The following is a 53,478-nucleotide window of genomic DNA, read 5'->3' as shown; positions in this document are numbered from 1 at the left end:
GTTCCTGGACGCTGGGACCGAATCGCGGATTATTATTGTTACCCCGTACCGGTCATGAACTGTATGCATCCGGTGAAGCCCTGATGCACAGTATTTATATTGAACCCGATGTGTGGCGTCATGAAAGAAAAGAATGCTGTGTTTTGCTGGTTTCTTCCCTGCTGCGTGAACTGGTGCTGGAAATGGTGAAAGAACGCCGACAGGAAACTTATATTCTCTCCGAAATGATTGTGCCGTTGTTGCTAAGAGGATTACACGAGGCACAGGAACTGCAGCAGGGTTGTTTGCCTCTTCCCGGAGATCGACGACTCCAGAAAATCTGTAAGGCGCTGATGCAGGCACCGTCAAATAATGAATCACTGGAAATATGGGGTGATCGCATCGGTACCAGCGACAGAACGCTGAGTCGGCTGTTTATCAAACAGACCGGTTATACCTTTGGCCAATGGCGACAACAGTTACGGCTGGTGGAATCCATGACCCGGCTGGCGCAGGGGATGTCGGTTGCCACCATAGCGACGGAACTCGGCTATCGAAGTTCCAGTTCTTTCATCACCATGTTCAGAAAAGCGATGGGGGAAACACCGCAAAATTACTTCAAAAAGGGATGATCAGGGGAAAAACGGGCGAGGATCTCCTCGCCCGGTAACAATCAGAACTGGTAAACCATGCCGACTGCCACAACATCACTGGTGCTGATGCCAGCAGATTGAGAGAACTCGCTGCTATCCATCAGGTTGATCTGGTAGTCGACATACGCATTCATGTTTTTATTGAAGTTGTAGGTCGCACCGATATCAACAAATTTCACCAGATCCTGGCTGCCATAGGTATTGCCGTCAGCGGAGGCACCCAGATGTTTGCCGCGAGTCTGGTTATAACCAATGAACGGTACTAAACCGAAATCAAAGGTATAGCCCGCATAGGCTTCAAACAGATCGGACTGGTTCGCGTAACCATAAGCGCTGTCGTCAGAAGAAGCAGAACCAAAGCGAGAGGCGTTATAGGCGCGTGCATACATAACAGCCAGATAAACATTGTTGGCATCGTATTTAATCGCGCCAGTATAGGCTTCCGCTTTTGAACCATGACCCATGATGCCGCTGGTCAGGCTGTTCTGCTCGTTGGTACGGTCGCCGCTCATGAATGCACCAGCAATGCTGAAGCCTGCGCCGATGTCATACGAGGCTGACATACCAAAGGTATCGCCGTTCTGGCGCAGCACATCACGCACGCCTGGCTCACCGCCGCCATCGTTTTTACCCTGATACTGCAGGGCAAAATGCAGGCCATCTACGAGGCCAAAGAAATTATCATTACGGTAAGTCGCCAGACCATTACCACGGTGGAACAGGAACTGGTCTGAGTTATAGGTCAGGCCATCGAACTCAGGCTGCATATCGGTATAACTGAATGCGTCATACATGATGCCGGAATTACGACCGTAATCGAACGAACCATAATTACCGTATTTCAGACCTGCGTAACCAATACGGGTATACATTTGATTGGTCTGATTTTCAGTCTGATTCAGGTTCCATTGCGCCTGCCATTGACCATAGCCGGTGAGCTGGTCGCTAATCTGCGTTTCGCCACGGAACCCGAAACGCATATAGGATTGGTCACCATTTACGCTTTTATCATTACTGATATAGTTCTCACCAACCACCATGCCGTTGATGTCTAATTTGTTACCATCTTTGTTATATACTTCAGCAGAATGTGCTGCGCTTGCAACAATAAACCCTGCGATAGCTAAAGAAAGCTTTCTAATAGGCGTTTTCATTTTATTCCTCGTATAAACCACTGCTTGTTTTTGTATGAGCGCGGGAAAAGTTCCCCGGCGATAAATTTTCTAACATTGAAAGCATTTTTAGTAAATCTGCTAATGCAAATAAGGCACAATCGGGTAAATGATAAAATTAATACTGAGAAATGCCTAAAAGAGCACAATTTCATAAATAGTTCGCCTGCTAACTTATGGTATTTGATAACGCAGGATTACAAAACGCTATTCAAAACTTTACAAAAGTTAAATATAGAAAAAACTTATGAACTGGATCTTAACCGGTGTTGAAGCCGGAACGGGAAAAGAGGTTGCCAGCCAGTTGCTCCGTAAAGGGCATCATGTTACGGCTATTGTCAAAAATTATTTAAATGTTACAGACTTAACCTCTTTATATCCTGATAACTTCATAGCTGAGGAAATGTTCAGTTACGAAAATGCAAATATAATCAGTTGCTTAAAGGTTGTCTTTGGACGTGGGTCTGAAGTGGATGGGGTGATATTATGCGATGGTCATAATTTAGTTCAGTCCACCGAAGAGATGACTTCTCTGGATGTTAATTATGCACTTATTTCAGGAATCAATGAGCCTATCCTGTTAGTTCGTGCATTAATCCCATTTTTCAGAAAACGAAAAAAAGGGCAGATCATTCTGATTTCAGCACCAATTGATAAAAAAGTGCCGGGTGGTGTTGCAATTAGTTATGCGATTAAAAAAGGATTAAGAGCATTTATTGAGTCAATGACGGATGAAATTTCCTCGTATGGTATCAGGACGCAGGTTATTAACGTCAGATCTGGCGATGAATTATCCGGTTTTGAACTCATGCGTCCGGTGAACACAATACCTTTAAGTGATAATTGCAAACCGGATAGCCTGATGAGTAAAACCGTGGCAGAAGATGACTCACACCGATTGCTTACTCAGAAAATTAGCGATGGGATTAAAACGAAATATATGACTGAAAGATGTTCATTGCGATGATGTCCTGTCCGTAATTGAGTAAAATAAAACCTCCCCCGCCTGTGATTCCTTTACCTTCCGCTCAGTCAGATATCTCACTTTTCTTTCCTGTGCATATATCGTAATCAATCAGCCATTGTAAGGATAAAAAAAACCAGCCGGTAACAACCGGCTGGTTTGATGATGTTAGCGGGTGAAAGGCAGTCTAGTGGGCGATGTATTCATCCTCATCATCATCCTCATCATGTGCCTTACCACCAAAGCGGTTGCGTACCACGACAAAGAACACCGGTACGAAGTAGATTGCCAGCAGCGTCGCCGCCACCATGCCACCGATCACCCCGGTGCCCACCGCGTTCTGTGCGCCGGAACCGGCACCGGAACTGAGCGCCAGTGGAAGGACGCCGAGGATAAACGCCAGTGACGTCATCAGGATCGGACGCAGACGCATGCGGGCTGCCTCCAGGGTGGCTTCCACCACGCCTTTACCTTCTATCTCGATCTGGTCTTTGGCGAATTCCACAATCAGGATGGCGTTCTTCGCTGACAAACCAATGGTCGTCAGCAGGCCAACCACAAAGTAAACGTCGTTATTCAGACCACGCAGCATGGTGGCAACCAGCGCACCAAATACGCCGAGCGGCACCACCAGCATCACCGAGAACGGGATCGACCAGCTTTCATATAGCGCGGCCAGGCATAGGAACACCACGATCAGCGAGATAGCATACAGCGCCGGGGCCTGCTGGCCGCTCATCCGTTCCTGGTACGACATCCCGGTCCAGTCATAGCCGATGCCGGGTGGCAGCTGCTTCGCCAGCTGTTCCATCAGCGCCATCGCCTCACCGGAGCTTTTACCCGGTGATGGCTGGCCGAGAATTTCGACCGACGACAGGCCGTTGTAGCGTTCCAGACGCGGTGAACCGAACACCCATTCCGCGCTGGCAAAGCTGGCGAAAGGCACCATTTTGCCGTTGCTGGCGCGCACGTACCAGTTGTTCAGGTCCTTCGGCATCATGCGGTAAGGCGCATCACTCATCACGTAAACGCGCTTCACCCTGCCCTGGTCAATGAAGTCGTTGACATAGCTGCCGCCCCAGGCGCTGCTCAGGGTGGTGTTGATGTCGGTAAGATCTACGCCCAGCGCGGTGGCTTTTTCCTGATCGATATTGACCTTATACTGCGGGCTGTCTTCCATGCCGTTCGGACGCACCGCCGTCAGCACGTCAGGATGCTGACGCGCCAGTTCCAGCAGTTTGTTACGCGCGGCTGTCAGTTGCTCATGGCCGAGGCCGCCTTGATCGATCAGCTCAAAGTCGAAGCCGGTGGCGTTACCCAGCGCAATGATTGGCGGCAGGTTAAAAGCCACCACGTTACCGTCCATGATTTTACTGAACGATTTCATCGCCCGGCTGACGATACCATCCACCGAGTTCTCGCTACCGTCACGTTCTGACCAGTCTTTTAGGCCGACAAAGATGATGCCCACGTTCTGACCGCGTCCGGCAAAGCCGAAGCCGTTGATCGACAGCACGTTCTCAACGTTCTTTTTCTCGTTGGTCAGATAGTAATCGCTCACCTGGTCCAGCACGGCCTGGGTGCGTTCCTGAGTTGCGCCAGCCGGCAGGATCGCCTGCGTGGCCAGCACGCCCTGGTCTTCCGACGGCAGGAACGAGGTGGGCAGACGCATAAACAGCACCGCCATACCCGCCACCAGCACGCCATAAATCAGCAGAAAGCGACCGCTGCGATTCAGCATGCGCGCAACGGAATTGGTGTAGTGATGGGCGCTCTGATCGAACTTGCGGTTAAACCAGCCGAACAAGCCACGATGCTGACCGTGGGTACCCGGTTTTACCGGTTTCAGGATGGTAACGCACAGGGCCGGCGTCAGGATCAGCGCCACCAGCACGGACAACGCCATCGCCGACACGATGGTAATGGAGAACTGACGATAGATAACGCCGGTACTGCCACCGAAGAAAGCCATGGGCACAAATACTGCCGACAGCACCAGCGCGATGCCGACCAGCGCACCCTGGATCTGCCCCATCGATTTTCGCGTAGCGGCTTTCGGTTTTAGCCCTTCCTCGGCCATCACACGTTCGACGTTCTCCACCACCACGATGGCATCATCCACCAGCAGGCCTATCGCCAGCACCATGCCGAACATGGTCAGGGTGTTGATCGAGTAACCAAAGGCGCTGAGGATGCCAAAGGTGCCGAGCAACACCACCGGTACCGCAATGGTCGGGATCAGCGTGGCGCGGAAGCTCTGCAGGAACATGTACATCACCAGGAACACCAGCACGATCGCTTCAAACAGCGTTTTCACTACTTCGTGGATCGAGATGCTGATAAACGGCGTGGTGTCGTAGGGATAAACCACTTTCAGGCCCGGCGGGAAAAAGGGCTTCAGATCATTGATTTTGGCGCGGATGGCATTAGCGGTATCCAGCGCGTTAGCGCCCGTCGCCAGCTGAATGCCGAGTGCGGAAGCCGGTTTGCCGTTAATTTTCACCACAAAGTTGTAGTTCTCACCGCCACGCTGGATGCGGGCCACGTCATGCAGGCGCACCTGGGAGCCATCGCTATTCACCTTCAGCAGAATGTTGCCGAACTGTTCCGGTGAGGTGAGGCGCGTCTGGGCAATGATCGAGGCATTAAGCTGCTGACCCTTCACCGGTGGCGCACCGCCGAGCTGGCCGGCGGCGATCTGCGCATTCTGGGATCTGATCATGTTCATTACATCGACCGGGGTCAGCTGGTAGTTATCCAGCTTGTTGGGGTCTAGCCAGATACGCATCGCGTACTGGGAACCGAACAGGGTGGTGTCGCCGACGCCGTTGATACGGCTGAGAGGGTCCTGCAGATGGGAGGCCACATAGTCCGCGATATCTTCCATGCTCATGTGGCCGGATTCATCGACGAAGCCCGGCACCAGGAAGAACACGCTGGAGGATTTACGCACCGAGATGCCCTGCTGCTGAACTTCCTGCGGCAGACGCGGGGTGGCGAGCTGCAGCTTATTCTGCACCTGCACCTGGGCGATATCCGGGTCCGTGCCGTTCTCAAACGACAGCGTGAGTTGCAGCGTGCCGGAGGAGTCGCTGTTGGAGGACATGTACATCAGGCCGTCCAGGCCACTCATGTTCTGTTCGATCACCTGCGCCACGGTATTCTGTAGCGTGGTGGCGTCTGCGCCGGGGTAGGTGGCGCGGATCTGCACCGAGGTGGGGGCGACGTCAGGGTACTGCGCCACCGGCAGTTTGAGGATCGAAATCCCCCCGGCCAGCATGACGATAATCGCCAGCACCCAGGCAAAAATGGGCCGGTCAATAAAGAATCTGGACATCAGTCAGCGGTTCCTGTGGACGAAGAGGGGGAAGCGTTTGCAGCAACAGGTTTAACGGTCATGCCTGGCTGAGCCCGCTGGATACCGGACACAATCACGCGCTCCCCGGCCTGCAGACCGCCATTCACACGCCATTTATCGCCTTCCGCCTGCGAGACGCTGATGGTGCGGACTTCCACTTTGTTATCATTACCGACCACCAGCGTGGTGGCTTCACCGCGCGGGGTACGGGTAACGGCCTGCTGCGGGATCAGCAATGCCTGGGGATCGGTGCCCTCATCCAGACGTGCGCGGACGAACATGCCGGGCAGCAGGGTATGATCCGGGTTGGGCACAATGGCGCGCAGGGTGATAGAGCCGGTGGTCTGATCGACGGTGACGTCAGAAAAAGCCAGCGTCCCGGTGCGGGGGTAGACGGCACCGTCACCCATAATCACGCTGACGACCGCTTTGCCCGCGTTCTGACGCAGCTTGCCGGAGGCCAGTTCCTGTTGCAGGCGCAGGAAATCGCCGCTCGACTGCGTCACATCGACATACATCGGATCAAGCTGCTGAACCGTTGCCAGTGCATCGGTTTGCGCATTCTGCACCAGCGCACCTTCTGTCACCGACGAGCGCCCAATACGTCCGCTGATCGGCGAGGTGATGGTGCTCCATGCCAGATTGATGCGGGCGGTTTCCTGTGCGGCACTGGCGGCTTCCACTGCCGCGCGCGTCTGGGCGGCGGTCGCTTCTGCCTGATCAAAATCCTGACGGCTGATGTAATGGGTGCCGGTCAGTGAGCGGTAGCGATTGAGTGTTACCTGAGCAATACGCGCATTGGCTTCGGCCTGTGATACGGCGGCTTTGGCATTGTTAAAGCTGGCACGAAACGGTGCGGGGTCGATTTGATACAGCGTCTGACCTGCCACCACATCGCTGCCTTCGGTGAAGGCACGTTTTAAAATGATGCCAGAAACCTGCGGACGAACTTCGGCCACGCGGAACGCCGAAGTACGCCCCGGTAATTCAGTTGAAACGGCTAAAGACTGGGTATTGAGTGTGAGGACCTGCACTTCTGGCGCTTCCTGCGCCTGAGCAGTTTTCCCTGAGGAGTCATCACATCCTGTTAAACTTAAAATGGTGAAAGCGCATAGCAAAGCCAGAGGCTTAAGTGCCACGTTATTGGGCATTGTTATAGTCTCCCGGAAACCGGCAATGACGTTGAATTAAACCTGGAAATTTAAGTTATGTGTTTTCATGCGACGATAAGTCGCAGGGGGCACATTATATTTCCGGGCGAAAGAGCGGGTGAAAGACTGCTGAGAGTCGTAACCATACTTAACGGAAATTTCGATGACGGCTTCATTGCTATCAATAAGATCATGTGCGGCAAGTTCCAGCTTCTTGTCACGAATATAATTGCCAAGGCTGATATTCATGATGCGATGGAACATGCGCTGAAGATGCCACTTTGAATAACCAGAACGTTGTGCAACATCGCTAATCTTGAGTGGGCTGCGAATGTTTTCATCTATCCATGTTAACAGCTCATAGATAATGGTTTCATGTCGGTCCATTCTTACACCTGTACAATCGAATAATGATGAGAGATGAAGAAAGACGAAATAAAAACAAGCATTTATGCAGCGAAACACACAAAATTATGCGCAGAAACGATAATGATTTCTGAAAGTGGGCTTGCCAATGTCTATTTCGTCTTCGCGGGATTATTTATAAATCTCAGCCACGCCATACAGTTTGTTTACTCCACCTGCTGAGATTACTTTCATTGCGGTTGCACCTTTGGCCTGGGCTTTATCAGACAGCATGTCAGTCAGTCCATCCAGCGAATAAGCACCTTCGGCAGAAACCACGCCAAACTTCTGTTTGCCAGAGATATCGGATGAAATTTCAGCAGCGAACGCGCTGGTAGCAGTCAATAAGCTCGCAAGAGCAATGACAGAGACAGTTAAAATCTTCATGTAAACCTCAATTCAAATCCGTTAATGGAGGGAATAGCCTAACGACAAGGTAATAGTATCATTGTGAGATACATTTAATTAGAGGGGATTAGCGATAAGCGTTATGAGTCTTACTCATCAATTTTGACCCGAATCGTTAACACTTCGCAAAGGAACCGTTTAATATTTGACCTGTATCACAAAATTTTCAGGTAATCGGATAAGACATGTGAGTATTTCACATATATCTCAATCCAGGAGAGCAGTAAAGGGTGGTACAACCGGGAAACGTATTGAGAGGAGGTGACAGAACACCTCCCCGGCATGATTGCGACTACGCTTTCAGCGAGGCAATATCGATGACGAAGCGGTATTTCACATCGCTTTTCAGCATGCGCTTCCATGCATCATTGATGTCCTGCATGTTGATCATTTCAACATCGGAAGTGATGCCATGCTCACCACAGAAATCCATCATTTCCTGGGTTTCAGCAATGCCACCGATCACTGAACCGGCGACAGATTTACGGCCCAGTACCAGTGGCGCGCTGTTCAGTACCGGATCCAGATCGCCCAGATAACCGACCAGCACCAGCGTACCGTTGAGCGCCAGAGTCGGGATATAGGGTTTCAGGTCATGGACGTAGGGAACGGTGTCGATAATCAGATCGAACTGGTTATAGACTGCCTTCATCTGTGCTTCGTCGGTGGAAATGACGATATGTTCTGCACCGAGGCGACGGGCATCTTCCGATTTATTCGGTGAACGGCTGAATAATGTAACATCCGCGCCCAGCGCTTTAGCCAGCTTCAGCGCCATATGGCCGAGACCGCCGAGACCCACTACCGCAACTTTGCTGCCCGGACCCACATTCCAGTGACGCAGTGGGGACCAGGTGGTGATACCGGCACACAGCAGCGGCGCGGCGCTTTTTAAGTCAAGACCATCCGGTACTTTGACCACGAATTTCTCGGTGACAACGATTTTGTCAGAGTAGCCGCCATAGGTCGGCATCTGGTCATGGCGGTCAACGTCGTTATAGGTAAGGGTGTTGCCTTCTTCACAATACTGCTCCAGACCCTGCTCACACGCGCTGCAATGCTGACAGGAATCCACCATGCAACCGACACCAACATGATCGCCAATGTTGAATTTGGTGACGGCTTTGCCAACGTGCATGACGCGGCCAATAATTTCGTGTCCGGGCACCATCGGATATTTTGCACCGCCCCAGTCGTTATAGGCGTTGTGGATATCGGAGTGGCAAACACCGCTGTAGAGAATCTCAATCACCACGTCATTGTCACGCGGATCGCGACGTACGAAGTTATGTGGCACTAAGTCTTCTTTGGCGGCAAAGGCTGCATAGCCTTTCACGTTTAAGGTCATTCTGTGTCTCCTGGGATAAAACCATGCTGTAAAGAACCATAAGGTAAATAGCAGATTAAGCCAGATAAAATCACCTTTATGGGGATGAATAGCCCTATGAATATAGCTCATCACTAATGACGCAAAATGCTAATCCGCAATAAATTATTTTCTGCACTGTCTTTTATGATTCTCCTCTGGAATTCTGTATTCGGATGCTATTTATGGATGCTGACAGAATTAGCAAATTATTAGATATCAGAAAAAATGAGTTCAGAATACTCGCCTGGGCCATGTTGTATGTCTTCTCGCTTTTTCTGGCGTATTATCTGTTACGCCCGGTTCGCGATGAGTTAGGTGTGGCGGGTGGGGTAAATAATCTTCCCTGGTTATTCAGTGGCACATTGATTGCCATGTTAATGCTTACGCCGATATTTTCATTTTTAGTTAAAAGATTTTCCCGCATCACGGTGATTAAGCTGAGTTATCATTTTTTTGCTGCACATCTGCTGGTGTTCTTTATTTTGTTGTTGCCTGCATTCAGTGAATACCGTATCTGGACGGGCAGGGTTTTCTTTATCTGGGTATCGGTGTTTAACCTGTTTGTGGTATCGATTTTCTGGTCACTGATTGTTGATGTCTTCAGCCCGGAACAGGGGCTGAGATTATTTGGTATCCTGTCAGCCGGGGCAACGCTGGGGGCGATGGTCGGGTCGCTGGTGACGCTGATGTTAGTGGAGATCATCGATCAGCGCGGGTTGATTCTGCTGGCATTCCTGATGCTGGAGCTAAGCCTGCTGTCGGCTCATCGCGCCGTCAGAGATGCAGAAAATAGCAAAGAAGAAAATGGCGAAATCCATGCATCGGAACGCCCGGTGGGGGGATCGGTCTTTGCCGGTATCACCCACACCCTGCGTTCACCTTACCTGTCAGGTATTGCCGTTTTTATGATTCTGTACAGCCTGACATCGACTTTTCTTTATCTGGAACAGGCGAGGATAGCCGCCAGTGCTTTCTCAGACAGAGCCGCACGCACGCAATTTTTCGCCACCATCGATTTGTGGGTCAATATATTTACCCTCATTTCCCAGCTGGTATTAACATCCAGAACCCTGAAAGGGTTAGGCGTATCATTCACACTGGCAATTTTACCGTTGGTGACGCTGGCAGGCTTTTCATTATTACTGGCGTTTCCCTCGCTGATTATTTTCGTGGTTTTCCAGGTGGTGCGCAGAATCAGCAACTTTTCATTCGCCCGTCCCGGCAGAGAAATTTTATTTACCCGGGTGAATAAAGAGGAACGCTACAAGTCGAAAAACTTCATCGATACGGTGGTTTATCGATTGGGTGACCAGCTGGGAAGCTGGAGTTATGCCGGGTTATTAAATTTTTCAGGCAGTGCCGGTATGCTGGCTTATATCGCCATCCCCCTTTCACTTATCTGGCTGGCCCTCTCCCTGTGGCTGGGCAGCAAATCTCCTTTCATTCCACTCAAATCAGGAGGTGACTAATGTCTTTTTCCAGACGGCAGCTTATTAAATTGGCCGCAATAACCGGAGCCATGGGATTAACCGGCGGCACAATGCAACTCGCCAGGGCTGAAGGTACCGGCACGGGACGGGCACTGAAAATCGGTGTCATCGGCGCCGGCTGGCTGGGCGGTACGGTGGCGAAGCTGTGGGTTAAAGCCGGGCATCAGGTGATGTTTTCCACCCGCCACCTTGATGAACTGCGGCGCGAGATCGCCCCACTGGGTGCCAATGCCCGTGCCGGAACGCCAGTGGAAGCGGCAACCTTTGGTGACATCCTGCTGTTTGCCGTGCCCTGGGATGCGCTACCGCAACTGGGGCAGCAGCTCGCGCCATTGATGAAAGGAAAGATTGTGATTGATGCCTGTAATCCTCCGGGCGGGCAAATGAGCGAAAATGGGGTGGCTGAGGCCAGCCAGAGATTATTGCCTGGCACGCGCTATGTCCGCGCCTTCAGCGCCGTTGATGCCACGGCAATTGAGGCCTCTGCCAGCGCCAGTCAGAGCAAGAAACTGGGGGTGCCGATGGCCAGTGACGACGCAGCGGCATTAACCCTTGTCGCGAAGTTAGTGGAGGATGCAGGTTCTGTCCCGGTGATCACCGGAAATCTGGCGTCGGCGCGAAGCTTCCAGCGCGGTGGCCCGGGTTTCCGTGCCAACACCAACGCAGCAGCGTTACGTAACATTCTCGGTTTACCGGCAGCGGGTTGATCACCGGTCGATCGCGCATCAGGTGTCTGATGCGCGATCAATCCCGTCACTATTGCGGTTTTAACTCACCGTATTTTACCGATGCGGTGACACCGCCATCGATTAACACATCGCTGCCGCTCATATAAGCGCCGTTAGGACCAAACATAAATTCGGCCAGCGCACCGATTTCATCCGGTGTGCCGCCACGTCCTGCTGGAGATTTGCCTAACATATTGCGGTAGTAATCACCGCGTTCCACGCTATTCAGCTCGTCGTAGGCCAGTGGGGTGAAAATAATGCCTGCGCTGATGCAATTAATGCGCGCACCGCGTTTTCCCCATTTCACCGCTTCAGACATCACCCGCAAGGCATTGCCGCGTTTCGAAATCTGATAGGCATACAGGCTGTCATCAATCGCTTTAATCCAGGGAAGTTCTAACAATTTTTCAGGAGGCAGAGTGGCCAGTTGATCGGCGGTGGCCTGTGAAATCGCGTCACAATCGAGGCGATGGCTGGACTGCGATCCCAGTACCACGCAGGAGCCACCCGCCGCAATCACTTTGCCAAACTCTTCAAATACTACGGCGCTGCCGTACAAATCGACATGCAGCAGATCCTGCGCTTTCGCCTGCGAGGGGGATAGTCCCGCCGTCAGGATCACGCCTTTGATATCGCCTAAGGCTGTGGAGGCCGCGACTAATTGCTGGATTGATTCTCGCGACCTGACATCGACATGAGTGGACTCCACGTCAAACCCGGCTCTTTTCAGGATGTCTTCAACTGCTTTAGCATTATCCAGATGGATATCGGCCAGCAGAATTTTTTTACCCACGCTGACACGGCGCGCGATAGCCTGGGCGATGGAACCACTGCCGATAACGACAATAACGTCTGCCATAACTGACCTCATAATTTAACGTGCAATACTGGAGGGGGCTGCTGCATGCATGGCTGAAACCACCCTTTCTGGCTCTTCATTCAGGGGCATGTTATCCCTGTCATGAATCGCATCGATGCCATTGCTGTCCTGATCGACACTGCGGAAAAACGAGACAAAATCCTCCGTTGCCGATCCCGTCTCGGCCACCAGTTCGAAGGTCTTATTCCATGCATCTGGCAAGCTGATGCTGTTAACCAGCACCTGGGCAATCTGGTAACGGGAAATAACACCGTCTTTCGGGCTGCCATCACGTCGGTTATCCCCCTGGAGGGCGACCAGTTTCAGCTGATTTGCGGCGTTGTAATCGAACCAGCCGGGGCGCACGATGGTGTAGCGACAGCTACTGGCCCGCACCAGCCGTTCTGCCCGGCGTTTCCAGTCGTGCATGGTGCTTCTTACTGTCACGCCAATCGCCGTCATCAGCGCGATATGCACCGAACGCCCGTTCAGGGCCTGAATAACATTGCGGACCCCACCGTAATCGACCTGCTCAAAGCCCTGTTTCTCATACCCATGGGTGCCATGAGTAAAAATGATAGCGTCCACGTCTTTTACTGCCTGGATCAGCGTGTTGATATCGGTCAGGTCACCTGTCACTTGTTCAACATCAGCAGAGAACCCGCGGGTATCTGCGTTTTTGCGTGTCAGCGCACGGACCCTGTGTCCGTTATTCAGTGCTTCAGTGACGACATGACGGCCAACGGAACCCGTTGCACCAATGATAAGTACCAGACTCATTATGTTTCCTCTTATATTATTAAGAGCGCGGTGATTAACCTGAATTAAGTATTTGCTCTTAAATATTTTATGGGGTTAATTAAATTTGAGAGTGAGAATTAATAAATGAATATTCTTACTTGTGAATAAATATAATATAACGGCTTATGAACGGAATGACTTTACATATAATCAGCAAAACTCTATGAATTTTTCTCATGAATGCCAGTGTTGGCATTCATGAGTCCTGCCTTACAGTATGAATGACATAATCAGGCTTTTTTTGTCCGCCTCATCACCGTTAATACCAGCAGCAAAGAGAAGGCGATCAGCACCGCACCGGCGGTGAATGCGTTACCGGTCTGATGTATTAGTAAGGGGACCGCAGCCAGATTCTCGCCACCTGCTTCCGCAGCAGCCACCAACACGCTAAGACCCAGTGCTCCGCCGATTTGATGGGCAACATTTACGATGCCGGAAGCCGCACCTGCATCCTTTGGTGCGACACCATTAATACCCGACGTTGTCAGAGGTCCCATGGCTCCGCCGATACCGATGCCGATGAAGACTGTGGGTAGCAACAGACCGCTAATAAAGGTCGAAGATGCATCCAGACGGCTAAGCATCAACATGCCGATCAGGGCAAACAGCAAACTCAGAATTAATATGCGGCGGCTTCCTATGCGTTGAACCAGTTTAGGAACATTCAGTGCCACAACGAAATTGGTCATCATTGCAGGCAAGAAAGCCAGCCCTGCCTGAATGGGAGAATAATGTAAGACGCCCTGCATAAATTGCGTGCTGTAGAAAAAAAAGCCCATGGCGGCACCAATATAAAGCAGGCGTGCGGCATACGCGCCCGAACGTTCGGCACTTTTAAACAGATGCAGCGGCATAATCGGCTCATCAACTTTGCGCTCAATCAGGATGAACCAAAGAAGCAATAAGCCGCCGACCAGAAAAGAAAGCTGGGTAACTAAAGAACTCCAGCCCAGCGTACCGGAGGAGACGGTGCCATAAACAATCCCTGTCATACCCAGAGACGATAAGATGGCACCGGGGATATCCGGCTTGCCACTTTGTTTATCGGTTTCATCGATATAGCGGGATGCGGCGATAATCAGGACGATGCCAATCGGGACATTAACCATAAACCCCGCTCTCCAGGATACCAGTTCGGCTAAGACTCCCCCGATAACCAGACCCACGCTGGCGGATAACCCACCGGCTGCTGCGTACAGTGAAATGGCCCGCGTTCGGGCCGGACCTGCCGGAAAGGTGATTTGCAGAATGGCTAAGGTTGAGGGTGCGAGGATTGCCGCGCCAACCCCCTGAATTGCGCGGGCGATAACCAGAAATGCAGCCTCAGGAGCCAGGCTGATCGCCAGCGAAGCCAGAGTAAAAATGGTTAACCCGATATTCAGCATTCTTTTGCGGCCAAAGAGATCGCCCGCTTTCGCGCTAAGCAACAGCAAACCACCAAACGTCAGCGCATAAGCGCTGGAAACCCAGGACAGACCTGCAAGGCTGAAAGAAAGCTCCTGATGGATTTTTGGTAGTCCGGTTATTACCACTGAGTTATCAATAACTATCATCATATAACTGATGAGGATCAGGCTTAAAATTATAGTGGGGTGCTTTTCATGATGGCGAACAGGCGTTTGCTGGGCGGGCATTATTAATTCTCGTTTCCGAATCGCTTAGGGATTGAGAAAATTATACGGATTTACCCCGCAGAAATTAGTCCGATAATTATGCATTCCCTTATAACCTATATTCATAAATGGTGTTGTGGCTTTTTATTAATCACTACCAATGAACGCTTATGAATCACTTTCATAAACCCTATGAATCCATTAACCCAATGAAGATGTCATCATAGCGATATCTAAACTTCCGTGATTTAAAAACATGTTTAAAGATGATTTGGCCGATCTCAGTGTGTTTGCTTTGATTGCCGCTGAACAAAACTTTTCCAAAGCGGCGATCAAACTGGGTCTGTCGCAATCAGCATTAAGTTATACCCTCAACAGATTAGAAGGGCGTTTAGGGGTTAAACTGCTCAACCGTACCACCCGAAGCGTTTCACCGACACAGGCAGGGGAGAAGCTGCTTAGCACCTTAAGACCGGCATTAAATGCAATCGCAGATGAATTGATTTCGCTGGATCAGTTACGCGAACGACCTTCAGGGTTAATTAGAATCACTGCACCCAAATATGCGGCTGAAAAGTATGTGCTGCCGGTGGTTAACGCTATGCTGCAAAACCACCCTGAAGTCTCGTTTGAAATTGATATCAATGCCTCCCTTAAAAACATCATTGATGAGCGGTTCGACGCGGGCATTGCCTTACGCGAGCAGGTTGAAAAGGATATGGTGGCGATTCCGTTAGGGGATGAGCTGCGCATGGCTATTGTGGGTACACCTGATTACTTTATCGACAAACAAATCCCCCGTGAGCCAGGTGACTTAAAAGATCATCGGTGCCTGGCCTATCGCCGCGATTCAACCGGGCGTATTTATGGTTGGGAGTTTGAGAAACAGGATAGTAAATATAAACACCGGATTGACGGGAATCTCACCGTTAACGATATCGACATCATGCTGAAGGCGGTGGGGTCAGGAAAGTGGATTTGTTGTATTCCTGAGCATTACGTACTCGACGCGATCACCGCAGGTAAATACCTTCGGGTGCTTGAGGACTGGTGTCCATCCTTCCCGGGTTATACGCTCTACTATTCGGGACGGAAAGAATTAACTCTCGGATTCAGGGTGTTTATTGACATGATGAAAGAGGCTTGCCAGAGCTAAATTAAAAGAAAGCCCGGTGCTGATTGCCGCACCGGGGCTTTGATACTTACTTATCCCTTTGCTGCTTTACCTGTTCAGCGGTGACTTCACCTTGTTTACCACCAAAGTGACCAATGACGAAGTTGGCAACGGACGCCACTTCCGCGTCGGAATATTTATTGCCGAAATCTGGCATAAATACCTGCTGATCGCCGACTTCCATGTGTGTGCCTTTCAGAATCACCTGTACCAGGCTTCTGCCCTTTGGATCGTTGACGGTGGTGCTGCCCGCCAGAGAAGCATGTTGGCTCACTCTGCCTGGGCCATTCCACTGGTGACATCCACTACAGTCACCGGCAAACAGTTGTCTGCCCGCGCTGTCGTTTTGATCCCCCGGCAGTAACGCTGTTGACTTCATCGCGCCCGCAGGTTGCAGATTGACCCGGATGCCGTCTCCATTATCGGCGGGCAGGGTGTGTTGCAGATACTTCACCAAGGCCTGGTTATCTTCCGGCGTCAGATATTGCAGGCTGTTTTCGATCACTTCGGCCATCGGGCCTGCAGCGCTGCTGCGGCCCGGGGCGTGGCCTTGCGCCAGATATTGGGAAATCTGTTCCGGGCTCCATTGACCCAGACCGGTGTCAGGATTGGACGAGATATTGGGCGCAAACCACCCCTGAATCTCAGCACCCGCTAACGCATGACCCTGATCCATGGCAAAACCGAGGTTTCGCGGTGTATGGCATTCGCCACAATGGCCCAGAGCCGTCGCCAGATAGGCTCCGCGATTCAGCTCAGCATCAGACGAGTCGAGTGGGACAAAACGCCTTTCCCGGAAGAACGCCGCATTCCAGAACTTCATCGCCCAGCGCTGATCAAACGGAAACCCGAGGTCGTTTTGCCGGTTAGCCTGGGCCACAGGTGGCTGGCTCATCAGCCAGGCCTTGATAGCCAGCACGTCGTCGCGACTCATCGCGGTATACGAGGTATACGGCATAGCCGGATAAAGGTTTCCGTGTGGGCTGATACCCTGACGCACCGCGCTCACGAACTCGTCGTCGCTCCAGTTACCGATGCCATGCTCTTTATCAGCACTGATATTGGTGGCATAAATGGTGCCAAATGGCATTTTGAACGCCAGCCCACCGGCTAAAGGTTCTCCGCCTTTCGTCGTATGGCAGGCGACGCAGTCAGCGGCTTTCGCCAGATACTCACCCCGTTGAACCTGAGTTTGCAGGTTGGCTGGTGCACCTGATATCGGTGCGGTCGGTTCCTCCCCGACGGGGCGAAGTGCAACAAATGCCGCAAACGCCACCAGCAAAATGACAATGGCACCGGCGCTGATGCCTGCTCGTTTTAACCAGGTAGTCATGATTGTTCAGCCTCGCCCAGTTTCTTCGCTGCTGCGTGAATAGCCTGACGAATGCGTACGTAAGTGGCACAACGACACACATTGCCACTCATGGCCGCGTCGATATCGGCATCGGTGGGCATTTTCTTCTCCGTAAGCAGCGCGGTGGCACTCATGATTTGCCCAGACTGGCAGTAACCACACTGCACCACATCCAGATCGAACCAGACATCCTGCACGACTTTGCCTACTGACGATTCATGCACGGATTCAATCGTGGTGATGTTTTTACCTGCCGCTTCTGCCATCGTCGTCTGGCATGAGCGTACCGGCTTGCCATCCATATGAACGGTACAGGCGCCGCACATGGCGACGCCGCAACCAAACTTAGTGCCGGTCATGCCTGCTTCTTCACGGATGTACCAGAGCAGGGGCATGTTGGGATCATCATTGAAAGTCAGGGTCTTGTTATTCAGGGTTAAAGTGATCATGTTTGCCTCTTTTAAACTTCAATGGTGCTGCCAGGTTTATGCAGGGGAAGGCTCAGGTCGTCTCTTGAGCGCCCCAGTTTTGCCAGTGCATTGGCTACGGCTGGCGCAATCGGGGGCACGCCTAATTCACCGACCCCGGTGGGCGCTTCATCGGACGGAATGATGATGACCTCAATTTCGGGCATTTCGTTGATGCGCAATGGGCGGTAATTGTTAAAGTTGGACTGCTCAACATGACCCGCTTTCAGGGTGATATTGCCGTACAGGGCCACACTCAGCCCGTAACCGATGCCGCCCTCGATCTGCGCTTTGATCACGTCAGGGTTGACGGCAATACCGCAGTCCACCGCACACCAGACTTTATGCACCCGGGGCTGGCCGTTTTCGCCAATCGATACTTCAGCGATTTGCGCCACGCGGGTATTGAACGCTTTCGCCACGGCGACACCCCGGGCGCGGTTATTGCCGACCAGCGGCCCCGTCCAGTTGGCCGCTTTCGCCACCGCCCGCAGGGTGCCCGCTTCACGCGGGGCGTCGGTCATCAGGGCCAGTCTGCCTTCAACAGGATCCTGACCTAACGCGTCGAGCACTTTATCAATGAACGCCTCAACGGCATGGCAGGTATGGGTACTGCCGACCGAGCGCAGTGAGGTCACCGGGACATGTCCGGGTACGATGTGGGCATCGCACTGAAAATTCGCGAAGGTGTAAGGAGGTTCACTCGAACCTTCGACCAGCATAGGATCCAGGCCATTCTTAATCGCGGCATCAAACGCACTGTCTTTGAAAAATGAATTGCCAGCGACGGTGTTGGTCCAGGCACTGATCTGGTTGTTGCGGATGGCGGCGCGCATTTTATGGAGCACCATCGGACGATACCAGCCGCTTCTGATGTCATCTTCACGCGTCCAGACCACCTTGATTCCTTTGCCAGGGCCAATAGCCAATGCCGCTGCCGCCATGTCTGCGGCGAGATCGGGACCAAGTTTAGGATTACCAAAATCGATACGACGACCAAAGCTGCCGCCGGCCATAATCGTTTCGATTTTGACTTTTTCCGGGGGTAAGCCAAAGGCGGCGGTCAGCTGGGCCTGGTCCAGCGTCTGGATTTGGCAACCATACTCCGCATAGACGCTGTCGCCGTCCCAAAAAATGTAGCCGTTGAGCGGTTCCATGGGCGCATGCGCAAGATAAGGGAAGGTATATTCGGCTTCGATAATTTTGTCGGCGCTGGCGAATGCCTGTCGGGTATCGCCGGTTTTACGCGCCAGCACACCGGGCGTGGTGGCCGTGGAGCGAAATTCCGCGAAGATTTCTGCGGTGCTGCGACGTTCCGCGTTGGCATCATCCCAGCTGGCTTTCAGCAGATCGCGTCCCTTTATCGCCGCCCAGGTACTGGTGGCGTACACAGCGACACCACTCGGCGTGGCTTTAACATCCACCACACCAGGATATTGACGCGTCAGGGAATCATCAAAAGAGACTAATTTGCTACCAAACAGGGGCGGGCGTTTGATGGTGACCGTCAGCATCCCCGGCTTCTTAATATCCTGGGAATACATCGCTTTGCCGGTGACTTTATCTCTTGAGTCGATGCGATGTGGGCCTTTGACCTTACCGATATAGGTAAACTGCTCGGGCTTTTTCAGCACCAGCGAGGCGGGGTCGGGAGGCGTGAGCTGTGCGGCGATGGCAACCAGTTCGCCAAACCCGGCTTTGAGGTCAGTACCGGGCAGCATAACTACGCCATTCTGCACGATGATCTCGCTGGCGGGTTGGTTCCACAATTTAGCTGCGGCTGAGACCATCAAACTGCGCGCCGCTGCACCCATGCGACGCATTTGTTCATAGGCGTTAGCGATCGAGCTGGAACCGCCAGTCCCCTGGATCCCCAGGGACAGGTTTTTATAAACCGAGGTATCGACCGGTGCGGCCACCACGCGGATTTTCGACCAGTCAGCATCCAGTTCTTCCGCTATCAGCGTTGCCATGCCAGTGTAAACGCCCTGGCCGACCTCGGTATGTTTACTCAAAACGGTGACGATGCCATCAAGGCCAATTTGCACAAACGCGTTGGCTTCAAATTCACGCTGAGGATTGATGACCGCTGCCATAGCCTTCTTTAGAGGCAGACTGGCACCGATAATTAACGCACCAGCACCGGCGATAAAACGGCGTCTGGAGACATCAATATTAAGTTCTTTCATTGCACACAGGACTCCCAAATGTACTGCATCAGCGAATTAAAAAGACAATTTGCAAAATTTCAGGATGCAGCGTTTATTAATATTGAAGTTTTAATAATGAGACAGGCACAACATCTGTACGGGTTTTGGGATTATACTTATCAGCTGATCCCTCATTGTTGAGATTTGTTCATAGTGCTTATGAGTTCAGCTAACAAGTTAAAATAAATTGCTTACTGTTCATGATGTTGTGGGTTCGTCATGGATTATTGTGTGAGTTGCTTTTGCCGGGGGGATTTATTAGCATCGGAGAAAATAAAATGATCGGCTATTTTTAGTTAAATAAGGATGCATTTTAATCTGTCCAGGCTATTGCATTATTTGTACGCTAAATTTAATCAGCGGATGAAGTCTGTTTTTGCGTGATAATCAAATCCTGTTTTCTAATGTGAGAGAAAAATGCAGCGTCTTGATGTTGAGGTTTTAGCTCAGGCCAGAAAGTGGTTACCGACGCATACCTTATGGTTATGCACGGTCATCAGTACCTATGGATCCTCGCCGCGTGCGCCTGGGACCATGATGGTGATCAATGACGCGGGGCAGCATGTGGGTTCGCTTTCGGGTGGCTGTGTTGAAGAAGATTTTTTGCAGCGCATCGCTGCCGGGCAATTCCATGCACCCAGCCAAAAGGTTATTTATGGTGATGGCGGGCTGGCTCCCGACAAAGCGCTGCCCTGTGGTGGCATCCTTTCTATTCTGGTGGAACGTTTGACGTTTAATCAGGCGACCTGCACCTACCTTGATCGCATGGAGGCCGCCTTACTCGGAGCGGTAACGCTGCGGAAATTTGTTTGCCTCCCGGATGCCTGTTCAGGCCTGGAGGAAACGCGCTATATCAGCAGCACCACGGTGGTTGAGGAGGGCGACAGGCTGGAACTGTGTATTGCCGCCACACCGCAGGTGGTGATTGCAGGATTGTCCGAGGTCGCGCTGGCCTGTGCTGGTTTTTCTCTGGCGTTGGGTTTTCAGACGGTGGTGTGTGAAGCGCGCGCGGAGATGCTGGCAAACTACCAGCATCGTTTACCTGCGGAGATTTTGCTGACGGAAGTGTTCCCGGCAAAGTGGCTGGAGGAAAATGCGCAACATCCATGTCGTGCGGTGGTGGCCCTGACACATGATCCGCGTATTGATGACCTGACGTTGATGGAGGCGGTGCAGTCTCACGCTTTTTATATCGGTGCGATGGGATCTGTGAAAAACAGCCAAAACCGGCTGGCAAGGATGAAAACCATCGGTGGATTAAGTGACAAGGATATTGACCGCATCCATGCGCCGATTGGGCTGCCGATCAACAGCAAAACGCCGGCGGAAATCGCGTTAGCGGTGATGGCCGATATCGTCGCCTGCAAAAACAGCGTGACCTTGTCACGTCAGTGATCAGCGCGGAAAGAGCGTTGCATCGGAAAAACAGGCGATCAGGTGGTCGTAAACGATGCGGGTCCGGGGAGGAAGCGGGCCTGATTGTGTCCGATAGATCACCAGTTCCATTGGCGTCGGCGCTGCCTCAGATAAAACCTCAACTAACTTCCCACTCAGTAAATGCGCTGCTGCCAGGTAGCGTGGCATCTGGGCAAATACCTTGCCCGCGAGCACCATCTCCAGCTCAGTTTCCGGGTCATCGCTGATAAAAACCGGTGCAGAAGGGACAAAAATGTCACCCTGCTGGAATACCCAGGGCCAGGGCTTGCCGCTTTTACGATCCATCAGCACCGACAACGGGCAGCGCGCAAGGTCAGACACGGACAGAAGGCCAGGATAGCGGCTGGCAAGTGCGGGCGTACACACGGTGACTAAAGGCACCGGGCAGACAACCTTCGCGATAAAGTTCTGATGTCTGACCGTTCCCACCCTGATGCCCACGTCAATTTGCGCGGCAATCGCATCTGTCAGCTCATCTTCCAGGTGCAGCGACAGGGTCAGGTGTGGATGAGTGGTCATCAGTTCATCCAGGAACCGAGTCAGGTATAACCTGCCAATGGCCAGAGGGGCGGTGATCACCACCCGGCCTGCCACCTCATTGACCGCTCCGACGCTGCGTTTAGTGAAAACCCGCTCAAATTCACTCAGGGCTTTGGTGGCTTCCTGGCAGATCTCTGCGCCAAATGTCGTCAGATGCAACTGGCGGGTGCTGCGGTGAAACAGCGGTTCGCCAAGGATATATTCCAATTCCTGGATGGCGCGCGTCACTTTTTGCGGTGAGATCCCCAGCCGGCTGGCCGCCTCACGGAAAGAGTGAGCATTAGCGGCGGCGACAAAAATCCTGATCATTTCAGCGCGGTTCTGCATTGGGTTTATTCCATTATTGTGAATTCTTAAATCCTAACTCTTCCATATATTGAGATAAAGCGTTGTTGCATGATCGGAGGCGTCGAATGAACTCCACAACAGGAAAACATCATGAAAGCAGGTATCGAAGGTAAGGTCGTTGTGATTACAGGTGCCAGCAGTGGCCTGGGTGAAGCAACTGCGCGTCATCTGGCAGCTCTGGGTGCAAAAGTGGTGCTGGGCGCGCGTCGCCTGGACAAAATGACCGCGATCGTCGAAGACATCCGGGCGGATGGAGGGGTGGCCAGCGCGCTGGTGACCGATGTGACCCGTCGTGCCGATCTTGATGCCCTGGTCGCGCATGCAGTGGCTGTTTTTGGTCGCGTTGACGTGATGATCAACAATGCCGGACTGATGGCGATTTCCCCCATCAGCGAGCTGCGTGTTGAGGAGTGGGACAGCATGATTGATATCAACATCAAGGGCGTGTTGTACGGCGTCGCTGCCGCTCTGCCTTTATTCCAGGCGCAGAAGTCCGGTCATTTCATCAACATCTCCTCAGTTGCCGGTATCAAAGTCTTCAGCCCGGGCGGTTCGGTGTATAGCGGGACCAAATATGCAGTCAGGGCGATTTCCGATGGCCTGCGTCATGAAGTGGGTGGGGATATCCGCACCACTACCATTGAACCGGGTGCTGTGGATTCAGAACTGAAATACGGGACATCCCACCAGTCCAGCTCAGAAGCGGTGTTGAATTTTTATCAGCAGGCGATTCCGGCTGCCTCCGTTGCGCGCGCTATTGCCTATGCGATTGAACAACCGGCAGATGTGGATATTAACGAGATCGTTCTGCGCCCGACGTCACAGGATTTCTGACAGGGCAAGTTGGGTAAATTGAATGGGGCTGATGACAGCCCTGTTTTTTACTCAAACCGATCAGGATGACAAATGTTGCATGTTCTTTCCATTAGATGCGACGGCAGAGCTGTACAGGACTCAATGACCGTTTCATTATACGATGGATTAATCATGATGATGTTATATGAAGGACGAAAGGCGACATTTGTTTATGAACGAATTAAACGATAAGAATGAAAGTGCATCACGCTCACCCGCCATCACAAAAGCAGTGAAAATCCTTGATTTGATTGCCACTTCCTGGTCTGGATCATTAACACAAACTGAAATCTCCGTTTCTCTCAACATCGCAAAGTCCTCGACGGCGCATCTGCTGAGCAGTCTTGAAGATGCACATCTTGTGCAAAGAACCCCAGAAGGTTACATGCTTGGAAGAAAGCTGGTGGGTCTGGCAAGTGCCTATCTGAGTAAACTCGACACCGTTCAGGAGTTTTACCGTTTCTGTAAAAGCTCGCCGGTGCTGTGCACTGAGACGGTACGCATTGCGTTACTGGATAAAGCAGATGTTATCTACCTTGCAAGATACGAAGGCCATCCGGCAAACCATCTGACCCCAAGTATTGGCGATCGTATGCCCGCTTCACTTTGTGCCGTGGGAAAAGCAATGCTGGCAAAACTTGATGCAGAAGACATCGATGACTTATATCAGGATAAGCCGGAGCTGCCTGTTCTCACAGAATATTCGATTAGTACATTTGACGCACTTAAGCGCGAGCTGACGAAAATCAGGCAGCAAGGTTTTGCTCTGGAAATGGAAGAAAGTACCCTGGGTGTTGCCTGTATTGGTGTTGCGGTTTCTTCCAGAGGAATCAATGGTCCTAAATTGGGTGTAACGGTAAGTTCAGTGACGGTGACATTTAATGACGAGAGAAAGGCCAGGTTACTGGAAGAGGTGACTAAATTAGCCACATTGTTGGGGAACCCCTTACATACAGAACTTCATTTGCCACAAGGGAATCAGTAAACGGCATCCTGTTCAAAAATGAACAGGATGTTTTTGCTTAGAAAACGAGGTTCGCTGGTAGCTCGCCTTTATTGATTCGATGTAACTGATCCAGCAAGAGACGTTTAATTCTTGGGGTAAAAGCTGAGGTATTTCCCCCTAAGTGGGGCGTAATTAAGACGTTAGGTATTTGCCAAAGTGGGTGTCCGACAGGCAGAGGCTCGGGTTCGATCACATCAAGAGCGGCATACAGTCTGCCAGACGATACCTCCGCCAGTAAGTCGTTGGTATTGACCACGCCGCCCCGGCCAACATTCACTAACAATGCACCATCAGGCATTGTCGAGAGGAACTCTTTATTCACCAGCCCACTCGTATCTGCATTTAATGGTAGCGTTAATATCACAACATCAGCCTGAAGCAATAATGATCTCAGCTGTGTGAGTGAATAAATTATCCCCTGTTCATCGTGCCTCTCAGTACGCCCGACACGAAAGATGTTCACTTCGAACGGTTCCAGCCTGCGTACTATCCCTCCGCCAATATTACCGGTGCCAATAACAACAACATTTCGGTCAGCCAGTGAACGGTGGCGTTGTTCCCGCCAGGTTTCCTGCATCATATCCCGCGCTGCCTGATCAATATTCCGTAAAGAGGCCAATACCAAACCTATTGCCAGTTCAGCAGTTGAAGAGGCATGGACGCCTGCGGCGTTAGAGAGACGAATACCAGCAGGCAACCAGGGCAGAACATTATCGTAACCGGTACTTTGCGTTTGTACCCAGGTCAGGTTAGGAAATTCATTCAGTTTACGCAGTGTCGAACTTTCATGAGCGTAGGGAAGGACAATGCCGGTAACTTTCTGTTTTATATCAAAAGAGAGTTCTTCGCCATCGGGCCAGTAAATCAGTTCTGTCTTATCTGCCTGGGGAGCAAGGGCATCCCATAACGTTTCATCCGGAAGGGTGATGACCTGCTTTGATGTCACATTCATAAGAATTTCCTCTATGAGAATGGAGAGAAGAGTATTGCCTGGTTCAATACTTGGTACTATAAACCACATATTGAACTCAGGTCGATGCGGTTTGTAAAGCACAGATGTGAGAGTGGGTGTCATCAGGTGACATCTGTCAGGCAGATAAAGAGGTGACATGAGATGACCGGGATTTTTTCACCAGTAGAACCGAACCACGATGCGGGAAAATTGAAACCAGGAGTGGTGGGGTTATTTACCGCTGAGATTGCTGCTCATGAGATGCAGCCACAATCGAGGGTTAACTTGATAGCAGGGGTGGGGATCGAAGGAGACAGATATGCCAAAAAGGAGGGACGCTGGTCAGACAGACCTAAACCCGAACACCAGCTCACACTCATTGCGGCAGAAGTGCTTGAAGATATAAGCCTGGAGTTAGGTATCGAGTTTACCGCCCGTGAATGCCGTCGAAATATCGTGACGTCAGGGATAGAACTTAACAACCTGGTTGGGAAAATAGTGAAAATAGGTGAGTCGGCAGTTATCCTGGCAACAAAGCCTAATCATCCATGCCGCTATCTGGAAAGACTAATTGATAAACCTGTTATGGAATCATTGCTGGGGCGATCAGGGCTGAACTGTGAGATTTTACGGGGAGGAATAGTCAATATTGGCGATCAGATTGTTGAGGTTACAGAAGAATGGCGGTCAGACTGTTAATTAAAGTTAGAGTTAGTGATGTAAGCGTAGTGGCCAAAGATATTTTATCACTTGAATTTTCTCCGGTTGACAGGGAAAAACTTCCGGTTTATCTGCCTGGGTCGAATGTTATACTTCGGTTGAAAAAGGGGTTAAGCCGACAATATTCGCTATGTGGCAATCCTGATAGCAATATCTATAAGATAGCGGTGAAGAGGGAAACACAGGGGAGAGGGGGGTCTGAATATGTACACAATCAGGTACGTAAAGATGATATCTTGTATCTTTCCTATCCTCAGCCTGATTTTAATATTGACATCAACTTTGATAGTTATGTCTTTATCGCCGGGGGAATAGGGATCACTCCATTACTGAGTTTTCTGTATTTTTTATCAGATAAAAATAAGAAAGTCAGCTTGCATTATTGTGTCAGGGATATTGAAAGTGCGGCTTTTCTTGATGAACTGAGGCATTTTCCCATCGACTTGAAAGTTTACTGTTCTGCGCAGGGGAGAAGGGCGAATTTTGAAGATATTCTGAGTAACTATAAACAGAACACGGCGTTATATTATTGTGGTTCGGCAAGACTTAGTGAGGCGGTTTGCCGTGCTACTCATCATTGGCCGGCTGGAGCGATATTTTCCGAGTACTTCTCGCCACCCGTCATGGCAGGAGAAGATCTGGGAGACACATTTACCGCAGAAATACCAAGGAGTGGACATATTTTAACGGTTCCTGAAAATAAGACCTTATTACAGGTTCTGCTGGATGATGGTGTTGATCTGGATTTTAGTTGTGAAGCAGGCACATGTCGCAGTTGCATCATTGATATTGTCTCAGGTGAGATAATTCATAAGGATAAATGTCTGACCGAAGATGAACGGAAAACATTAATGACTCCCTGTGTTTCCAGAGGAAAGGGTGTCATCGTTATTAACTCATTGTGACGTTATATATCGGGGGAGAGGTAAATGATTGGTCCAAAACATATTGTACAACCAAAGGGCCTACCGTCGGGTAGTGGCTGGAGTCATATTGTGTCAGGGGCAGGGACTATAGTTCATATTTCAGGACAGATAGCCGTTGATGAAAATAACGATATTATTGGCAGAGGTGACCTTGAATTGCAGATCCGGCAGGTATACAAGAATCTGTCACTCTGCCTGAAGGAATTAAACGTTGGCTGGGAGAAGGTTGTCAAAATAACTTATTATGCCACAGATATTCACCATGCTTTACCTTTGATGCGTGAAATCAGGGAGGAAATCATGCCGGAAGGAAATCGCCCAGCCAATACTTTTATTGAAGTCAGCGCTTTGGCGAATCCTGATTTGTTGTTTGAAGCGGATGCTGTTGTTATATATTAGGGGTTGTGGTTAATGTGAGCTGATAAATAGTGCAGTGGTGATTTATCATCATTGTACTTTAAAAAATACTCCAGAAGGATAAGAAAATGTCCGTCACCTATGAAAATAATTCGGTAAAACGTATTAGAATGAGTACGCGCTGGCGGGTGATAACGCTGATATTCGTGTTATACACAATTAACTGTATTGACAGAATATCATTGTCACTTGCGATGCCGGGTATTACGAAAGATTTTGCAATTTCCCCTGAGGTACAGGGTATTATCTTAAGTTCTTTTTTTTGGGCATATTGCGCATTCCAGCTTCCGGGCGGCTATTTGGTTGACCGGATCGGTGCGAAACGGGTTTTGGGAGTAACGTCAATTTTTTGGGGTTTCTTTGCCGCCATTGGCGGCCTGGCAATGGGCGGTTTTACACTTATTCTCAGCCGTCTTGGATTGGGTGCTTTTGAGGCTCCTTTTATGCCCGCAGCGAATAAAATTGTCGCTCAGTGGTTGCCGGGTTCAGAGAGAAGTCGCGGTATTACGTTGATTGATAGCGGTGCTGCTTTAGGCTCAGCAGTCGGTGCGATTATCGTTTCGTCTTTAATTGTCTGGTTCGGTTCCTGGCGGGCTGCGTTTTTGATTACAGGTATTATCAGTATGGTGATCGCTTATCTGGTATATCGTCGGGTCAAAGAGCATCCGCATGAGCATCCGGCGATTACTGAAAAAGAACTGGAATTCATCAGCAGCAGTTCCCATGAGGATACTCATCATGCTGGCGTGCCTTCTAACGGTGATAGCATCGGAAAAAGTAATAAACTGTCGATTCTGTTTATGTTCCTGGGGCGTATGGGATTTGCGATGGTGTTCTTCGGTCTGGTGACATGGGGGCCGAGCTATCTGGTACATGAAAGAGGGATGAGCCTGCAATATTCCGGCCTTGCTACCTTCTTCATCTTTCTGGCTGGGACATTGGGTGAGATTAGTGGAGGAATAATTTCAGACAGGTTCAGAGGGAAAGCAACGTTCTCAAGGACACTAAGGCTTTTATTCCTGGCATCAGGTACCGTGTCACTACTGTCATTGTTGTCTCTGGGGCATATCCAAAGTTCTTTCGTTGCCGTAGCGGTGATTTGCATTGGTTTTTATTTTGAGATGTTTGGTGGTCTGTACTGGTTAATTCCGGGAATGATTGCTCCCCATAAAAATATTGGTTTTGTTGGTGGTGTATTGAACTTCGCTGGCCAGGTAGGAGGCGCAACCGTAGGGATAGTATCAGGGATAATCGTGCAACATTACGGTTATAGCACCATGATGTATTATTATGCAGGATGTGCTGCACTGTATCTCGTCTGTTCTCAATTTATAAAATTAAAGAATCAATAAATAACTCTCCTCAGGTAGTCGTTTTTTTTCGGCTTACAGTTTGTGTGCTCATTTTCTATACTCATTATTTACCAGCCGGTATGGCTTAAGATGAAAATCACAAGGGAACCGGAAAAGGTTCCCTTGTGTTCGTCAGCGACCCACCCGCGACTGCAAATGTGCCGGATAACGCTCGCCGACAATTCTTACGGTTTCCAAAGCCTGGGTAATTTTTTCCATTGCATCCGCTGAAAGCGAAACGTCAACAGAGCCCAGGTTCTCTTCCAGTCGATGCAGTTTCGTGGTGCCGGGAATCGGCACGATCCAGGGTTTTTGCGCCAGCAGCCATGCCAGCGCAATTTGCGCCGGGGTGACGGCGTTCTCCGCAGCTAACGCGGTCAACAGCGTCACCAGTTGCTCATTCGCGGCAATCGCATCTGCGGCGAAACGCGGCACTTTGCTGCGGAAATCATTCTCGCCAAAGGTCGCGCCTGCCTTTATGGTTCCGGTGAGGAATCCCTTACCCAGCGGGCTAAAGGGCACAAAGCCAATCCCCAACTCTTCGAGAACAGGCATGATTTCCTGTTCCGGTTCGCGCCACCACATTGAATACTCACTCTGCAATGCCGTTACCGGTTGCACCGCATGCGCGCGGCGAATGGTGGCTGCTCCCGCTTCGGAAAGACCAAAGTGTTTGACCTTACCTTCCTGAATCAGATCTTTTATCGTACCGGCGACGTCCTCAATGGGCACCGCCGGATCGACGCGATGCTGATACAGCAGGTCGATGACGTCGGTTTGCAGGCGGCGTAATGAACCCTCGACGGCTTCTCTGATATGTTCCGGTCGGCTGTTTAAGATCTGCTGTTTATTGTCGTCACCAAAAGTGAAGCCAAATTTAGTGGCAATGACCACCTGATCACGGAAGGGTTTTAACGCTTCACCCACCACTTCCTCGTTGAGATAAGGGCCGTACACCTCAGCCGTATCAAAAAAGGTCACGCCGTGTTCAACGGCCGCACGGATAAGCTCAATCGCCTGCCGGGTATCGGTTGCCGGGCCATAACCGTGGCTGAGCCCCATACAACCCAGACCCAGAGCGGATACTTCGAGACCAGAATTTCCGAGCATACGTTTTTGCATTAGGTTACTCCTCGTAGGGAACGTCCATGTTTACGATGGGTTAAACGCTCAGTTTGCGTTTTGTCAGCCATTCCACCATCGCAGGGTCGCGATGAGAGAAGAAGGCACTGGTTGCGCTATCCAGCGCGGTGATTTGCAGCATTTCTTCTTCAGTGAGGGCAAAGTCGAGGACGCTGATGTTTTCTGCCATGCGTGACTTGCGCACGGTTTTTGCCAGCGAAACCACGCCACGCTGAAAAATCCAGCGCAGAACCACCTGACCTACGCTTTTGCCGTACTTCTCACCGATGGCGGTCAGCAGTGGATGCTGGAACAGACCATTGCGGCCTTCGGCAAAAGGTGCCCAGGCTTCGGGTTGGATACCGCGGCTTTTCATCCAGGGAACGGCGTGCAACTGCTGATTGAACGGGTTAACTTCAATCTGATTGACGGCGGGAACGACGTGATTGAATGCCATCAGGTCAGCAAGCCGATCCGGCTGAAAGTTACTGACACCGATCGCGCGGATTTTACCAGCCTGCTGTAATTCTTCCATGGCGCGCCACGCACCGTGCACGTCACCGTAGGGCTGGTGGATTAAATAAAGATCGACATAGTCGAGCTGCAATCGGTTAAGTGAGCGCTCAAACTGGGCTTTTGCCCCTGCGTAACTGGCATCTCCCAACCACAACTTGGTGGTAACGAACAGATCTTCACGTGCCATACCGCTCTGTCTGAGGGCATTGCCCACCTGGGTCTCATTCTGGTACGAGGCGGCGGTATCGATCAGACGGTAGCCGGTTTCAATCGCATCAATAACCGCGCGTTCGCATTCGGCCGCATCGGTCATCTGGAATACGCCAAAGCCCAGCAGGGGCATTTCGATTCCGTTATTCAGTTTTACTGCTTGCATGATGTTTTCCTTCGCGTTGATTCAGGGAAAGCATAACGCGGATTGATTTATTCAATTATGCGTAAAATACGCTAGGGTTAATTAATACGGCTCATAAATAGCAAAGACAAAATTTTTTTCGTCCTGCGGGAATAAATCTTCTGCCCATTCGTCTTATGGGCTCAATGTAAGCAGGGTGAGCAAAAAAATGATTCCAACTCCACTTTCTACCGGCCAGAAAATACGGCGACTGTTGCTGATTGGCCTGGTTCCACTGGTTTTAATCGTGTTGTTTCTGTGGGCTGGCGGCTGGCTGACGCCACAACGTCTGACGGCCGACAAACTGGTCGCGGTGTTGCAAAAAGCGGGTGGCGACCATCCGGGCTACCGGCGCAATCATGCGAAAGGGATCTGCGTGATCGGTAACTTTGTCTCCAACGGTAATGCCAGTGCCTTATCGCGGGCGGCGATCTTTGCGCCGGGAGAAACGCAGGTCACCGGACGTTTCGCTATCGCTGGCGGAAATCCCGCCGCGCCGGATTATGCCGTACCGGTGCGCAGCATGGCGTTGGCATTTCAGCTGGCGGACGGTGAACAATGGCGCACGGGTATGAATGCCATGCCGCTGTTCCCGGTGGCGACGCCGGAAGGGTTTTATGCGCTGCAAACCGCCACCTTGCCCGATCCTGCCACCGGCAAGCCCGATCCGCAAAAAATCGGAGCATTCGTCAGTCAGCATCCTGAATTTAAGGCTTTTGCTGCCTGGGCAAAAAGCTATACCCCTTCTTCCAGCTGGGCCAGCGATCGCTTCAATAGCCTGAATGCGTTCCGATTTGTTGATAAAGCGGGTAACGCACATCTGGTGCGCTGGAGCATGGTGCCGCATACCGAATATCAGCCGATCAGCGCGGCGGATAAAGAAGACAAAAATTTCCTGCAGGAGGACATAGCAAAACGCCTGGGGCAGGGACCGCTGAAATGGGATCTGGTGATCACCGTGGCACAACCGGGTGATGATGGCAGCAATGCGACAAAAATCTGGCCTGCGGATCGTCAAACCATCAACGCCGGTACGTTAGTGTTAACGCGCGCCGTTCCTCAGCAGCAGGGGCCGTGTAATGACATCAATTACGATCCGCTGATTCTTCCTGATGGCATTGCCGCATCAGACGATCCTTTACTCAATGCGCGCTCAGCAGCCTATGCCAAATCCTACAATCTGCGCACGCGTGAACAGTCTCAACAGGCGGGAACACACTTATGAAACAGGTTAGCTATTTTCACCCTGCGCTGCGCATCATTCACTGGTTAATGGCGGCGGCAATTGTGGCGATGTTGTTTATTGGTGTGGCGATGGTGGCAACGGTATCATCACTGCATAGCCTGCTGGTGGCGATTCATAAACCGCTGGGAGTAATGATTCTGGTGCTGGTGTTTGTGCGCCTGTGGCTACGCTTTTATACTGCTACGCCTGTGTTACCGTCCTCGATCCCTGCCTGGCAGCGGGGCATTGCGCATCTGTCGCACTGGGTGTTGTATGCGCTGATGCTGATTCAGCCATTGATTGGCTGGGCGATGCTGTCAGCGGCGGGCTACCCGGTTTCGTTAGGCGGTGGCGTGATTCTGCCAGCCATTCTGCCCGTGGATAATGACTGGTATGCCATACTTCGTCCTCTCCATACGGCGGTGGCGCTGGTGTTGTTTCTTACTGTGATGATGCACTTAGCCGCTGCGTTATTCCATGCATTAGTGCTGCGCGATGGGGTGTTTGAAAGTATGTCAGGCAGCCGCAGACGCTAAAGGATATCCATGTCACAGCTAACTGATGATGAAATCCGGCAGGTGATGCCACATCTGGAACGATTTGCGTTGTGGCTGACCCGTAACCCGCACAGTGCTGAGGATTTGGTACAAAACTGTCTGGCGAAAGCGTTAACCCGCGAGCGCCAGAATGATGGCGAACAGAGCCTGCGCGCCTGGCTATTTTCCATCCTTTACCGGCAATTTATTGATGGTGAGCGGCGGCGCAAACGCTATATGAAACTGCTGGCTTTTTTTACCGGTGAGGAGATGTTTGCGCAATCCAGTGAGGCGATGGCGATTGCTGACGATACGTTGGCGGTGTTTGCCGCATTACCCACCGACTATCGCGTGGTTTTATTGCTGGTGAGCGTCGAGGGCCTGAGCTATAAAGAGGCGGCCGAAACGCTGGATATCCCGCTGGGGACCGTAATGTCTCGGCTCTCAAGGGGGCGAAAGCTGCTGCATGAGCAATTAGAAGGTAAGGCGACGCCGTTACCGCTGAGGAGACTGAAATGACTTTGCCACCGAATGAAAACGATCTCCATGCCTGGATGGATGGCGAGGCGGATGAAGCAACGGCAGAGAAAGTGGAACGTTATCTGCAGGCGAACCCAGAGGCGGCGGTGCAGGTGGCTGGCTGGCGGGCTGATGCACAGCAATTACGTCAGGCAATGAGTCGGCAGGCCTGGGCTTTTGATCGGCCTAATCCGCAACATCTGCGGCGTCGGATGCGGCAACAGCGCCTGCGCCAGTTGTCGATGGCTTTTATGCTGGTGGTGGCCGTGAGTATCGGTGGCCTGGCGGGCTGGCAACTGAAGGATTCGCAGGTGGCGGTTGCGCCTCAGCCAATGGAAGATGCGGTGCAGGCGTATAAGATCTTCGATAATCAGACGCAAACGCCGATGGATGTGGTGGCAAGCCAGCACGCAGAACTGACCAGCTGGGTGTCGCGCTATTTTATCAATGGTAATCCACCGCCCAATCTTGAACAGTTTGGTTTCAGATTAGTGGGCGCACGTCTGATGGCCACGGCACAGGGACCCGCCGCACTGATTATGTATCAGGACCCGCAGGGGACCCGAGTCGGCTGGTATATCCGGCCACTGGAGCCGGTTAAGTTACCCCATGGTCAACGCCAGGCCGAGGACGTGATGGCACAATACTGGAGCGACCAGCACTATAACTACGCGTTGGTCACGCCTGCTAATTCATCCGGAGTGAATGGGCTGCGCAAAGCAGTATCGCTGGCGACCAGTTAGGGGTATGCCTGGCAATCTCATTGATTGACCGGGCAGCTCACTCCTCCAGCCAATGATTTCTGATGTACATAACAAAAAACTGACGGAATAAGCTATGGGCGATATCCGTGGTGGCATTCACCCCTGCCAGTTGGTTGTAAAAAGTAGGGGGAGCTGCGGATTTGTCTGATTCCGTCTCGCGTTTGTGTGCGGAATGAAAGAGCGGTCGCGCCTGTTTTTTTGCATAATCCAACATCATTCCGAGGAAGCTGACCAGCAAGTCAGCATTGCGAAAGGTAAATTCAATCATATATTTAATATTAAAGAAGGCGGATTCGACAATCGGCGTGAACAGGCGGTATTTATCCGCCTTATTTTCTTTGCTTTTGTTGTTACTGGCGGTGAGTTTGTACGGCAGATATCGGCTGCGGAAATGAACTATTTTTTCTTTCATTGCAGGGTCATGAGTAAATTCATAGAAATGGGTCAGGAAAGCGTCAAGAAATTGATCATCGTCCAGCAGGTAATCTTTGAAGATATTGACATCAGACATCAGATTTTTTGCTAGTATGCTCATTCCGCGAATGGTGAGTTTTTTTAGCGGATGGCCAGCGTCAAGATAAACTTCTGTACCGACATATTCCTCCCCCTTAAGACTCATGGCACTGTGCTCGCCTTCATGAAAAAACACATTGGCTAATTCTTTGGTCGGCATTCCTTTTAAGGCATGCCACATTAAATAGACACGTTGATAATCATCCTTACTCGATGTATAGCCGACGACGTTAGTTCCTAATAGCATCTTTTCTAATGCAAGCCTGGCACAGTTAGCCGGAATTCGTCCATCACTCAGAAAACGATCCTCGACAATATGTACTTTATCGAGTGATAACGCGCTGGCCGTTTCCATGATATCCACGAAATTCTTCTTAAAAAACGCGACATCGTTGCTATCAATGTTTTTTTTAGCAAAGAACATTTTCATGTATTTCAACATCGCACCAGGGTTTTCAGCGGGGTCAACCATGGTAAGGGCCAGTCTGGCGTTATGACGAACTTCATGTATTGCATTTTTGATACCTTCTGCCTCCTGCGGATACTTTATGAGTAATTGTTCTTCGTCATGAGTTTTCAGAATAAAGGGTGAAGAACTGAAGAATAGAGATTTCTTTAATTTCCACAAAAATGTGTTGAGGGTTGATTGTTCATCAATAATGATGCGTTCAAGATTTTTCAGAGCCTGATAATATTTATGATACTTAATGAGGAAGTCATTGTACCGCTCCGCAATCTTCCTTCTTTCCGAAAGAACATGCTCCAAATCCACGATAAAACCATCAATGGCTTTAATTCCCCTCTTATAATGAACATGTTTATAATTACGCAATGCCTCTTCTAATATTTCGACAACTCTATCTGTTAACGGCTTACGCCATGTGCTTAACTCCTCCACCAGCCGCTTCGCGACACCGCCACCGAATTGTTCAAAGGTTGGGTGCAGCCTGGAGGCAATATTCTGGAACAGAGATTTCACATGAATCTTTTTTAGCAATAGTGGTAGCGGGATTTCAGGAAGAAGACGCGCCACCTCGTCTACTGCCGCGATACGTGCCGAAGAGGCATACGGCATTACCGCTTGATAGCCGCTGGAGGAGGGTGTGAGGGCATCAAAGAATAGCGGTTCCGGGGAGACGGTATCACGATTTTGACGTTGCAGTGGGGGGGCTGGCTGCCAGTTGCGCCACTGACCAGCATGGTTCGGCTGCACATAGACCGGAGTGCCGCTGGCATTCCTGAACTCAACAATCAGCTGTGGATGTGGATCGGTTTTTATCCAGCTGCACTGATAGCGCCAGTCGGCCGGGATACTGTCGGGGTCCAGATGGTTATAGACGATATCCCGTTCGGGGTTGTTCGCCTCATTTGCACTGAACCTTAACGGCACCTGTGAGATGGGTGACAAGCTGGCGATTAAGGTGGGCAGCCGCTGCTCGCTGAGCGCCTGCCAGAATTCGGCCAGCGGGATGATGAGCCCGGCTGGCGGCGCGGTTTCCGGTTGTGGCAATAAATACTGATTTTTCCGGTCCAGCAGGTAATTTTTTGCACCAGCGGGCGTGGTGACGTTGCAATGCAGTTGATCGGTGAATTCGTCCCAGATGACGCCGGTGAGATTATAGCCCCTGGGCAGATTGTTCAGCGGCAGGGATCGCAGCAGCAGTTCTTTGCCGAAGCCGGGCTGAAACGCAGAGGTGGAGCAGAGTTTTGCGCCCACCAGGCTATCATCCACCAGGCCAGCTTCAGTCCGCGTGATAGCGAGCGGGGAAATGGTGGGGAGTGCCGGATGGTCCATGACGCTATTTGCCAGCCAGTGGTAGACAGAGTTCAGGGCGTAAACGCCAACCTGCTCGATCTCACTCGCTGCTTCCTCTTCAGGCATTACGCTGACAGCACAACCCACGAACTTCAGCGCAATATTTTTCAGCGACTCTCCCAGCATGGCGGACCTGATCGCGCTGTAGCACCGGGTGATGGGATTTAAACCATACAATATTTCCAGCAGATTGGGCGGCTGCACCGTGGGGGTGGTGGCTACAGTAAGGGTGGGGAACTGATATTCGCTGATCTGCCGGGCAATCGCTGTGGCACATTGTGGCCAGTCGTCGCAGGTGTCTACAGGGGTAATCCGCATTTGCGCATCAACCAGGAAGCGATAGCTGGCAATATGCGGCAATGCAGCCGGAGATAGCCGGGTCAGCATATCCACTTTGCCCGCACCATTGAGCATGGATTGTGCCTGCTCGCGGTTGCTGAACTCATCGCTGGCATCAAAGCTACCCGGATGCCCCGGTCTGTTCATGGGGGCAATCGGCGTAATAAAGAGGGCTCGCGTGTTGAGATCGCGGCTGGCGTAAAGATAGCAGCCGACACAGGATGTCTCGTTCTTGCCACCGGTGGTGTGCTCCAGTCGTACCATAAACATCTGTAAGCCTTGCGGTGTCTGCCATTGTTCACGATAAAACGCCTGGTCGTCAGCGGACAGATTTTCCAGCACCAGCTGATACCACGCGCTTATGGTGGCGCGTAACTCATGATAAGTCTGGGTGATAGCAACCGCATTACTGGTCTGATCGCTGAGCAGTTCTTTGAGCCTGCTGGCATACAAATGGTAATGGATGAGTTGCTGCTGTTGTAGCTGCATCTCAGTCAGATAATGGTGCATCCCCTGTCTGGGGTTAAAGAACAGCTTATCTGTTGCGGCGAAATCAGCCAGTAATGCTGGCTCTGAACGCCGGTACATCAGTTGTGAACCGAATCTTTCCAGCTCTTCCCCGCTGGCCTCATTCAGGATGCGCTCGTCCTGAATTTCATGTGCCGCTACTGCACGCTGATACCCGGCGCGTGACAGGCAACGTTCACTGGCGAGATCGGGGTGGTCGCACAGTTTTAGCATGGGATATTCCTGCCTCATCATGGTCAGCATCAGGTAATCCAGCTTGGCTACCAGCTTATCCTGGGCTTGCCGCTCACTGATTGTCACTTCAATCGCTTTGCGCGTATGGGTACTAAATACCCGTTCCATATCCAGCAGCACCGCAGCGAGATCCCGCCAGGTGGTAGTGGCGGGTTTTATGCGCTGGCTGAATTGTTGCAGGCTGATGAGCAACGGGCGGCCAGTGGCATCGAAGCTATGGTCTAACGCCAGCAACAAACGGCGTGCCAGTGCGGCGCGGCCCCTGGCGGAATGCACGAAGGCGTTAATGGCTTCCGGGTGCTGTTTAAATGTCGCAATATCGGGCAGTCGGGCAATAAAGTCCGCTGCCTCGACCGGATCGATATGCAACCGGTGATGCTGACTATCCCAGGATACGAGGCGGTCACAGGCGGTCAGAATCGTCGTTTCACCCAGCAAGTCCGCAAGGCGTTGCGTCGGCAGTGTTTCAATACGCTGGCTGAGTTGATTGAGCATATCGCGCAGGCTGGTGGCAGTGAGTGGCGCAGGGGCAGCCATACAGGTCGGGGTATTGGGGTTGGCCGCCACCCAGCCGGGCCAACTGATGGTTTTAGGCGTGCTGGCTGACGCAGGTTCGGTTTCAAATTCGAGCTTACGAACAAAACCGGCAGCGAAGCCGCGCTTATCCACTTTCCACCAGTCAGGCTGGTATAAGGCGGTGGTCTCTTCGGCATCTACGCTCGATATAATCCAGCCTCTTGCTGAGGAGGAGGTGCCGATGACCGGCGTCACCGCTGATGTGATCGCGGTTTTTTGTGGTGCGAGCGACGGCCAGGGACGCATTTGCCTTTGTTGCTGATATAACTTCACGGGGCTTTGTCTCAGTGGGATGTGGCAACCATGAATGACCACGGCTGCTTCACTGGTCAGAGTACGGGTTCCTTCCTGCACCAAACCCTGGTCGTTAATGGCGGTGAAATGCTCGAAAGTCACAACCCCCCGACCTTGCAACGGCGCAGTGCCATTGACAGTGGCGGCGGGAAAGTCCGCCGCACAACGGGGATATTGCTGATCGGGTCGCAGAAATTCCGCGCACGTATACGGTGCAAGTCGCAGGGGAGAACCTTTATTCGGCTCGTTGAATACCGAGTTAGCGATTAACTTCAGCGTAAAGACAATCGGCTCTGGCGGTTCCTCAGGTTGTGGTTGTACGACAGGTGATAAGAATGAGGAGGCCAGTCGGCACGACCATCCCTGCAAATGGGTGATGACGTGTGGAAAAGTGATGGTTTTGGGATGCCAGACATTATCCCTGCCACTGCCCAGCAATCTGCCGGTAGCGTATTGATCGCCAGCCTGCAACAGAGGTTGGATGCCCTGCACCGGTGCAAATCTGATGGCATTGCTGAAATGGATAAGCAGAGCTGGTAAGGGATAAAGTGCGGCCAGGGTGCGAACGATTAATTGTTTGCCCGCGCCAGGTACGACTTCCATGAGAGGCTTATCGCTCACCTGAAAAATTTCCCGCATCAGAAGATGATAGAGATGAGGATAACGGGAAGGGAATTGCGCAAAGATTCTCGCATCGGTGATAAAGGGAAAAACTGCCTGCAATCGGGCCAGTATCTGCGCATCGCTTAATAACCCCTGCATCGGCAGGATTGCAGATCCATCGCAAAATCCCTGGTACTTCGCGGCCAGGAATGCCAGAAAATCTTCAGACATCCGTTGCCAGCTTAACGGTGGGGCGCCGTGTGGCTGGGTAACGGGTTGTGCCAGAAAGTCGTGGAGTCTGTGGCGGATAGCGGACAGCAACGCGTCATAATCATCGAAACCTGTTACCCCGGGCAGGCTATTAAATTCTTTCAATACTGCGTCCTGGGGGATGGCAGGCAGAGCAGGCCATAAGGATTTCATTAAGATGTAAGCGTTCTGTATCAGTCTCAGTGGCCATACGCTTTTTTGTCTGGCAGATGATGATGCGAAGCTGACGGGCATGCTGGATGTATCAGGGGGCGTTAGTCCAATAGGCATAGCTTTCCTCCTTTAAGCTGAAGCTAGCCTGGATGACCTGAGGTTGGTCCGCTCTGATAAATTTATGAGAACTGCCCGTTGCTGTAACGATGGCGAAGAGTGGGATATGATTTCAGAAAAATATTCATAGCGCTGAGAGCAAGAGAATAAAAATCAGCGGTGATTGATTTCAGGCAGGGAACGACAGGGGTGAATTAATCTGACAGCTACCGGCATCAATCAGTAACTGTCAGGAAGGTCTTAATTGATGCTGATCAGTGCCATATCCTGTGATCCCGTATACAGGTCAGTGGCCAGCGTGGTCTGATCGTTATCGACCTGGAAGCGTGTTACCGACTGTTGCAGGTTCACTACCTGCTGTTGCAGGGAACTGGCCGCAGTGGCGACTTCTGCCACCAGCGAGGCATTCTGCTGGGTCACGCCGTCCATCTGTTGGATGGCGATATTAATCTGCGAGATGCCGCGGGTTTGCTCGCCGGAGGCCAGCATCACTTCATCCATGATATCGACCACTTTTTTCACATCGAGCATAACTTCATTCATGGTCACCCCGGCCTCTTTCACCAGGCCGGAACCCTGCTCGATATTGTTGAGCGAGTCATTGATCATGGTGCCGATCTCTTTCGCTGCGGTGGCGCTACGCTGTGCCAGGACACGCACCTCTGAAGCCACCACGGCAAAGCCGCGGCCTGCTTCACCGGCGCGCGCCGCTTCTACAGCCGCATTCAGTGCCAGCAGGTTGGTCTGGAATGCAATGCCGTCGATAACACCCACGATATCACCAATTTTGGCCGAGCTTTTCTCAATTGAACTCATGGTGGCAACCACTTCAGACACCACGTTTGCCCCACGGGAAGCAGAGTTCGAGGCTTTCTGCGACAGCGAGTTGGCCTTACGGGTATTGTCTTCGTTGTTTTTCACTGTCGCCATAATCTGCTCCATACTGGAAGCCGTCTCATCCAGTGACGCTGCCTGCTGTTCGGTACGGCTGGAGAGATCGATATTGCCGGAAGCGATTTCTTCCACGCCTGAGCCGATAGCATCCGTGCCATTGCGCACCATCAGTACCATGTTTTCCAGTCCATCACGCATACGCTGTACGGCGGCAAACAGCTGAGCTATCTCGTTTTTACCCGAGATATCAATGCGCGCACGAAGATCCCCTTCGGCAATACGGTCAAACACCGTGATCACATGATTTAACGGTTTGACGATAAGATTGGTCATCACCGACCAGGCCAGTCCGGCCAGCACCAGCGCACAGGCGATGGCAAAGTACAGGGTAAACTCCATACGTTTTACCCGGTCGCTGGAGTCATCGTAGGCCACATCAATGCTTTTCAGTTTGAAGGCCACAAGGGCTTTTGATGCTTTATCAAAGGCACCATACAGTGCCGTCGATTTTCCGGCACGTTGGCGATATTCGTCCAGTTTGCCCGCTTCCAGGGCGGCAAAAGCCGGATCAATAAACTCTTTCATTAGCGCGTCACGGGTGGACGCCATTTCAGCGGCAATCGGGCGCTCCTCGGCGGATTGCGGGTATTTCAGGTAGTCCTGCCACTTCGCGCTGGCAGTATCGATTTTGCCCTTGGCACGTTCCAGCGCGACTTTAGCTTTGTCAGTGTCGCCGCTCCCCATCAGGGATTCATATAACCGTAAATCCAGTCGTCCGCGTAATAACAGTTCAGAACTTTCATTCAGTGCGACCAGACCCGGTAACACTTCGGTATCGACGGTAGCAAAGGATTTATTCCCTGACTGCACGGCAACTAATCCCAGAATGCCCACGAACAATAACAATGCAGTCAGTGAAAAAACCATCATGCTGAGTGCAGTGCGGATCTTTATTCTACGAAACATAGAGTATTCCCTGCTAACGATTGAATGATGAATGCTGTGGAAAACAAATCCATTATTAAAAAAACAGGAAGCAACCTGCGTTGCTTCCTGTCAGATAGCTGACTCAGTGCTTATCCTGCGCTTTGGGCGCGTGGGCTAAGAAAGTCTTGAGTTTTTGTTTATAAAATTTTGCCTGCATCATGGTGCCGTGCCCGCTGGTTTCGGCACTGGCCGGGATAAGGAGCAATTCAGCTTTTTTAATCCGATGCAATTCGCCCTTAAGAATACCGGTCTCAACCGGGTTACGTTCATCGTCCGCTGAGTTGATAATGAGCATCGGCGCTTTGATGCGCTTTAAATCTGGCAACGCATTGTAATCCGCCGATGAATTCCAGATATAAATGAAGTCATTAGCATCCGCGGTGACAGGTGCGGCAAGACGTTCATCGACCAGCTTATCTGCCAGCGCACGCGTTGGCGCTTTGTGCTGATAAGCCAGCGTGCCACCCGTCGTGGCAATACTGAACATGATGTTGGCGGTTTTCAGCGCCGGAGGTTGCTGGTGGTAATTGCCTTCCGCCCATGCAGGGTCGCCCTTGATGGACTCGATCAACATACGGCGCAGCATCCAGTTACGACCGGACAACTCATTAGGCTGCGAAGCCATCGGCACCAGCGTATCCATCATCGCCGGGTATTTCTCTCCCCATAGCCAGGTCTGCATACCGCCCATTGAATAACCCATGACCAGGCGTAAATGCGAAATACCCAACCCTTCTTTAATCAGGCGATACTGGGCAGTCACCATATCGTCATAATCATAGTGTGGAAATGTCATCCGCAGGCCATCCGAAGGCTTGGATGATTTACCTGAGCCGATACCTTCCGGGATGATAATAAAATATTTTCTGATATCCAGTGCCTGCCCTGGTCCAAATAACTCTCCAGCGAATCCCGGAGCCAGTAATGCGCTAACAGGCTGGTTAGTACCGTGAAGTAATAATACCGCTGGTTTATTGCGATCACCCAAAGTGAAATAATGAATACGCAGATCTTTCAGTTTTTCACCGCTGTTAAAGGTGAATTCTTTGGCGACCCAGTCAGCTTCTTTCGGTGTCGGTAATGCGCTGGCTGCCATAGTTAATGGTGATAAAGTTAACAGAATGGCACCCGCCACGCCTGATATCATGCGATTAAACATTAAAGTAACTCTTAAGTTATTTTTGGTCCCCTGGAGGTCTGATATTAGTTTCAATAAAGAAAAATCCCAATGAACATCAACAGCATCGGGGAAAAAAAAGACAATTCTCTTCTTTTTTGAGTTTTAACAAGACGATTTTTATCTGGTTGTTCTTAGGATAATACAACCGGGTATGAATTCTGCAGTTTGCTTCAGGTGGTTAGTTCAGCCCTGATTACGCAAAGCGGCCTCAGTTCCGCATAGCGGAATTAAAGGGCTAAAGCGTGGCATTATTATTCAGGATTGACTAAATACGGCAGAGGTTTGATCTGCCGATATGAATAGTCCTTTAACCCAAATTACCGGCTTATCTTACTCACACGGCCAGCGTCTTTTTTTGTCTCAGGCGCACGGGCTTGGGTTGGTAGCGGTTCACCCAATTACTGATTGTCTGGCCTTCTTTATCCGATTCGCTAAACACGATGACAGTGGCTCTGCGGCCTTGTGTTTCTATGGCATTGAGTAAGTCTGCATTCGGAAGAAATACCAGGTAGATGGCATCAAGCAGGATATGTTCTTTTCTGAGTGTCTGTGTGGAGAACAACCCGACCTTAACTCCTGAAACCACAATCTGCTTTTTGCTATGCAGTATTCTGTAGGTCGGCTCATCAAACGCTTTGGTTAAATATTCTTCGCAGGAAGCCTTCACAGGAACGCAAACCCGTAAATTCCGCCCTGACTGGCTGGCATGTTCAAGTGCAAATTGCACAATGTTTTTATAGTGTGGTTCCAGCTTGTCTTTTGTTTTAACAAAGCAATATCGGTCTTTTAACGGCATTAAATTTCTTAGACTCCAGTTGAAAAAGAGGTGATTTATTGTTGTAACGGATTTTATGGAATAGCTGATAGTTAAAGTATGGCACAGATTATTCAATACGCCGCTGAGATTGGAAAAAGAGAACAAAAAATTCCACGCGTTGTCACATTTGCACTTTCTTCGCCACAGCAGACTTTTGATGGCGGTTGACTTTTCCCTCTCTGGCAAGAGCAGATACAACCGGGTTTAACATCCATGAGTTGTCGTTTTTGTGATCTAAATTGCAGTACCATAAATATAAATTGTACTACAATCTCAGCATCAAACGATGAGGAATTTTCTTATGATATTGATTTTAATTGATTTTAAATTACCCGGCACGGAAGTGTAGTGAGATCAACTGTTAACCCGGTGCAGAGGTTGAGGAAACCTCATTGAATAGATCCAATCAATACCGGCGGGTGTTACTCAGGTAATGTCACATTAATTAATCATTAAATTAAAAGATGCTGATTACGGTCAGAGGGATTGTTATTGTTTAAATCTTAATCGAGGTTTGTTTCATGAACAACGATCTGTACGGTGCTACCTTAAAGCAACTAAATACGAAAATTATTCCGTTTATCATTATCTGTTATTTCGTTGCCAATCTCGACAAAACCAATATCTCTATCGCTGCATTACAAATGAATGCCGATTTGGGTCTGAGTACCAGTATGTATGGTTTGGGTGTCGGGATGTTTTATATCTCTTACATCCTGTTCGAAATTCCCAGCAATGTGATCATGACCAAAGTCGGTGCACGAGTATGGATTGCGCGCATTATGATCACCTGGGGCATCGTCAGCGCCGGAATGTCGCTGGTTCAGACTCCCACGCAGCTCTATGTGATGCGCTTTTTGTTGGGAATGGCCGAAGCAGGCTTTACGCCGGGCATCATTTATTACATTTCCTGCTGGTTTCCAAAGAGTAACCGTGCACGCGCCATGTCATTCTTCTATATGGGTTCTGTGATGGCTTCCATTATTGGGTTACCCATTTCCGGCACCATCCTGAATATGCATGGTATTGCTGACATTGCGGGCTGGCGCTGGTTATTTGCACTGGAAGGTATTCCGGCGGTCGCGCTGGGCATTATGGTGCTGTGGCGCTTGCCGCAATCTCCTGACCATGCAGTGTGGTTATCAACTGAACAAAAGGGCTGGTTGAAAACGCAACTGGCGCGGGATAACGCCAGTGTAGAAATTGGCGCGCAGCATAGCTGGTTAAGCGCGCTGAAAAATAAGACCGTGCTATTACTGAGCCTGGTCTGGTTCCTGCAGGCGTTTGGTTCAATAGGGATAACGCTTTTCCTGCCGCTGATCATCAAAAGTATGGCCAGTGAGCAGAGCAATATTGTCATCAGTCTGCTTTCGGCGGTGCCGTTTATTTTTGCCTGCCTGTTTATGTATTTTAATGGCCGTCACTCGGATACCACCCATGAGCGTTCATGGCATCTGGGCTTACCGTTGATCCTTTCAGGTTTATCGCTAACCCTGGCCATTTATTCCAGCAATCTGCTGGTTGCCTATGTAATGCTGGTCCTGACTGTCGGCTTTAATTTTGCTCTGACCCCGATCTTCTGGGCGGTGACCACCGAAAAACTGGCAGGCGTGGCGGCGGCGGCCTCCATCGCATTTATTAATACCGTTGCCAACTTTGTCGGCCTTGGTTTGCCGCCCATTCTTGGCAAAATCAAAGACGCCACCAACAGTTATCACTACGGTTTAATGATTGTCGCGGCGGCCCTGATTATTGGGGGCATTATCGGCATTATGATTTCGCGTCCGTCTCAGCCTGATGTGAGTAAACGTGCGACTTCCCGCCTTTCATAACGGAATAAAAACATGAAACAGAAAGTCCTGAAACAAGCTGGCCTGCCAGATGCTCTGACGCAGGAATTGAGTGAACGTTATGATCTCTGTGAGCTGGCGCAAATGACCGCTACCGATTTCGCCGCCATTGCCAGTGAGGTCACTGCGGTGGTGACTAACGGCGAAGCGGTAGTGACACGCGAGTTCATGCAGTCATTGCCTGGGTTAAAGCTGATTGCCGTGTTTGGCGTTGGCTATGACGGTGTCGATGTCTCAGCAGCCCGTGATTTTGGTGTGGCTGTCACCCATACACCGGGTGTGCTGACCGATGATGTGGCCGATCTGGCCATTGGCCTGATGCTGGCAACCTCGCGTCAAATCGTCGCCGCACAGCGTTTCATCGAGCAGGGGAACTGGTCGTCAGGCGGTTTTCAGTGGACGCGCAAAGTTTCCGGCAAACGCCTGGGGATCATCGGCATGGGGCGTATCGGGCAGGCGATCGCCCGTCGCGCCAGCGCATTCGATATGGAAATTGCCTACAGCAACCGCACCGAGCTGACGGGGGTGCCGTGGCGCTATATTGCGGATCTGCAATTACTCGCCCAGGACAGTGACTTTCTGATGGTGTGTGTTCCCGGTGGGGTAGAGACAAAAGCGCTGGTCAATCAGGCGGTGCTGGCAGCATTAGGTTCTGCGGGGATCCTCATCAACATTTCCCGTGGCAGTGTGATTGATGAAGTGGCGCTGATTAACGCGATCGACAATAAGGTGATTGCCGGTGCGGGTCTGGATGTATTTGTTGATGAACCAAACGTGCCCGTGACGTTGCAGCAGCGCGATAACGTGGTCATTACGCCGCATATGGCGAGTGCCACCTGGGAGACACGTCGGGAAATGTCACAGCTGGTGATGGCGAACGTTAATGCGTGGTTTGCTGGCGAGCCACTGGTGACGCCGGTTCCTGCCTGATATCTTGCGGGCAGCGAAAATCGCTGCCCGGAGAGAGGATGCTTATTTACTCCACAGTTTCCGGCTGGCGATATCCGCACCGGCACGCATCGCGCGGAATTTCTCACGCACCAAAGTCGGGTGTACTTCAGGCTTATAAGTAGCCTGAGAGGAGAAACCACAATCCGCACCAGCGACCACATTCTCTTTGCCTACCCGGTCAGCAAAACGAATCAAACGCTCCGCGATCAGCTCAGGATGCTCAACGGTATTGCTGGCGTGGCAAATCACACCGGGGATCAGGTATTTTCCTTGCGGCAGTTTCACCTCTTCCCAGATGTGGTACTCATGCTCGTGACGCACGTTGCCTGCTTCAAAAGAATAACCCGACACGTTAATGTTCAGCATATAACGCACGAACTCGATAAAGGGAACGTCGTGGATACGTGGACCTTCGTTGATGCTGTAGCAGGTGTGATAACGGATCTTGTCAGCTGGAATGCCACGCAGAGCATGATTAAGGATATCGACGTACTCATTGGCTTTAGCAATGATCTGCGCGTTATTCAGGTGTGGGTCGGCAAACAGGTCAGGAAGGAAAGGATCGTCGATTTGCAGAGAAAAACCGGCATCAATGATCGCTTGATATTCCAGGCGCAATGCTTCAGCCACTGCCGAGAGATAATCTCCCTCCCGTTCATAAAACTCGTTGGTGCCAACGCCGGTTGGTGCCACAGAGGGGACAAATGCCCCAAAGGCATTGGCAGCCAGTGCGGCATCTTTCAGGTTAGCCAGATCGCGTTGTAATTGCGCCACGCCGTGGTAGGAAATCGGACCGGTACAGGCGACGGGGACGAAGGGTACCAGGTTGCCACCCAGCATCGCTTCGCCAAAATACTGTTTATAGTATTCCGGGAAGGCGTTCACTTCAGCGTCAAAAGCAGCATAACCCTGGCCCGGACGTGGCTCAAAACCCGCAATACGATCGCGCACGTAGGCAAAGAAGCCCACTTTTGACATTTCACCATCAGCAACGATATCGATGCCATCAGCAACCTGCTGCTGCACAGATGCAAATACCGCGTCTCGGATCTCTTTTTCCAGCTCGGTACCGTTATCTGCGCCCTGAATATTTGCTTTCATGATATCGAGAAGCTTAACCGGGCGGGCGAGGCTACCGACGTGAGTGGTTAAAATGCGGTTTTCAGCTGACACGTTGTTCTCCCTGAGGGATGTGGGTTTGCAGACGGATTGGTGAGCAAAGGACTACCATCCTTTATTAGTAGCCTTACCTGAATACAAAACCGATTACATGTCAAACTAATCATTAGGATGATTATGTTTTCGATACTGATTTGGCCAAAGTCATCAGCCGATTCATAAAACACTCGGTATCAATGATCGTCCTGCCCGGCTTCCCCTGCTTTGGCTACGACGGACCAGGTCGAGATATAGCCCGCCAGTGAGTCAAACGTCCATTCCTGCCGGATATAAAGCGGCGGGCCAATCTCGTCAAAATAGAAACGCTGGAATCGCTCGTTCGGTTCGCCCTCAAGCTGCAAAACGCCGTAGCTGATGAGTGCAATCACGGCCCCCGGGGCTGCGACGCGACGCACTTCGTGGTAAAAATCATCCAGCCTGAACCAGTGTGCGGCCTGCGCGGCGGTGATGAGATTGTAATCCACAGGATGAGGCGGCAATGCCTCTGCGGGTGCGCAGGTGTATGCAACCCTCGAACAGGCAGTGGCGTGGCTGAACTGACTGGCGCTGGGATGCACGCCTTGCACAAATGAAAAATGCTCGGCCAGCAGGCGGGTAAGTTGGCCTGTGCCGCAACCAACATCTAAGGCGTTTTTCCGTTCAGCAAGAGGGAAGCCAGATAATCCACTAGCGCTGCCGGGTATTCGGGCCGGAAACGCGCATAGTTTTCACCGCCTGAGCACAATCATGCCCAGGCGCATTCAGAATATCTTTTAGAAGCTGCGATGGAAGTTCACCAGCGGCAACACAGGAATGGCTGCGTTGGTTGCCACGTTGATAAGACCAATCTGCAAACCTTCGAGATCTTTCGTGGTGTTGATTAAACCAAACTGGAAGGTGGTTCTGTCAGCGTAGTTGATGGCACCGATATCCGCAGTACTGGACTGCGAGAAGTTGATGCCGCCGAGGTTAAGACCATCAACATTTTTGGCGACGTTAATACCGCCCAGGTTGAGGCCTGTAACATCGCCGGTGAAGTTAAATCCACCCAGGTTGAAACCTGTTACATTGCCCATCACGTTGACCGCACCGATATTTGCCCCGGTCACATTATGAGTACGGTTGATGGCAGAGATGTTTAATCCGGTCATATCTTCTGACCAGTTGAAGGCTGCAATGTTAGCCCCGACAACATTCTGTGATTTATTAACCGCAGCAATATTCAGGCCGGTAATGTCACCCTCACTCCAGTTCGCTACCGCGCCGACATTCAGTCCGGTCACATCACGTGTGTGGTTGGCAACGCTGATATTGGCACCTGTGGTTTTGCCCTCGGTCCAGTTGAATGGGCTGATGTTCAGACCGCGAATATTACCCTGGCTATAGTTGGCAATACCGGCAAGATTGAACCCGTCCACATCCCTGGTCATATTGGCAAGACCCAGATTGAAACCGGTTACGTTTTCAGTGCGGCTGTACAGCCCAATATTTGCACCATTGAGGTCACCAACCTGGTTGGCGAGGCCGATATTCAGACCATTGTCTTTACCACCGTGCCAGTTAAAAAGGCCGATCGCAGCACCGTTCATTCCATTGCGAATATGAGAACCTGCGGCCGCACCAATCTGCAATCCGTTCAGATGGTCAAGTTCGGAATAGCCAAGAATCGGCAGGTCGAATCCATTTACTGTGCCAGTATCACTGTACAAAAAAGACCCATGAAAACCATTCACAGTGCGGTCATTTGGCACATTACCAAACGAGGAAACTTGCACAGGCGCTGCCTGGCTTATGCCAGAAAATAAAATTGTAGATAATGCCAATGCTATTCTTGATGTTTTCATAATTACTTTCTCTTATTAACTGTTCACAACTAAGATCGACTAACAATAGCGTGTTGATAGCAGTCTATTGGTGGTTAAATAAACAAATAATTCTTGTTTGTATTATTATAATGACTGCTGAGTTTCATTGTTAGCTTACCGAAATGTGCTTAACTCACTGAGGTACTCAATTTTATTAAAATGTCGCAACCTGTAAATAAGCACAATGTGAATAGATCAGCATTATATAATAAAAAATAAAGAAGAATTTTAGATGGCATGGTGGTAATTGTGCAGGGCTGGGTAGGGTGGATAGTGAGAAAATAATATTAAACAATGAGGATTTAAAACAGGAGAGGCGGCAGGTGCACTGAGTAATAAGCGTGGTGGTAAGGAGTGGGCAATGATGAGAGTATCGGAGGGATGCATTCAGAATCATTGCACGGGTTTATCACTCAGTGCAGAACGAAAGTATCAAATTAGAACGGGAAGAAATTGCCAATTAATGCGATTAGCTAAGGTGTCAGGCAGAAGGGAAAATTCCTGTCGCATTATAACCTGAATCGCTCAAGAATAATTTCTGACCAGCAAACGATAAAGCATGAACTTATGTAGGGAAGTTTTTTAGTATTTGATGCGATTTTCCGGATAAGCAGGTGAAAAGTCCAAAACTAGCAACCTCTTTAACTTATTGAAATTATTATGTTTTGTTTTTTGGGATTAAGTGCAGATGATTGATAAATGGACTTTTTTCTACAAATTCGCTCATTAACCAATTGAAAAAATGATTAAATATTAAATGTATACAAATTGACAAACAAATTAACACTTTGCTGACAGATGGATTGATTTGTTCCGGGAGAAACGTAAAATGCATTTTATACAGTCACAATAAAAATGATGATATTAGAAAATACCTTTTGAATAATGAATCAACTGTATTCATATTTGTAGTGAATTGCATAAAAACTATAACAGTAAAATTTGAAAATCAACTGATTATCTTCAGCGCATTATTTTTGTGCATTATTGTGGTGGTAAGGATTATGAGACAATACAAGATTATCGATTCGCTGCTAGTCTGGATTGAGGATAACCTGACTCAGCCGTTGTCAATTGACCACGTTGCAGAGAAATCGGGGTATTCAAAATGGCATTTGCAACGGATGTTCAAACAGGTGACGGGTGAGAATGTGGGGTCTTACGTGAGAAGCCGTCAGCTATCCAAATCTGCCATTGCGCTGAGATTGACCAGTCGGTCAATTTTAGATATCTCCGATATGTATCAGTTCGATTCACAACAATCTTTTACCCGGGCATTTAAGAATCAATTCGGAGAGACCCCTGCGCGTTATCGTCGTGCGGAGGATTGGGATGCTCAGGGAATCAAACCACCGATCGTGCTGGAAGATGAAAAACTACCACCGGTATCATTCGTGGAGCTGGACGAATTCAGGATCTATGCGGTGACGGGGAAGTATCACAGCACTCTGGATACGTATTCTCACTCCCGCCGGGTGATACGTGAAAAACTCTGGCAGGAGATAATTGATAGAAATCGCACGCTGCCAGGTATTATTTATGGTGTTGATAAAGTCATGCCTGGACTGAGCACTTATGATGAACAGATATTGTTCTATGGTATTGGTATGCTCAGAGAGGATATGGACGCATCCTATGACAGATATGATGAGATTGTGGTTGAAAAAGGGCTCTATGCCCAATTTGGCTACTATGGTAAATGTTCAGAGTTTCAGGATTTTATTCTAAAACTGTATCATACCAGCTTGCCAACATTAGGATTGATACGGCGGCGAGGTATGGATGTTGAGAGATACTATACCGACCAAAACAGAAAGTCATCTGAATTGCCTGATATGATCTTTTGTGACTATCTTATACCGGTACGCCATCATGAGCCTGAAACGCTAATCTCACCCGCAATGCCGGTTATAGCGTAAACGCAGTGACTGATAATTTAAAAATAAGCGCATGTGAATCATGCGCTGTTATTTTAATGCAGTTGGTCAAAACGATAGACCAATCCTAATGCGGCAATTAACCATACAACCGGAAGAGCCAGGGCTGTAAGCACGGCATTGATAGAGAATAACAAGCCTAAATTGAGCGTGATTTGATAGCTTATATAGGTCAGCAAGCCAACAATCACCGCTATCGCTAATCTGCTCCCCATGCCCGGTGAACGGGGATTGCTAAAAGTAAAGGGAACAGCCAGCAAAATCATCGCCAGAATCAAAATGGGTCGCCCCAGTTTCTGCCACAGTGCAATCTGGAACTCTTTGCTGGGCTGTCCGGTATTCTTCAGATAACTAATGTAACGCTGTAGTTGTGGAATAGAAAAACTCTCACCCGGCATAGTTAACTCAGTCAGACTCATCCCATCAAAAATCGGCGACCACGGCATACTCTCTTTGGTTTGCGTCGTTTCTGCACCCTCTTTCCAGTCTTTCAGATTGACGTTGTGAAGCATCCACATGCCGTTGCTCTGAATAGTTGCATTCTCAGCATAAATATAGGATTCCAGCGACAGGTCCGGTTTATAGTGGAATATCTCAACGCCGACAGGTTGCTGATGTTCATCTAATGCTTTGACGGTCACGTATTCATCGTATTTTCGTGCCCATAAGGCATTGACTGAGCTATCAGTCTGGCCCGAATGGGCGATGGCTGCCCGCTTCAGTTGCAATGCCTGCTGTTGTAAAGGCGAAGCGGCCCATTCATCTAATGCGCCCAGTGACAGCGTCAGGAAGATGCCAGAACATAAAACAATCATCGCGATGCGAAAGATGGACAGACCGGCAGATCGAATCGCGGTTAATTCCAGACTTTTAGACAGTTGTCCAAGTCCGACGATGCCACCCAGCAGCGCGATAAAAGGCCCTAAATCGATCAATGTCCTTGGAAGCGTCATTAACACCTCCATCAGTGCCTGTGACTGGCGATACCCGCCCGTACTGACGTCTTCGAGTTCGTTGATGAGATTGAGGGTACAGGAGGATGAATAGTCCAGCAGGCGGCAAAGCCGATGAAAACATTGCGTATCAGATAGCGACTAAAAATTTTCATCGAAAAAATCTCTTCAACAGAGACAGTTCGTGAGCAATAAACAGCAAGACAACAATCAGCATGATGAAAGGAACCACCCATAACCCAGGCATGGCGGGCAGGGAGTTATTAGAGACCAGGGTGCGGGTCAGGTTGCCACCATAGTAAATCGCTGTGAACATAATCGTCAGCGGAAGCAGGGTGGAAAAACGACCCTGTCAGGGTTTAATTTTACTGAGAAAGATGGCAAGGAAAGCCATCAGAACCGCAGTAATACCACGGCTTTACCGCCATTGTAATTCCGCAGTATCACCGGGGTCGAAGAGCGGGCTAACTCAGCCACCGAAGCCGATTTACGGCGAACTTCTATATCCTGGATAATGGGTTTAAGGTCCGTGGCAGATTATTAAAAGTCTGTCTTTTATCAAAGGTCCCAGTGCGATCCAGAACATATGAGATACCGGATCGTAGCAGAACGGAGGGGCTTGATGGCAGAAGGGGTCAATAACATCGACAGAATGTGCCCGATAGACCCTGGTATTACCACCAGAGTTGGTATAAATCAGTGCGTCGGTCAAATGGTTTTCATCTTTGTTGATGCGCGAAGCCAGCACCATTCTTCCGTCATCGCTGGTATTAAACTTATTTGCCTGAAAATGACTGACATCGAGTTCAGACTGCGATTGTTGTTCCAGTTGATAAATTTTGGCATAGGCCCAGGGTCTGCCATACAAAGACGGGACCGTCACCAGAATGCCTAAGGGAATCGCAAGAACCAGAACGGAATTATAGATTTTGGTTGGCGCTGCACCCGCAGCAAATAAAGCGGTAATTTCTGAATCAGAATAAAGCTGTCCCAATGCAACAGCGATGGAGACATATAAACCAATAGGCAGGAGCATCTCTAATGCTATGATTACCTTATAGAAGACGACATCAAACACTACGCCTAAAGCCAGTGTCCCGTTCGCCGCTTCAGTCAGATAACGTTGCGAAGAATAACAGGCAAACATGAAGATCAGAAAACCGACAATGATCATCACTAATCGACCAATTTCAGCGATGATGTAGCGTTCAATCAGGTACATAAACGATGGAAATCTCCTGTTATTTGTCTTCTTCAATCAATTGACCCAGCAGATTGATCACATGATTCACTTCTTCAGGGCTTAATGCACCATCTTTTGCCCATTGAACATGGCCATTCTTATCCAGCACAATGATCGTTGAACTCTCTTCCGGAAGACCCCATGCTTTGCGTGCTAATCCGTCACTATCGACAATAAATTGCGCCCACGGATAGTGTCGCTTATTTTTTTCTATTTTCCCGCGTACGAAGAAACCCGATCCTGGAATGGCATCGTCAGTGTTAACAATTGTTGTCGGCTGAAATCTATCTTCAGGAAATTCGGCATCTTTAACGGCTGTTATCAGCATGGAGTTTTTCTTCTTGGCTGAAGTACGACCCGCAATATACTGAATGACGCGAACTTTTCCGGCAAGTTCGGCGCTATCCCAGCGCTGA

Annotated in this window: 43 protein-coding genes and 2 pseudogenes; 19 read left to right on the top strand and 26 right to left on the bottom strand. The window is 50.4% G+C overall.

All coding sequences use genetic code 11. The features are described 5' to 3' along the window. Positions 1 to 611: AraC family transcriptional regulator (locus tag PW844_RS21750; RefSeq protein WP_299456288.1), on the top strand; the 611-nt coding region annotated here is incomplete at its 5' end. A gap of 41 nt (positions 612 to 652) precedes the next feature. Here the strand turns inward: PW844_RS21750 and ompC are convergent. Beyond that, a complete protein-coding gene (gene ompC, locus PW844_RS21745) occupies positions 653 to 1,786 on the bottom strand; it encodes a porin OmpC (RefSeq protein WP_299456286.1) in 1,134 nt (377 codons plus the stop codon). Between the two features lie 265 nt (positions 1,787 to 2,051). On the opposite strand from ompC, the gene PW844_RS21740 reads away from it, so the two are divergent. After that, on the top strand, positions 2,052 to 2,771 hold the full coding sequence (locus tag PW844_RS21740; protein WP_299456284.1) for an SDR family NAD(P)-dependent oxidoreductase: 720 nt from the start codon (positions 2,052 to 2,054) through the stop codon (positions 2,769 to 2,771). 184 nt (positions 2,772 to 2,955) lie between these two features. Here the strand turns inward: PW844_RS21740 and PW844_RS21735 are convergent, their stop codons facing one another. From PW844_RS21735 to PW844_RS21715, 5 genes are all read right to left on the bottom strand, one after another. Then, positions 2,956 to 6,105, bottom strand: coding sequence for an efflux RND transporter permease subunit (locus PW844_RS21735; RefSeq protein ID WP_299456282.1), 3,150 nt, complete (start codon positions 6,103 to 6,105; stop codon positions 2,956 to 2,958). Beyond that, positions 6,105 to 7,277 carry an efflux RND transporter periplasmic adaptor subunit gene (locus PW844_RS21730; RefSeq protein WP_299456280.1) on the bottom strand — a complete coding sequence of 391 codons (1,173 nt, stop codon included), beginning with the start codon at positions 7,275 to 7,277 and terminating at the stop codon, positions 6,105 to 6,107. Before PW844_RS21730 ends, PW844_RS21735 begins: the two co-directional genes overlap by 1 nt. A 36-nt stretch (positions 7,278 to 7,313) precedes the next feature. Then, positions 7,314 to 7,664, bottom strand: a complete 351-nt coding sequence (locus PW844_RS21725) for a helix-turn-helix domain-containing protein (protein ID WP_299456278.1) — start codon at positions 7,662 to 7,664, stop codon at positions 7,314 to 7,316. A gap of 150 nt (positions 7,665 to 7,814) precedes the next feature. After that, positions 7,815 to 8,069 carry a YdgH/BhsA/McbA-like domain containing protein gene (locus tag PW844_RS21720; RefSeq protein ID WP_299456276.1) on the bottom strand — a complete coding sequence of 85 codons (255 nt, stop codon included), beginning with the start codon at positions 8,067 to 8,069 and terminating at the stop codon, positions 7,815 to 7,817. A 313-nt stretch (positions 8,070 to 8,382) separates the two neighbouring features. Beyond that, on the bottom strand, positions 8,383 to 9,438 hold the full coding sequence (locus tag PW844_RS21715) for an NAD(P)-dependent alcohol dehydrogenase (RefSeq protein ID WP_299456274.1): 1,056 nt from the start codon (positions 9,436 to 9,438) through the stop codon (positions 8,383 to 8,385). Positions 9,439 to 9,641: 203 nt separating this feature from the next. Between PW844_RS21715 and PW844_RS21710 the strand changes: the two genes are divergently transcribed. After that, entirely contained in the window at positions 9,642 to 10,928 is a 1,287-nt protein-coding gene (locus PW844_RS21710) for an MFS transporter (protein ID WP_299456272.1), read from the top strand. Further along, on the top strand, positions 10,928 to 11,656 hold the full coding sequence (locus PW844_RS21705; protein ID WP_299456271.1) for an NAD(P)-binding domain-containing protein: 729 nt from the start codon (positions 10,928 to 10,930) through the stop codon (positions 11,654 to 11,656). The genes PW844_RS21710 and PW844_RS21705 overlap by 1 nt, the downstream gene beginning before the upstream one ends. Positions 11,657 to 11,705: 49 nt before the next feature. On the opposite strand, the gene PW844_RS21700 is transcribed toward PW844_RS21705, so the two are convergent. From PW844_RS21700 to PW844_RS21690, 3 genes are all read right to left on the bottom strand, one after another. Then, on the bottom strand, positions 11,706 to 12,536 hold the full coding sequence (locus PW844_RS21700) for an SDR family oxidoreductase (protein WP_299456269.1): 831 nt from the start codon (positions 12,534 to 12,536) through the stop codon (positions 11,706 to 11,708). Between the two features lie 15 nt (positions 12,537 to 12,551). Continuing rightward, entirely contained in the window at positions 12,552 to 13,316 is a 765-nt protein-coding gene (locus tag PW844_RS21695; protein WP_299456267.1) for an SDR family oxidoreductase, read from the bottom strand. Positions 13,317 to 13,567: 251 nt separating this feature from the next. Further along, a complete protein-coding gene (locus PW844_RS21690) occupies positions 13,568 to 14,971 on the bottom strand; it encodes an MFS transporter (RefSeq protein WP_299456266.1) in 1,404 nt (467 codons plus the stop codon). 235 nt (positions 14,972 to 15,206) lie between these two features. Between PW844_RS21690 and PW844_RS21685 the strand changes: the two genes are divergently transcribed. Further along, positions 15,207 to 16,106, top strand: a complete 900-nt coding sequence (locus PW844_RS21685) for a LysR family transcriptional regulator (RefSeq protein WP_299456264.1) — start codon at positions 15,207 to 15,209, stop codon at positions 16,104 to 16,106. 46 nt (positions 16,107 to 16,152) lie between these two features. On the opposite strand, the gene PW844_RS21680 is transcribed toward PW844_RS21685, so the two are convergent. Genes PW844_RS21680 through PW844_RS21670 form a run of 3 tightly spaced genes read right to left on the bottom strand, consistent with a single transcriptional unit; the run spans position 16,153 to position 20,134 of the window. Further along, positions 16,153 to 17,457 (bottom strand): cytochrome c, encoded by a 1,305-nt coding sequence (locus tag PW844_RS21680; protein ID WP_299456262.1) that lies wholly within the window; start codon positions 17,455 to 17,457, stop codon positions 16,153 to 16,155. Beyond that, positions 17,454 to 17,927: a (2Fe-2S)-binding protein gene (locus tag PW844_RS21675; protein WP_299456260.1), complete on the bottom strand. Its 474-nt coding sequence runs from the start codon at positions 17,925 to 17,927 to the stop codon at positions 17,454 to 17,456. Before PW844_RS21675 ends, PW844_RS21680 begins: the two co-directional genes overlap by 4 nt. 11 nt (positions 17,928 to 17,938) lie before the next feature. Continuing rightward, a complete protein-coding gene (locus PW844_RS21670) occupies positions 17,939 to 20,134 on the bottom strand; it encodes a molybdopterin cofactor-binding domain-containing protein (RefSeq protein WP_299456259.1) in 2,196 nt (731 codons plus the stop codon). A gap of 438 nt (positions 20,135 to 20,572) precedes the next feature. Here PW844_RS21670 and PW844_RS21665 point away from each other — a divergent pair, with 438 nt between their 5' ends. After that, a complete protein-coding gene (locus PW844_RS21665; protein WP_299456257.1) occupies positions 20,573 to 21,550 on the top strand; it encodes an XdhC family protein in 978 nt (325 codons plus the stop codon). Here PW844_RS21665 and PW844_RS21660 read toward each other — a convergent pair whose 3' ends face one another. After that, a complete protein-coding gene (locus PW844_RS21660; RefSeq protein ID WP_299456256.1) occupies positions 21,551 to 22,459 on the bottom strand; it encodes a LysR family transcriptional regulator in 909 nt (302 codons plus the stop codon). Positions 22,460 to 22,570: 111 nt separating this feature from the next. Between PW844_RS21660 and PW844_RS21655 the strand changes: the two genes are divergently transcribed. Together PW844_RS21655 and PW844_RS21650 are read left to right on the top strand one after the other, a co-directional pair. After that, positions 22,571 to 23,314, top strand: a complete 744-nt coding sequence (locus PW844_RS21655; RefSeq protein ID WP_299456255.1) for an SDR family oxidoreductase — start codon at positions 22,571 to 22,573, stop codon at positions 23,312 to 23,314. Positions 23,315 to 23,507: 193 nt separating this feature from the next. Continuing rightward, positions 23,508 to 24,320, top strand: a complete 813-nt coding sequence (locus PW844_RS21650; protein WP_299456254.1) for an IclR family transcriptional regulator — start codon at positions 23,508 to 23,510, stop codon at positions 24,318 to 24,320. 37 nt (positions 24,321 to 24,357) lie between these two features. Here the strand turns inward: PW844_RS21650 and PW844_RS21645 are convergent, their stop codons facing one another. Next, on the bottom strand, positions 24,358 to 25,293 hold the full coding sequence (locus PW844_RS21645; protein WP_299456253.1) for a 2-hydroxyacid dehydrogenase: 936 nt from the start codon (positions 25,291 to 25,293) through the stop codon (positions 24,358 to 24,360). A gap of 162 nt (positions 25,294 to 25,455) precedes the next feature. Here PW844_RS21645 and PW844_RS21640 point away from each other — a divergent pair, with 162 nt between their 5' ends. From PW844_RS21640 to PW844_RS21625, 4 genes are all read left to right on the top strand, one after another. Further along, complete coding sequence (locus tag PW844_RS21640; RefSeq protein WP_299456252.1) at positions 25,456 to 25,992, top strand: MOSC domain-containing protein; 537 nt, start codon at positions 25,456 to 25,458, stop codon at positions 25,990 to 25,992. Then, positions 25,974 to 26,918 (top strand): PDR/VanB family oxidoreductase, encoded by a 945-nt coding sequence (locus PW844_RS21635; RefSeq protein WP_299456250.1) that lies wholly within the window; start codon positions 25,974 to 25,976, stop codon positions 26,916 to 26,918. The genes PW844_RS21640 and PW844_RS21635 overlap by 19 nt, the downstream gene beginning before the upstream one ends. 24 nt (positions 26,919 to 26,942) lie before the next feature. Continuing rightward, positions 26,943 to 27,338, top strand: a complete 396-nt coding sequence (locus PW844_RS21630) for a RidA family protein (RefSeq protein ID WP_299456248.1) — start codon at positions 26,943 to 26,945, stop codon at positions 27,336 to 27,338. An 86-nt stretch (positions 27,339 to 27,424) separates the two neighbouring features. Further along, the gene (locus PW844_RS21625; protein WP_299456246.1) at positions 27,425 to 28,708 is read left to right on the top strand and encodes an MFS transporter; all 1,284 of its coding nucleotides are present in this window, start codon (positions 27,425 to 27,427) and stop codon (positions 28,706 to 28,708) included. Positions 28,709 to 28,840: 132 nt separating this feature from the next. Here the strand turns inward: PW844_RS21625 and PW844_RS21620 are convergent, their stop codons facing one another. Both PW844_RS21620 and PW844_RS21615 read right to left on the bottom strand, forming a co-directional pair. Further along, positions 28,841 to 29,830: an aldo/keto reductase gene (locus PW844_RS21620; RefSeq protein ID WP_299456244.1), complete on the bottom strand. Its 990-nt coding sequence runs from the start codon at positions 29,828 to 29,830 to the stop codon at positions 28,841 to 28,843. A 40-nt stretch (positions 29,831 to 29,870) separates the two neighbouring features. Further along, positions 29,871 to 30,722, bottom strand: a complete 852-nt coding sequence (locus PW844_RS21615; protein ID WP_299456243.1) for an aldo/keto reductase — start codon at positions 30,720 to 30,722, stop codon at positions 29,871 to 29,873. A gap of 187 nt (positions 30,723 to 30,909) precedes the next feature. Here PW844_RS21615 and PW844_RS21610 point away from each other — a divergent pair, with 187 nt between their 5' ends. The 4 genes from PW844_RS21610 to PW844_RS21595 are packed head-to-tail and all read left to right on the top strand — an operon-like array spanning position 30,910 to position 33,763. Then, a complete protein-coding gene (locus PW844_RS21610) occupies positions 30,910 to 31,965 on the top strand; it encodes a catalase family peroxidase (protein WP_299456241.1) in 1,056 nt (351 codons plus the stop codon). Beyond that, entirely contained in the window at positions 31,962 to 32,501 is a 540-nt protein-coding gene (locus PW844_RS21605; protein ID WP_299456239.1) for a cytochrome b, read from the top strand. The genes PW844_RS21610 and PW844_RS21605 overlap by 4 nt, the downstream gene beginning before the upstream one ends. Positions 32,502 to 32,510: 9 nt before the next feature. Next, a complete protein-coding gene (locus PW844_RS21600) occupies positions 32,511 to 33,020 on the top strand; it encodes an RNA polymerase sigma factor (RefSeq protein WP_299456237.1) in 510 nt (169 codons plus the stop codon). Continuing rightward, positions 33,017 to 33,763, top strand: a complete 747-nt coding sequence (locus tag PW844_RS21595) for an anti-sigma factor (protein ID WP_299456235.1) — start codon at positions 33,017 to 33,019, stop codon at positions 33,761 to 33,763. The genes PW844_RS21600 and PW844_RS21595 overlap by 4 nt, the downstream gene beginning before the upstream one ends. 37 nt (positions 33,764 to 33,800) lie before the next feature. Here the strand turns inward: PW844_RS21595 and PW844_RS21590 are convergent, their stop codons facing one another. The 4 genes from PW844_RS21590 to PW844_RS21575 form a co-directional block, all read right to left on the bottom strand. Then, positions 33,801 to 39,062 (bottom strand): hypothetical protein, encoded by a 5,262-nt coding sequence (locus PW844_RS21590; protein WP_299456233.1) that lies wholly within the window; start codon positions 39,060 to 39,062, stop codon positions 33,801 to 33,803. Positions 39,063 to 39,467: 405 nt separating this feature from the next. Then, the gene (locus PW844_RS21585; RefSeq protein ID WP_299456230.1) at positions 39,468 to 41,087 is read right to left on the bottom strand and encodes a methyl-accepting chemotaxis protein; all 1,620 of its coding nucleotides are present in this window, start codon (positions 41,085 to 41,087) and stop codon (positions 39,468 to 39,470) included. A gap of 103 nt (positions 41,088 to 41,190) precedes the next feature. Continuing rightward, the gene (locus PW844_RS21580; RefSeq protein WP_299456228.1) at positions 41,191 to 42,267 is read right to left on the bottom strand and encodes an alpha/beta fold hydrolase; all 1,077 of its coding nucleotides are present in this window, start codon (positions 42,265 to 42,267) and stop codon (positions 41,191 to 41,193) included. Between the two features lie 355 nt (positions 42,268 to 42,622). Then, positions 42,623 to 43,084, bottom strand: coding sequence for a hypothetical protein (locus tag PW844_RS21575; protein WP_299456226.1), 462 nt, complete (start codon positions 43,082 to 43,084; stop codon positions 42,623 to 42,625). A 542-nt stretch (positions 43,085 to 43,626) separates the two neighbouring features. Between PW844_RS21575 and PW844_RS21570 the strand changes: the two genes are divergently transcribed. Together PW844_RS21570 and PW844_RS21565 are read left to right on the top strand one after the other, a co-directional pair. Beyond that, complete coding sequence (locus PW844_RS21570; RefSeq protein ID WP_299456224.1) at positions 43,627 to 44,937, top strand: MFS transporter; 1,311 nt, start codon at positions 43,627 to 43,629, stop codon at positions 44,935 to 44,937. Between the two features lie 12 nt (positions 44,938 to 44,949). Then, a complete protein-coding gene (locus PW844_RS21565; protein WP_299456222.1) occupies positions 44,950 to 45,885 on the top strand; it encodes a 2-hydroxyacid dehydrogenase in 936 nt (311 codons plus the stop codon). 42 nt (positions 45,886 to 45,927) lie between these two features. Here the strand turns inward: PW844_RS21565 and PW844_RS21560 are convergent, their stop codons facing one another. From PW844_RS21560 to PW844_RS21550, 3 genes are all read right to left on the bottom strand, one after another. After that, the gene (locus PW844_RS21560; protein WP_299456220.1) at positions 45,928 to 47,079 is read right to left on the bottom strand and encodes a methionine synthase; all 1,152 of its coding nucleotides are present in this window, start codon (positions 47,077 to 47,079) and stop codon (positions 45,928 to 45,930) included. Between the two features lie 179 nt (positions 47,080 to 47,258). After that, on the bottom strand, positions 47,259 to 47,651 hold the full coding sequence (locus tag PW844_RS21555; protein ID WP_299456218.1) for a class I SAM-dependent methyltransferase: 393 nt from the start codon (positions 47,649 to 47,651) through the stop codon (positions 47,259 to 47,261). A 186-nt stretch (positions 47,652 to 47,837) separates the two neighbouring features. Next, positions 47,838 to 48,908, bottom strand: a complete 1,071-nt coding sequence (locus PW844_RS21550) for a hypothetical protein (protein ID WP_299456217.1) — start codon at positions 48,906 to 48,908, stop codon at positions 47,838 to 47,840. Positions 48,909 to 49,807: 899 nt separating this feature from the next. Between PW844_RS21550 and PW844_RS21545 the strand changes: the two genes are divergently transcribed. Further along, on the top strand, positions 49,808 to 50,848 hold the full coding sequence (locus tag PW844_RS21545; RefSeq protein ID WP_299456216.1) for a helix-turn-helix domain-containing protein: 1,041 nt from the start codon (positions 49,808 to 49,810) through the stop codon (positions 50,846 to 50,848). A 53-nt stretch (positions 50,849 to 50,901) separates the two neighbouring features. On the opposite strand, the pseudogene lptG reads toward PW844_RS21545, so the two are convergent. From lptG to PW844_RS21530, 3 genes and pseudogenes are all read right to left on the bottom strand, one after another. After that, positions 50,902 to 51,974, bottom strand: a pseudogene (gene lptG / locus PW844_RS21540) (LPS export ABC transporter permease LptG). Beyond that, positions 51,971 to 53,041 (bottom strand): annotated as a pseudogene (gene lptF / locus PW844_RS21535) (LPS export ABC transporter permease LptF). The pseudogenes lptG and lptF overlap by 4 nt, the downstream one beginning before the upstream one ends. 19 nt (positions 53,042 to 53,060) lie before the next feature. Continuing rightward, on the bottom strand, positions 53,061 to 53,478 hold a 418-nt coding region (locus PW844_RS21530), incomplete at its 5' end, for a YtfJ family protein (RefSeq protein WP_299456214.1).

Origin of the sequence: Pantoea sp. (assembly GCF_028283705.1) — a bacterium.
GTDB lineage: Bacteria > Pseudomonadota > Gammaproteobacteria > Enterobacterales > Enterobacteriaceae > Pantoea.
This window is presented reverse-complemented; position numbering and strand designations above follow the sequence as displayed.

Excerpts from the sequence above, each read along its gene's own strand:
- PW844_RS21685 (WP_299456264.1), top strand. The coding sequence starts at position 15,207 with ATGTTTAAAGATGATTTGGCCGATCTCAGTGTGTTTGCTTTGATTGCC.
- PW844_RS21690 (WP_299456266.1), bottom strand. The coding sequence starts at position 14,971 with ATGCCCGCCCAGCAAACGCCTGTTCGCCATCATGAAAAGCACCCCACT.
- PW844_RS21705 (WP_299456271.1), top strand. The coding sequence starts at position 10,928 with ATGTCTTTTTCCAGACGGCAGCTTATTAAATTGGCCGCAATAACCGGA.
- PW844_RS21695 (WP_299456267.1), bottom strand. The coding sequence starts at position 13,316 with ATGAGTCTGGTACTTATCATTGGTGCAACGGGTTCCGTTGGCCGTCAT.
- PW844_RS21565 (WP_299456222.1), top strand. The coding sequence starts at position 44,950 with ATGAAACAGAAAGTCCTGAAACAAGCTGGCCTGCCAGATGCTCTGACG.
- PW844_RS21715 (WP_299456274.1), bottom strand. The coding sequence starts at position 9,438 with ATGACCTTAAACGTGAAAGGCTATGCAGCCTTTGCCGCCAAAGAAGAC.
- PW844_RS21680 (WP_299456262.1), bottom strand. The coding sequence starts at position 17,457 with ATGACTACCTGGTTAAAACGAGCAGGCATCAGCGCCGGTGCCATTGTC.
- PW844_RS21650 (WP_299456254.1), top strand. The coding sequence starts at position 23,508 with ATGAACGAATTAAACGATAAGAATGAAAGTGCATCACGCTCACCCGCC.
- PW844_RS21720 (WP_299456276.1), bottom strand. The coding sequence starts at position 8,069 with ATGAAGATTTTAACTGTCTCTGTCATTGCTCTTGCGAGCTTATTGACT.
- PW844_RS21580 (WP_299456228.1), bottom strand. The coding sequence starts at position 42,267 with ATGTTTAATCGCATGATATCAGGCGTGGCGGGTGCCATTCTGTTAACT.
- PW844_RS21610 (WP_299456241.1), top strand. The coding sequence starts at position 30,910 with ATGATTCCAACTCCACTTTCTACCGGCCAGAAAATACGGCGACTGTTG.
- PW844_RS21595 (WP_299456235.1), top strand. The coding sequence starts at position 33,017 with ATGACTTTGCCACCGAATGAAAACGATCTCCATGCCTGGATGGATGGC.
- PW844_RS21600 (WP_299456237.1), top strand. The coding sequence starts at position 32,511 with ATGTCACAGCTAACTGATGATGAAATCCGGCAGGTGATGCCACATCTG.
- ompC (WP_299456286.1), bottom strand. The coding sequence starts at position 1,786 with ATGAAAACGCCTATTAGAAAGCTTTCTTTAGCTATCGCAGGGTTTATT.
- PW844_RS21670 (WP_299456259.1), bottom strand. The coding sequence starts at position 20,134 with ATGAAAGAACTTAATATTGATGTCTCCAGACGCCGTTTTATCGCCGGT.
- PW844_RS21575 (WP_299456226.1), bottom strand. The coding sequence starts at position 43,084 with ATGCCGTTAAAAGACCGATATTGCTTTGTTAAAACAAAAGACAAGCTG.
- PW844_RS21570 (WP_299456224.1), top strand. The coding sequence starts at position 43,627 with ATGAACAACGATCTGTACGGTGCTACCTTAAAGCAACTAAATACGAAA.
- PW844_RS21730 (WP_299456280.1), bottom strand. The coding sequence starts at position 7,277 with ATGCCCAATAACGTGGCACTTAAGCCTCTGGCTTTGCTATGCGCTTTC.
- PW844_RS21630 (WP_299456248.1), top strand. The coding sequence starts at position 26,943 with ATGATTGGTCCAAAACATATTGTACAACCAAAGGGCCTACCGTCGGGT.
- PW844_RS21740 (WP_299456284.1), top strand. The coding sequence starts at position 2,052 with ATGAACTGGATCTTAACCGGTGTTGAAGCCGGAACGGGAAAAGAGGTT.
- PW844_RS21725 (WP_299456278.1), bottom strand. The coding sequence starts at position 7,664 with ATGGACCGACATGAAACCATTATCTATGAGCTGTTAACATGGATAGAT.
- PW844_RS21615 (WP_299456243.1), bottom strand. The coding sequence starts at position 30,722 with ATGCAAGCAGTAAAACTGAATAACGGAATCGAAATGCCCCTGCTGGGC.
- PW844_RS21735 (WP_299456282.1), bottom strand. The coding sequence starts at position 6,105 with ATGTCCAGATTCTTTATTGACCGGCCCATTTTTGCCTGGGTGCTGGCG.
- PW844_RS21625 (WP_299456246.1), top strand. The coding sequence starts at position 27,425 with ATGTCCGTCACCTATGAAAATAATTCGGTAAAACGTATTAGAATGAGT.
- PW844_RS21700 (WP_299456269.1), bottom strand. The coding sequence starts at position 12,536 with ATGGCAGACGTTATTGTCGTTATCGGCAGTGGTTCCATCGCCCAGGCT.
- PW844_RS21620 (WP_299456244.1), bottom strand. The coding sequence starts at position 29,830 with ATGCAAAAACGTATGCTCGGAAATTCTGGTCTCGAAGTATCCGCTCTG.
- PW844_RS21660 (WP_299456256.1), bottom strand. The coding sequence starts at position 22,459 with ATGCAGAACCGCGCTGAAATGATCAGGATTTTTGTCGCCGCCGCTAAT.
- PW844_RS21605 (WP_299456239.1), top strand. The coding sequence starts at position 31,962 with ATGAAACAGGTTAGCTATTTTCACCCTGCGCTGCGCATCATTCACTGG.
- PW844_RS21665 (WP_299456257.1), top strand. The coding sequence starts at position 20,573 with ATGCAGCGTCTTGATGTTGAGGTTTTAGCTCAGGCCAGAAAGTGGTTA.
- PW844_RS21635 (WP_299456250.1), top strand. The coding sequence starts at position 25,974 with ATGGCGGTCAGACTGTTAATTAAAGTTAGAGTTAGTGATGTAAGCGTA.
- PW844_RS21655 (WP_299456255.1), top strand. The coding sequence starts at position 22,571 with ATGAAAGCAGGTATCGAAGGTAAGGTCGTTGTGATTACAGGTGCCAGC.
- PW844_RS21645 (WP_299456253.1), bottom strand. The coding sequence starts at position 25,293 with ATGAATGTGACATCAAAGCAGGTCATCACCCTTCCGGATGAAACGTTA.
- PW844_RS21640 (WP_299456252.1), top strand. The coding sequence starts at position 25,456 with ATGACCGGGATTTTTTCACCAGTAGAACCGAACCACGATGCGGGAAAA.
- PW844_RS21710 (WP_299456272.1), top strand. The coding sequence starts at position 9,642 with ATGGATGCTGACAGAATTAGCAAATTATTAGATATCAGAAAAAATGAG.
- PW844_RS21675 (WP_299456260.1), bottom strand. The coding sequence starts at position 17,927 with ATGATCACTTTAACCCTGAATAACAAGACCCTGACTTTCAATGATGAT.
- PW844_RS21550 (WP_299456217.1), bottom strand. The coding sequence starts at position 48,908 with ATGAAAACATCAAGAATAGCATTGGCATTATCTACAATTTTATTTTCT.
- PW844_RS21585 (WP_299456230.1), bottom strand. The coding sequence starts at position 41,087 with ATGTTTCGTAGAATAAAGATCCGCACTGCACTCAGCATGATGGTTTTT.